Raw genomic sequence first — 57,671 nt, 5'->3', positions numbered from 1 at the left:
ATTCCCGAGACTGCCGACTTCAACCGCGGGACCAACGAAGGTTCCGGATACTTCGACGTCAATCAGCGTTCCGGCATCCGCTGGAACACTGCCAAGGCCTTTCTCCGGCCCGCCGTCAAGCGTGGCAACCTGACCGTCCTCACCAAGGCCCATGTCAAGCGCCTCGTCATCGCCGATGGCGCCGTCACAGGGGTCGAGGTCCATCATGACGGTGTGACGAAGCGCTTTGCAGCACGGCGCGAAACCGTGCTCTGCGCCGGCGCGATCGGTTCGCCCCATATCCTCGAACTCTCCGGCATCGGCCGCGGCGAGGTTCTTCAGAATGCCGGCATCGAGGTGGCCAAGGAAGTCCGCGATGTCGGAGAGAACCTGCAGGACCACCTCCAGCTCCGCCTCGCATTCAAGGTCACCGGCGTGCCGACGCTCAACGAGAAGGCCTCAAGCCTGATCGGCAAGGCCTCGATCGGGCTGGAATATCTGCTGAAGCGTTCCGGTCCCATGGCCATGGCGCCGAGCCAGCTCGGCATCTTCACCCGCTCTGGCCCCGACAAGGAAACACCGGACCTGCAATACCACGTCCAGCCCGTCACGCTCGAAAAGTTCGGCGAGCCGGTCCATCCCTTCCCGGCGATGACGGCAAGCGTCTGCAACCTCAGGCCAGAAAGCCGCGGTTCTGTCCACGCAACTGCCCCGGACTTCGCCGCACAGCCCGTCATCGCGCCCCGTTATCTTTCGGCGCCCGCCGACCGCGATGTCGCGGTCCGGTCGATCCGGCTGACCCGCAAGATCGCCAGCCAGCCTTCGTTCGCGCGTTACCGGCCGGAGGAATTCAAGCCGGGCCCGGCTTACGAGACAGACGAGGACCTGGCGCGTGCCGCCGGCGACATCGGCACGACGATCTTCCACCCTGTCGGCACCTGTCGCATGGGTTCGGACGAGGCAAGTGTTGTGGATCCTCGCCTGAGGCTCCGCGCGCTCAAGGGGCTCCGGATCGCCGATGCCTCGATCATGCCGACGATCACCTCCGGCAACACCAATTCCCCCACGATCATGATCGCCGAAAAGGCGGCGGCCATGATCCTGGCAGACAATCGCTGACGCGAAGGACCAAGGAGACCAAGATGGCCACTATTGCATTCATCGGACTGGGCAACATGGGCGGGCCGATGGCCGCCAACCTCGTAAAGGCCGGCCATTCCGTGAAGGGCTTCGACCTGTCGGCCGAGATCCTGAAGACCGCCGCCGGAAACGGCATCTCTCCCGTGACCTCGCTCGACGATGCCGTCGCCGGCGCGGATGCCGTCGTCACCATGCTTCCCAAGGGCGCGCATGTGCTGTCGGTCTGGGGAGCACTCGTCAAGGCCGCGACTGCCGGAACCCTGCTGATCGACTGCTCCACCATCGACGTCGAAAGTGCCCGCAAGGCCCATGAGCTCGCCGCAGGTGCCGGCTGCCTGTCGCTCGACGCACCGGTTTCCGGCGGGACCGGCGGAGCGTCAGCCGGGACCCTCACGTTCATGGCCGGCGGCAGCGACACGGCCTTCGCCAGCGCCAAACCCTTGCTCGAAGCCATGGGGCGGAAGATCGTCCATTGCGGCGGCGACGGCGCGGGACAGGCGGCGAAGATCTGCAATAACATGATCCTCGGCATTTCGATGATCGGCGTCTGCGAGGCCTTCGCGCTCGGCGAAAAGCTCGGCCTCAGCCACCAGGCGCTGTTCGACGTGGCCTCGACCTCGTCCGGCCAGTGCTGGTCGATCAACACCTACTGCCCGGTGCCCGGCCCGGTGCCGACCTCGCCCGCCAACAATGACTACAAGCCCGGCTTTGCCGCAGCGCTGATGCTGAAGGACCTGAAGCTGGCACAGGAAGCAGCCCTTGCCGCCGGCGCGGCGACCCCGCTCGGCGCTGAAGCAGCCCAGCTCTTCGACCTGTTCGACAAGCAGGGCAATGGCGGGCGCGACTTCTCGGCGATCATCGAAATGCTGCGCGGCTGATGCTCCCCCTCCCCCGCGCTGGCGTTGCGGCCGATGGATTGGGTTCCATCGGCCGCAATGCTTTTAAGAAGTGGGAGGAGCGCGACTCTTGGGGGTGGGGTGTGCCGCACTCCTCCCGCGATACCTGTCGAGATCTTGAACCGTCCGGCATGGGGGGCAGGACGATTCCGACAGGCACCGCAGCGGTCCCATAGGGACCGATCTGGTAAGCTATCGGGATCCCGACGCTATGCGCTCGGTTTCAATCGCTAACGGGCCTGAAGCCCGAAGCGTCGCGGTGGAATATCGTGACTGTAGGGATGCGCTGATGCGGCGCGCCAGAAGCTGCGCCATCCGGTCCCGGACCAAGCCGGGCCGACACGACAAGCGTCTATCCGCCCTGATCGCGGACAATTCAATGCACGTCATGTGCCCATTCCCATCTCTCATTTTCCGCGACGTCATGCGCAGAATTCCTCTTGGAACAGGCAAAGGGTTAGACCCCAGGTGTAAAGAACTGCTTAACGGAAATGGTCGCATTTGCCGCTGTCGCCACGCTCTCCACAGGTGCGCAAACCAACCTGGGGACAAGTCGGATTTTCAAGATTCGTCCGGCATGGGGATGACGATAGCTGAACCGTCCACGCCTTTATCGGTCGTGCTTTCCGGCCGCGCCGTGGCGGCGATCGATCCTGCGACGCTGTTGGTGGGCGCAGGGTCGATCCCGGCGACAGGCGCCGCCGCAATGTCCTGTGCCTGTTCGAGCGCGAGCGGCATGCCGCCGGAGCCCTGGGCGAAGGCCAGTGTCTCGATGGTCCGCCCGTTAACCGGCTTCAACTGCAGACCGGCCATCAGCACGGCGAGACGCTCTGCGCCGAGCTTCGGGTCGCAGAAACGGAGCCTGACGCGCATGCCGTACCCCTTGCCGATCGCCTCCGGTCCGACCTGCTGCCAGGCGAACACGCAGGCCTCGCCCCGGCCGGTCGTGCCAGTGGCGAGACCATGGACGCCATAGCCGTTCTGGTGCGCAACACCGTCGAAGGTCAGTCGGGCGTCCGGCAGGGCCAGCTGCATCTCGCGCTGCAGTTCCGACTGGCTGGGACCACGGCGATAACGCTGCGAGCCCGAAGGCCCGAGCTCGATCGACAGCGTGTTCTCGCCCGCCGCCGTCGAACGGTTCTGGTAAACCACTGTCTGTTCGGCAACCTCGCCGGTCACGCTCTGGCGCACCGAAAGGATCCGGCCGGCGGACGAGGGAAGCCGGCCAAGCGCGAACTGGGAATCGACCTCGGCCTTTGCCGACGCGGTGGCGGCCACCGGCGCCGCCGTGGAAGCGGTCAGCACGGGATCTTCCACCGTGCTGCAGCCGGCGAGCGCAGAGAGGGCGCCCATCACGAGCGCGATCCGGATTGCCAGCATGTCAGCCTCCAAGTCTTTCGCGGATGATCGCAAGCGCACGCCGGTTGGCAGAATCGCTCATCACCATGTCCGCACGTTCGAACAGTTTGCGCGCCTCTGCCAGATGACCAAGGTGATAATGCGACCAGGCCCGCATCTGCGTGATGCCGCCGGTTTCTGGTGCGATCTGGAAACGGGCGTTCAAAGCATCGAGCGTCTGCTGATAGCGGCCGGCATCGAACGAGGCGCGGGCCTGCTGCCAATAGATCTCGGCGCGAAGTTCCTTGTCCCGTTTCGCACTCATCGGATAGGCGCCGACAATCGTGCTGGCCTCACCCGTGAGTCCTGTGCGCAGCAGCGTGAGCGACAGGCCGTAGGCCGCATCTTCGCCCGCCTGGCCCTTGCCGTGCAATGCGACCAGAAAGGCGCCGCGTGCCTCGGTCAGGTGGTTGAGCTCCAGATGGCACCAGCCCTTGACCAGCGAGGCATTGGCATCGAGCGAACCGGCAGCTTCTCTAACCCGAAGCTTGTCGATGCAGTCGCCGAAACGCTTGGCCCTGAAGGCGGCCAGATAGTCGGCCTCGCGCACTGGCACGGCGCTGGCGACATCGCTTCGGCCGCGGCCCGACGGCGCAACCGCGCTCTTCAGTGCCTCGAACACCTGCGGATAGACACTTGCATACTGTTCGCGCAGCGCCTTCACGCCGGCCTTGTCACCGCCCTGCTGGCGGGCAAGCAGCAGCCCCTTCAGGCTGTCCGGTCCCTTTTCCCATTCGAACGACTTTTCGAACCAGGCCTCGGCGGGGGCGAACTGGCGTGAATTGTAGGCATACCAGCCGATCACCTCGGCATGCTTGGCGGCATGGGAAGACTGGATCGCCGTGGCATAGGCCGCAACCACCGCCGCATCAATGTCCCCGAGTTCAGGCTTGCCGAAACGCGGCGAAAGGGCCGCCATGACGAAATCACCATCGGCGGCAATCAGCGCCAGATGGCGAACGGCAAGCGCGTAGGCGGCCTCCGCCTTGTTCTGTGCGGAAAGCGCCGAGTAGAGGCCCTGCACGGTCTCGATGGTCGGTTCGATGTCGACGGCGCGGCCGAACCAGTTCTCGGCCAAGATCGGCTGACCGGTCTTCAGGCGATACCAACCCAGAAGGCCGAAATCTGCCGTAGACTTCGCATCCATCGCGGCCTTTTCGAGCGCGGCCACCTCTCCGTCCGAAACCTTTTCTGTCTCTGTGGACGCATTGGTGTATTCGGCGACTTCGCGCCGCACCAGATCGAGGCGCAGCGGCTCGAGCCGGGCCGCCATGGTGAGAGAACCTGCCGAGAACTGCTCGATCGCGGCCTTCAGGTCGACGACCGGAAAGTCGTTGAGCGCCTTCTGCAGGGTGGTGACGAGGATATCGTCGGAGAGCCGGCGATCGCCTTCCCGCATCAGGATGCCCCGATACACGGTGACCATCGGCGCGCTCATGTTCTTCTCGCGATAGGCGTCGAGAAGGTGCCAGAGCAGGTCGATCTCGGTCTCCGTCGTCGGGTCCAGCGCACCGGCCGCCGCGATGACACCGTCCCAGCTATGGGCAGACGCGGCATCCTCGATCGACTGGCGCAGCTTGCGGCGCTCGAGCTTGACGGTAAAGTCTTCCGAGGGCTGCCAGCCGGCATTGGCCGCGGCAAGCCGGGCAAGCTCGGTTTCGATCCCGGCAAAATCGCCCTTCTCGTACAGAGCCCAGAGCGGGGCCTCGTCCACCTTGGGTCCGGTGTCCTGCGCATAGAGGTCCGAGGGCGGGGCGAAACCCGGATACTTGGCCTGCAGCCGCTGGGTTTCGGCCTCGACGCGGCGCACCTCACCTTCCTTGGCGTAGTAGTAGAGGGCGGCGAGTTCCACGGCATCGGGACCGGCCGGCACTGACGCTGAAGGCGTGGCAGCGGCGACGCTTGCCGGCGCAGGTTCGCCAGCGTCGAAAAGCGACGAGGTCGACCCGGCGATCGCGGGTGCCGCAATCGGCAGGGTCAGAACCGAGGTGAAGAGGGCGATGCAAAGGGTTTGGCGGTGGTTCGTCACAGGTCCGTCCTCACGCCCTTGCGGGGAATGGTCATGCCGAGCCAGAAGCCGAAGCCGCCGAGCAATGCCAGCACCAGGCCCACATAGACCTTGAAATTGTCGGAGAGCCAGGCTGCGGCCAGGCGCCGGAGGTTCGAGAAGCTGGCGTCGGCGATCGGCGCGAAGACATAGGCGTCCGGCATGCGGATGACGAGATCGTCGCCCGAACCGTGCAGCGTGGCGCTGCCGCCGTTGAGCCGCTGCCAGATCGCCGGGTCGGTGAGCTTGCCCACGCCGGTTTCGAGCGCCTCGGGCGTTGCGGCAGAAACGGTCGTCCAGACCCCGTCTCCGAGCGGTGCGGGCTCCTGCGAAACCTCAAGCAAGACGTTCTTTTCGCCGCCGGTGCGCGGCGCCTCGACCGTATCCTGGTATTTCAGCCAGCGCCCGATGACCGTCGATGCCTTCGACAGGAAGACAAGCGTCTTCGTCCGCCAGGATATCTGGTCGTCGTCAAGCGCGGTGCTGGCCTCGAAAGCACTGAGCAGGGCTTCCGACTGGCCGCTCAACTGTCCCTCGTCGCCGGCAGCGGGACGAACGGATGCCGTCTCGATGGGGTCGACGAGGGGACCGTCGCCGGGGGTACCGAGACGCGCCGACTTGTGAGCGGCAACCGAAGCCGTACTGACAATCAGGGCGTTGCGCCCCGATGCCTGCTCCGCCTCACCAACGGCAAGCACGGCCTGAAGCGGCTTGCGCGCAGTCAGCGACAGGCGGCCCACCAGCGTCAGGGCCGAGCCGATGGTGGCTTCGTCGGCGCGATCGACCACCAGGTCGAAGGCCTTGCCGTCGTTGAACGGATAGGCAGTGCCTGCAAGCGCTGCCAGATCCGGGGACTTGCCGATATGGGCAAGCGCCGGAATAGTGAAAGAGGAATCCTCCAGCAGCACGAAGCGCGGCTTGGCCCCGCCGGTCTGGCCGGGTTCGCACGCCGCATCGCCCACAACAGGAAGCTCGGCCAGAACCTCGACCGTATTGAGCCCCGCATGGAAGGCCCTGAGCGGAAGGCGGATGCGGCGGCCGTCGAAACGCTGGCCCTCCTCGCTGTAGAGGATGTGGCTCGTCACCGCGCGATCATTAACCCGGAGGATCAGCTGTGCACCCGGGGCGAGCCCTGGCGCGGTGGCAGCGATCAGATTGAAGTCAACCGTGCCGTAGTCGCCGGGATAGAAGTCGCCCGGCATCTCGATCTCGAAACGGGTACGGAACAGCCGGCCGGAGAAGGATTCCGCACGGTAACCGGTATCACCCAGACTGAAGGTTTCCGTGGTGCTGGCGGAGATCGGCCCCACCGAGCGATCGAGCAAGCCCTGCTGCAGCCCATCGCGCATCGGCCCCTGGGCCGCCTGGGCAAGGGCTGCGGCCACCGCCTGCTCGTCTGCGGCGCGCAGGACAACGGCCGCACGTCCGGATGAAGCACCCTTGCGGACGGAAAGACCGAGCGGCGCCGACGAAAGGATCCCGCGCGCGGCATCCGTCTGCGGCATTCCCTGGACCTCGCCGGCATAGACATCGATCCCCGGCCCCCCGCCCGGCAACTCGCCGACCGATACCCTGACTTCCGCGCGATTGAGGAAGAGGGTCAGGGTTTCGACCAGGGGAAGCGCACGACGCGCGACGGCCTCGGCCTGCCCGGCCGGGGCGACCAGCCGGATCTCCGTCACGCCGTCGGCCTTGCGCCCCACCGAGAGGAGATCGTCGAAGGTCGAGAACGCGATCGGGGCGGCCGAGACGAAACCGCTCTTCTGCGGATCGATCTCGGTCCAGAGCTCGTAGGTCGCAGCCAGCGAGCAGTCGACACGGTGATGCTGGCGGGCACGGAGGCGCAGGTCGTTGCGCCCGACCTTCAGCATGTCGGCCGGAACGACGGTGTCCTCGATGCGGACGCCGTCCGGCGAGCGGATCGCGATCGATCCGGCGGCGTGGCCGTTCACTTCAAGATCGAGCACCGCGTCGTCCGGCAGGATCGATACCGCATTGTTGTAGGCGATCCGGATCTTGCCGCCGGCACGGACCTGATCCGGCGAAAGGAAATAGGACAGCTGACGGCTGTCGTCCTCGCCGGTCAGGCGAAGCTCATGGCGCGTCTGGACGAAGGGGATCACAGCTACACCCGAGGGGGAGGACTGCGTCGCCACTTCGGTCTGAGATGCCGCCGGCAACAGGGAAAGGTTCGCATTCTCGGCGGCGCCGCCTGCCGGAGCGGCCAACATCATAAGAAGCCCGATTGCGGTCATGGTGCGCAGATCAGCCATAGATCATGCCTCCGGCAACAGGTGAGACACCAACGTCGTTGGCGACGAGCGCATCGAGCTGGGCATGGCGCGGGAGGATCTGCAGCGGGGCGTCGCCGAACGACTTTTCGGTCTGCTCCCGCACCAATCCGCCGGCATACTGCAAGGCACGAAGCGTCTCGGTGATCGTCCAGCGGGCGAAACGAAGCGTTCCGACGAACATGCCCTGCCGCTTCTGCCGGTGGGTCAGGCGATCCTGCAGGACCGACTGGTCGGCATACATGATCTCGGCAATCGCCATGAAGGTATCGGCCGTGCGGCGCGCATAGGCGAAACCGTAGAGCGTCTCATCCTGGCGCTTGCTGACGCCGCGGCACACCACGTCGAGCGGCATGACCTGACCGCCACGGCGCAGTTCGATACGCGCCTCGCCGCCGGCGGCAAGAGCGTCCGGCGCGCGGCCGTCGACGAACTGTATCGACATGCCGCCACTCGAAACGTCGCGCACGATGATGTCGTGCAGGCATTCTCCGACGCGCAGCAGTGCGTGGCGCTTGACCTGCAGGCGATGATTGCGGCGACGCTCGCGACGTTCCGAGACCACACCGAGCGCGGCCCCGGCGATACCGAGATTGATGGTGTTCCACCCCGCCACGATCAGGAGCAGCTCGGAGGGCATCGGCTCGGTCATGTAGCGCCAGATCGCATAACAGGTGGCGCCCAGCAGCAGGAAGAAGATCGCGAAATACGGTCGTGCCAGCGGCGATAGCTTGCTCTCCTCCAGCGTTTGCCCCTTCGCGGTGACGTTGAAGGTCGGCTTGCGCGGATTGCGCACGACCGAAACGATCGAGCCGAACAGGAGCACCGACTGGACGTATTCGTAGAGCTCCGAGATCCACGGCCAGCGCACCCGGCCGTAGAGATAGCTCTGCAGCGCGAAGGACGAGACCAGGTAGGTAATGGAATAGAGGCCGAATTCGATGATGTTGGCCTGGAAGATCTCCAGCGAGAAGAAAATGTAGAGAAGCGGCGCGAACATGAAGACGAGCCGCGACAGCGGAAAGAGCCAGAACAGGTTGGTGCCGGCATAGCAGATGCGCTGCGCCATCGTCAGGCCGCGCGCGAGGAACGGGCGGTTGAGGATGAGGACCTGCAGCATGCCCTGGCTCCAGCGGGCGCGTTGGCCGATGAAGGAAACGAAGGTTTCCGGCTGCAGCCCGGCGATCAGCGGCTTGTCGACATAGACGCTGTGCCAGCCGCGGCTGTGCAGCGAAAGCGCGGTCTCGCAGTCCTCGGTGATCGACTGGCCGGAAAAGCCGTCGGTTTCGAGCAGTGCCTTGCGGCTCAGCACGGCGGCGGAACCGCAGAAGAACGAGGCGTCCCACTTGTCGAGGCCGCACTGGACGACCGAATAGAACATCTCGTTCTCGGACGGCATGCGGGCGAAGGTCTCGAGGTTCTTCTCGAGCGGGTCCGGATTGAGGAAGAAGTGCGGGGTCTGGACGAGGAAGAGCTTCTCATTCTCTCGGAAATAGCCGACCGTCTCGTTCAGGAAGTCGCGAACCGGCGCATGGTCGGCGTCGAAAACGACGACCAGCTCTCCGGACGAGATCGAAAGCCCGGCATTGAGGTTGCCGGCCTTGGCGTGGCTGTTTTCCCGGCGGGCGTGGTAGCGCACGTCCATCGCTTCGCAGAGCGCCGAAAGCTGCTCGCGGCGCGAACGGGCGGCAAGCGAGACGCGCGGGTCGCGGTGATTGCACTTGGCGTCGGTGCCGCCGTCGTCAAGCAGATAGACGGTCAGCTTGTCCTTCGGATAGGCCATCGATTTGGCCGCGGCGAGCGTCATCGCCAGCAGTTCCGGGTCCTCGTTGTAGGACGGAATGAACACGTCGACGGTTGGGTACTCGGACGCGGAGAGCCGCGGGGCCGAATTGCGCTTCAGCGGATCGGCCAGCATGAAGAAGCTGACGGCCAGCATCACCAGGCAGTACATTTCGGCACAGTAGAGGATGATGCCGGGAACGAAATTCTGCGGTTCGGAGAAGTTGGGCAGCGTCTCTGTCGTACGCCAGAACGCATAGCGCAGCGCCAGCACGGCGACGAAGACAAAGGTCAGAATCCGGAAGGATTTGATCTCGGGACGGCTCATGAAGAAGAACATGAGGCCGAGAACGGCAACGCTCAAAACGAGCTGTGCCTGAAGGCTCACGGGGAGCCACAACAAAAACAAGCCTAGCACGCCTGCAATGATCGCAGGCCATTTCGCGCACTTCATGTGCCCCATTCCCCATTTTTCATCGCCCGCCACGTCATGTGCGGAGTTCCGACTGGAACAGGGGGAGCGTTAGATCTCAGTCCTCAACGAATTACTAAAATCGGTCGAAGTTGAAAGGTCACCCGTGCCGATGGTTAAATTCGGGTAAATAGCACGCCCGCAGAATTCACATTAACGAAACAGCAATACTTTCAGGCCGCACTCTCGATCAACGTGTTGTTTTCATTACAGCACCACGAAAAGCAAAACCTCCCCGCGTTTCCCCGGGGAGGTCCTGAAGTGTCACGAAACGGGACGACCGGCTCTGTTATCGGTCGTCGGCCGCCATGGCGCCCAAAAGCTTTGGCAGATCGCCAAAACGGGCGACGAGACCGAAGACGATGCCGGCGACGACGACGAACAGGATCGACACCGACGCCATCACCGGCGTGTAGCCGTAGCGCAGCGCGTTGAAGATCTTGATCGGCAGCGTCTCCATGGTGAAGCCGACCGTCATGTAGGCGACGATGTATTCGTTGAGCGACAGCACGAAGGCGAACGCATAACCCGACACCAGATAGGGCCGGATGAGCGGCAGGACGACGGTGCGGAACACGGTCCGATCGTCAGCGCCCATGGTGCAGGCCGCCTCGACCAGCGACCGGTCGATCGCGGAAAAGCCGAGCGACAGGGTGACGAGCGGCAGCGTCACGAAGAAGATCGCGTGGCCGATGACCGCCGTCCAGGGCTGACCGTAGAAGCCGGTCGTCGCCCAGAAGGTCAAAAGACCGAGCGCGGTGATGACCGGCGGAAGGGTGAACGGCGCAATGCCCAGCACCTGGAAGATGTTCGCCCAGGGCGCGAGACGCCGCCACAGGAACCAGGAAAGCGGAAGGGCGATCAGCACAGCAAGGGCAGCCGAGGCCAGCGCCAGCACGACCGAGGCGAACAAGGCGGAACGCCAGCCCGGATCGGTGAAGATCGCGCCATACCACGCCAGTGAAAAGCCCTCCGGTGGGAAGGTCAGGCTCTGCTTCTCGTTGACCGATACGCCGGCAACGACGACGATCGGAGCGGCGAGAAAAATGCCGATCAGGAGGAAGTAGAAACGCGTCAGCAAGGTGTTCATGCCGCTTCTCCCTTCCGGCCGACGAAGAGCGTGAGAGCCACCATGCCGAGCGTGACGAGCACGAGGAACACCGCCATCGCGGCCGCGAACGGCATGTTCGACTGGTAGATTGCCTGGTCGGTGATCAGCACCGACAACGTCCAGTGCTGCGGCCGTCCGAGGATCTGCGGCAAGAGGTAGGAGCCGAGCGCGAAGATGAAGACCATGATCAGCGTCGCGAGGATCGTGTTGCGCAGGGCCGGAGCGACGACAGTGAAGAAGGCGCGCAGCGGCGAGGCGCCGAGCGTGCGGGCCGCCTCCGTCAGCGTCGGGTCGAGGCGGACGAGCGCGGGATAGAGCACCAGCACGGTATAGGGCAGCGCCTGATAGGTCATGCCGGTCAGCACCGCCGCGAAGTTCGGCATCAGCGCCACCGGCTTTTCCATGAGCCCGATCATCACCAGAAGATTGGTAATGCCGGCGGTGCGGGAAAACAGCGTCGACCAGGCGAAGCCGATGATGACTTCCGACAGCGACAGCACCGAGAGCAGCGCCACCAGCCAGACGACCTGGGCTTTTCGCGACATGCGGGTGAGCAGGTAGGTGAACGGCAGGCCGAGCGCCACGCAGACGGCAGCGACCGCGATCGCCAGCATCAGCGAGAAGCCGAGCACGCCGGCGAAGAACATCGACAGGAAGCGGGCATAGTTGTCGAACACGAAGGCCGGCGAGTAGAAGCCGGCGGGATCGCGCTGGAAGAAGCTGACGGCGATCATCGTGCCGAAGGGCACGACGAAGAACAGGATCAGCATGCCCGCCGGAAAGGCGAGCGGCGCATAGTCGAGCGCGGTCTTGGGCGGTTCGCGTCTCATGCGGCGAGCACCACGGCGGTCTGCGGATCGATCACGAGGCCGACCTCCTGGCCAACGCTGACGACCGGACGTTCGCGCGGGGTCGAGACCGCGATCACCTCGGTGCCGCGCACGTCTATGAAGGTCTCGATAGTGCCACCAAGGTCTCGGATGAAGGTGACGCGGCCCGAAAGACGCCCTTCACCAGGCGCCGACAGATGGATGTCTTCCGGCCGGACCGAAAGGCTGCAGGCCGCCTGGTCTGCCGAGATGCCCTCGACCGCCTGGCCGAGAATCAGCGTGCGGCCGCTTTCGACGGTCACCGGCAGGAGATTGGTCGAGCCGATGAAGTCAGCGACGAACCGGTCGGCCGGCTTGCGGTAGATCTCGATCGGGCTCGCGGCCTGGCGGATCTTGCCGCCGTTCATCACGACAACGGTGTCGGCCATGGTCATGGCTTCGCGCTGGTCGTGGGTGACGACGATGGTGGTGATGCCCAGTTGCTGCTGCAGCTTGCGAAGTTCGACCTGCATCGCCTCGCGCAGCTTGGCGTCGAGGGCCGAGAGCGGCTCGTCGAGCAGGAAAAGCTTCGGCGATATGGCCAGCGCACGGGCAATCGCCACGCGCTGGCGCTGGCCGCCCGACAGCTTGGTGACGGGGCGGTCGGCATAACCCGGCAGATGGATCATCGCCAGCAGTTCCTCGACACGCTTGACCTGTGCCTCGCGCCCGATGCCGCGAATGCGCAGCGGATAGGCGATGTTCTCACCGACGGTCAGGTGCGGGAAGAGCGCCAGCGACTGGAAAACCATGCCGAGATTGCGCTTGTGGGTCGGAACCTCGGTGATGTCCGCACCGTCGAGCACGATCGAGCCGCCGGTCGGCTGCTCAAGACCGGCGATCATCCGCAGCAGGGTCGTCTTGCCGCAGCCCGACGGGCCGAGCAGACACACGAAGCGCCCTTCCGGCACCGAGAGCTGCGCCTGATCCACGGCCGTGAAGGGTCCGAATTGCTTGGTGACACCGTTGAGGATGAGTCCGGACATTCTGTCTCCGAAAGAAAAAGGTAATGGGGTCTTCGTCCCTGTCTGCCCCGGCCGCGACATCCCATCAAGGGTTTGATTGTCGCGCACTCTTGCCCGGGGCTCAAGCGGGATCGTTGGTCCGCTATCAAGGCGGGCACACAAGAGAATTGCCCCTGATACGCCCTGCCGGGCACCTTCTCCCCGTTAAAACGGGGAGAAGAAGACTTGCCGCACCGCGTCCGTCCCCTCTCCCGCAAGCGGAGAGAGGGTCAGGGTGAGGGGCTTTCTCCAGTATCAGCCGACGATCAGCTCGGTCCACTTCTGGTTCAACCAGTCCGACTTGGTCTGGTAGAGGTCGTAGCGCGGGGTGATCGGCTCGATGTCGGAGGACACGGCGGCGAATTCCTCGGCCGTCAGGTCGAGCAGTTCGCGCTTGACGGTCGGCGCGGTGCCGACCTTGCGCGACAGCGTCGCCTGGATCGACGGCTGGCACATGTAGTCGATGAAGACATGGGCTTCCTCGACCTTGGTCGAGGCGCGCGACAGGGCCCAGCAGCCGGAATCCTGGATGCCACCTTCCTTCGGGAAGGTCGAGCGGACCGGGTGGCCGTCGGCGGCAGCAAGGCCGGTGACGTCGTGGTAGTACTGGCCCATCGGGATTTCGCCCGACTTCAGCGCCTGCTCGAACTGGGCTTCGTCACGATACCAGAGGCGCACATTCGGCTTCACTTCGGCGAGCTTTTCGAAAACCTTGAGGATGCCCTCTTCGGTGTCGAGGGCATTGGTGCCGCCGAAATGGGTCTTGGCGGTCACTTCCAGCAAGAAGGAGTTGGAAACCAGGGCCAGAAGGCCGAGCTTGTCGGCATTTGCCGGATCCCAGAGCGCTGCCCACGAGGTCGGGGCTTCCTTGTAGACGTCGGTGTTGGTGACGAGCGTGATGTACCAGGCAACGGCGCCGATGCCGGCGATGCGGCCATCCGGATACTTGTTGACGAAACGGTCGATCAGGTTCGAGGCGTTCTTGATCTTGGCGGTGTCGAGCGGTGCCCAGAGTTCGGTCGACTGGCCCTTCAGCATCGAGACCTGGGACATCATCGACAGGTCGGCCGGAGCCTGGCCGGCCTTGGCGGCCTGCTCGAGCTGCACGAGCCAGGCTTCACCGGTCGGCTCCGCGACGGATTCGATGGCGATGCCGGTCGCCTTGGTGAATTCGGGGAAGATGTTCTTGTCGAAGGAATCCTTGAAGTAGCCGCCATAGACGCCGACCTTCAGCGACTTGTCCTGGGCGCGCAGGATCGACGGCATGGCGAGCATGCCGGCACCGGCAAGCGAACCGGCCAGCACGCCGCGGCGGCTGACGGAAGTATTGAGGATTTTTTTCATGGTCCTGTTCCCTTGTCTTCGTTGGTTGTCATGAAGTGCAGTCCGCGAGCGGGATAACCCCGCCGCGGACAAAATGCCAGTCGCTCAGCGGCCCTTGATCGCCGGACTATAGACCATCAGGCTCAGGATTTCGAAGAGAACCTGAGCGCCGGCATGGGCCGTGTTGTTGGTCGCATCATACTGGGGCGCCACCTCGACGACATCGCCGCCGACGAGGTTGATTCCCTTGAGCCCACGGATGAGTTCGAGCACTTCGCGCGACGAGAGGCCGCCGATTTCCGGTGTTCCTGTGCCGGGCGCGATGCTCGGATCGAGGCTGTCGATGTCGAAGGAGAGATAGGTCGGGCCGTCGCCGATCACCTTTTTCGCCTTCTCGATGATCGCCGAAATGCCGAGACCGGTGATCTCTTCGGCATGGATGACCGTCATGCCGGACTCGTAGGAGAATTCCCACAGATATTCGGCCGGGCCGCGAATACCGATCTGGATGGTGCGGGTCGGATCGAGCACGCCGTCAAGCACCGCGTTGCGGAAGGGGCCGCCGTGATGGAACTTGGTCTGGTCGAAGGCACCGCCGGTGTCGCAGTGAGCGTCGATGTGGATCATGCCGACCGGGCCATGCTTCTTGGCCACGGCCTTCATGATCGGGTGGGTGATCGAATGGTCGCCACCGACCGACAGCGGCAGAATGCCGGCCTCGACGATCTTGGTGTGGTGTTTTTCGATGTCCTCGTGGCTGAGTTCGAGGCGATAGCGGCTGGAGAAGGGAACGTCGCCGATGTCGCCGACCTTGAGGTCAAAGATCGGAGCGCAGTCGAGCACATGGTTGTAGGGACCGATGCGGTCGATGGTGCGAAGCGCCCGCGGCCCGAAGCGCGAGCCGGGGCGATTGGAAACGCCGAGGTCCATCGGCACGCCGACGATCGCCACCTGCAGGTCGCCGAAATCCGGAGCCTTCGGATCGATCGGCCGATGCGGCGCCGACAGGAAGGTCGGCACGCCGGCATAGGGAGCGGCACGCGTGCCATTCGAGAAGATCTTCTCGCCCACCTTGGCGAATTTCGGATCGAAGATTTCCCCGGCCTGGTCACCGCCGAACTTGGCGCGCAGTTCCGAGAGCTTCTTTTCGTCGAACGTCATGATCAATCACCCTCTTCGCATCCGCAGGGCGACGCGCACCAGCGGAGACTGTTTAATCGGCAGATCTCTGGTCTGCCTCTAATCTGAGCATTAACTCGCAACCACTATGGAAAATCAATTCACGATGTTATAGCAATCCCTGTGAGAAAAATTCATAGAGTTTTCGACCAATGTCCAGCCGGCTTCCCCCGCTCAATCCGCTGAGGGCCTTCGAGGCCGCGGCGCGGCGCGGCTCGATCTCGGCCGCGGCACGCGAGCTCAACGTCACCCACGGCGCAGTCAGCCACCAGATCAAGACCCTTGAGGAAACGCTGAAGGCGGCGCTCTTCGAACGCGGCGGCAAGCGCCTCAAGCTGACACCGCAGGGCGCCTTGCTGCTGCCGGCGGTTTCCTCGGCCTTTGACGGCATTGCCGCGGCGACCGCCCTGATGAACCGGCCCTCGACGAGCGGCACGCTGCGCGTCGCCTGTGTTCCGGCGCTGCTTTCCCTCTGGCTGATTCCGCGGATGAATGCCTTCTCCGAACAGTATCCGGAAATCAGCCTCAAACTCTCGTCCAGCAACGACAGCAACCTCATCCACTCGCCCGACGTGGATGTCGCCATCCTCTACGGACCGGGCGGCTGGCGCGACTGCTGGACGAGGCTGTGGAGCACGTTCGAGCTTTTCCCGGTCGTGTCCCCCTCGCTGCTCAATTCCCGGCCATTGCGGTCCGTCCGGGACCTGCGCGATCATGTGCTGCTGCATGGCGACGACGGCCGTGAATGGAACACCTGGCTCGCCGCCGCCGACCAGCTCGACGCGCCGCGCGGGCGCCAGCATTTCATGAGCGACGCCCGGCTTTCGACCGAGGCCGCCCGCCACGGCCAGGGCATCGCGCTCGGCGACAGCATTACAGCATCCAGCCTGATCGCCGCCGGCGAACTCATCATTCCCTTCGATCTTTCGGTGCCGGCCTCCGATGCCTTCTATGTCGCGGCCCGCAACGAGATGCGGGCGGCCCCGATCGTCCGCGTCTTCATCGACTGGATGTTCGCCACGCTGGAGAACGAGCGCAGCTCGCAGATCCGTCCGGCGGTGCGCCAGACGACGCGAAGTCGAACACCTCGCGCCGGCAAGACGGCGCCGATACCAGCAGAACCCGCCTCCGATGCTGCCCTTTCGGCCTGATCCAACCCCTTTGAAACCACACAAGTGAACGACATGCCCGCACCCGCATTCAACGCCCTCGTTTCCCGCCTCTCGCCGCCGCCGGTTCCCTCCGTCTTTGCCTGGGCGCGCGCCTATGGTGGCGCCCGTGGCCCGCTGATCGACCTTTCGCAGGCCGTGCCCGGCTATCCGCCGCATCCCGACCTGCTCGCCTGGCTCGGCGAGGCCGCCGCGTCCCGCGCCTATGCGGGCTACGGACCGATCGAAGGCGAGACGGACCTGCGCACGGCCTATGCCGCCGAGGTCGCGGAGCTCTGCGGGGCACCGGTCACGGCGGATAACATCCACATCACCTCGGGCTGCAACCAGGCCTTCATGGCCGCCGCGATGGCAATCGCCGGCCCCGGCGATGCCGTGGCATTGACCGACCCCTTCTATTTCAACCAGGAAACCACCCTGGCGATGATGGGCATTGAGCGCCGCCTTCTGTGGCTCGACCCGGCAGACGGCTTCGTCCCCGGGATCGACGCGGTCCGCGAGATCCTGGCGACCGGCGTCAAGGCGCTGGCCCTCGTATCGCCCAACAATCCGACCGGCGCGATCTATCCGGCAGGCCTGCTGCGCGAGATCTTCGATGCCTGCCGCACGGTCGGCGCCTGGCTGATCCTCGACGAGACCTATCGCGACTTCCTGCCCGAAGGACAAAGGCCCCACGACCTCCTGTCCGTGCCGAGATGGGAAGACAACCTGATCCTGCTCTACTCCTTCTCCAAATCCTTCTGCATTCCGGGCCACCGCCTGGGCGCCGTGACCGCCGGCAGGCAAGCCGTTGCCCAGATCGCCAAGGTCATGGACAACCTGCAGATCTGCGCGCCGCGTGCACCGCAGGCCGCCGTTGCCCGCGCAATCCCGGCACTCAAGGAATGGCGCGACGCCAACCGCGCCGAGATCGTCCGCCGCGCCGATACGCTGAAGGACGTCATGGCCCGGCTTCCGGCCTGGCAGATGGATTCACTCGGCGCCTATTTCGCCTTCATCCGCCACCCCTTCGCCGGAACGCCGTCCGCGGTCGTGGCGGAAAAGTTGGCGAAAGAGGCCGGCGTCGTCTGCATTCCCGGCGCCTATTTCGGCGAGGGCCAGGAAAACTACCTGCGCTTCGCCTTCGCCAATGCCGACAGCACGACCATCGCCTCGCTCGCCGACAGGCTCGCCGGCTTCACCCTCGATTGAGCGCCGGCAGGCGATGAAGGGCAAAATGACGACCAGGCGTATTGCAATCATCGGCGGCGGACCGGCGGGACTGATGGCGGCCGAGGAACTGTCCCGGGCCGATCATGCCGTGACCGTATACGAAGCCATGCCGACGGTTGCCCGCAAGTTCCTGCTCGCCGGAAAGTCGGGCCTGAACATCACCCATTCCGAGCCCTATGAGCGCTTCGTCACCCGCTACGGCGCGGCCGCGCATTGGCTGCGGCCGATGCTCGACGGCTTCACGCCGGATGATGTGCAGGACTGGACGACCGGGCTCGGAACGGAGACCTTCACCGGTTCCTCGGGACGGGTCTTTCCGACCGTCATGAAGGCCTCGCCGCTGCTGCGCGCGTGGCTGAAGAGGCTGGAGGCTCAAGGGGTGATCATCCTCACCCGCCACCGCTGGATCGGCTTCGACGGCAATGCCTGCCGGATAGCCACGCCTGAGGGGGAACAGACCGTCGAGGCCGACGCCGTGCTGTTGGCACTCGGCGGTGCAAGCTGGCCGAAACTCGGCTCCGACGCGGTCTGGGTTCCGTGGCTGCAGGCGCAGGGCGTCGAGGTCGCCGAATTCCGGCCTGCCAATTGCGGCTTCGACTGCCGGTTCTCCGAGGTTTTCGTCGAACGATTCTCCGGCGAACCGGTCAAGTCGGTGACGGCGACCAGCGCAGCCGGCACGACGCAGGGCGAATTCGTCATCAGCCGGAACGGCATCGAGGGCAGCCTCGTCTACGCGCATGCGGGCGCGCTCCGCGATGCGCTCGCCCGGGACGGCCGGGCGAACCTTACCCTCGACCTCTGCCCAGGACGGACACTCGACAAGCTCGCGCGAGATCTTGGCCGCCAGGATGCCAAGGCGAGCTTCTCCAATCGGCTGCGCAAGGCGACCGGTCTCGACGGAGTGAAGGCAGCCCTGCTCCGGGAGCTTATGCCCGATGCCAATCGCCTCGATGCCGGGTCACTCGCGGAGACGATCAAGGCGCTGCCACTGCCGGTCGCCGGCCCCCGGCCGATCGCCGAGGCGATCTCGTCGGCGGGCGGCATCACGTGGGACAGCGTCGACGAAAACCTGATGCTCAAGGCCCTTCCAGGCACCTTCGTCGCCGGGGAGATGCTGGATTGGGAGGCGCCGACCGGAGGCTACCTGCTCACTGCCTGCCTCGCCAGCGGGAGGAGCGTGGCGCGCGGCATGGAAGCCTGGTTGTCAGGCGGGGGCGCGTGACCCCCGGCCGGCGTTGGTGATCCGTCAGTCCGATCCGAGCCGCTTCAGGAAGTCGGCATACTCCTCGGGCGGCATGGCCACCTCGTGACCGATCTCCGGATAGGCGCCGGAACGCACATCCTCGGCATATTCGGAAAAGGCCGCGATCCGCTCGTTCTGCAGCCGATCGAACTCGGCGGAGAAATTGCGATAGACCTTGGCGTGGCGGGGATAGTGCCCCCGATGCGCGCCGAGCACGTCTTCGGCGAAGAGATACTGTGCGTCGCAGCCGGCCCCGGCCCCCATCGACAGCATCAGCAGCGAGGTACGTTTCGAAATCGCGCTCGCGACCTCGCTCGGCACCACCTCGATCTCGACGGCAAACGCCCCGGCTTCCTCATAGGCCTTGACCTGGCGCCACACCTCCCAGGCGCTGGCCGATGTCTTGCCGACCGCCCGGAAGCCGCCGGTCCAGGTCGCCTTGGAAGGGATCAGCCCGACATGACCGCAGACCGGAATGCCTTCGTCGCGCATGCGCCGCACGGTGGAAAGGCTCGCGGCCGAATAGACCGCATCGCCCCCCGCTTTCAGGGCGGCAAAAGCAGCGCGGATGTACTCCTCGGCCGTGACATAATCACCGTATTCGAGGCCGGGAGAGGTGAAGCAGGTCGGCGCAGCCTCGCGGAAAGCCGGCCCGAGAAGCGAAGGCGGCACGGACAGGAGGTCGATCCCCGCCTTCTCGGCGGCTTCTGCCTCCTCCAGCGTCACCACGCGAAGCATGGTGAGCTGCCGCTTGCCCTTCAGGGACAGGAGGTCGTGAACGGTCGGGCGGCGATTGCGCATGGTCTCTCCGGCGGTCGATGAGATATTGGCCTTCACGCTGCCCGCCTCAGGCGGCGAGCAGCTTCTTGAGCTTGGAGTCCGCAGAGGCAAGCGATGCCGGATCCGGACACGCCCGCACGGCGATCAGCATTTCCGCAAGCCGTATGTCCCGGGCGACCGCATTGCCACGGCCGATGCCGCTTGCGGCGAGCAACCGTCCCTCGGGATCGAGGTGAAAGAGGATGAACGCCTCCTCGCCGAGATCCCGCCGGACCGTGGTCGACGCGCCCTCCGCAAGGCCGGCGATCTGCAAAGTGAGATCGTACTGATCCGACCAGAACCACGGCACGCCAGGTTTTTCGACGCTGTCGCCCAGCATGCTCGCGGCAGCGAGGTGCCCCTGGTCCTGCGCATTGCGCCAGGATTCGAGCCGAACCCGTCTGTCGCCATAGAGTGCCTGCGGAAAGGAACAGCAATCGCCGGCCGCGAAGATCTTCGGATCGGACGTCGCCAGACGCGCGTCGACGGAGATGCCGTTTTCGATTGCAAGCCCGGCCTGTTCGGCAAGGGCAGTATTGGGAATGGCCCCGATGCCGACCACCGCCAGATCGGCCCGGACGATGCTGCCGTCGGCAAGCTGCACCGACACCTCGTCCGGTTCTTCCGCCAGGCTCGCGATCGCCGTGCCGCACAGCACCTTGACGCCCTCCGCCTTGTGCCTCGCCTCGACAACCTCAGCGACCTCGGCCGGAACGCCGCGCGAAAGCAGCCGGGGCTGTCCCTCGATCACCGTCACCTCGGCGCCGAGGCGCCGCGCAGTCGCGGCAAGCTCGAGACCGATAAAGCCGCCACCGATGACGGCGAGCCGCACGCCCGGCACGAGCCGGCTGCGGATGGTCGCCGCATCCTCGTGACTGCGGAGTGTCAGGATACGTTCGCTCCCCTCGGCGACACCCGGCCACGGGCGGGGCCGTGCGCCGGTCGCGAGAAGAAGCCGGTCATAGGCGAGCTCTTCTCCCCCGGAAAGCAGCAAGCGAGATCCCGCACGGTCGATTTTCTCGACCCGCTCGCCGATTATGAGCCGGATGCCGGCGCTGCGGTAATCGTCCCCGGCCGCGATTACCCGGGGCTCCGGCTCGTCGATCAGGGTCTGTTTCGAAAGCGGCGGCCGTTCGTAGGGCGGCAGCAGCTCTTCGCCGACCAGCGTGACGCTACCGGCAAACCCGAGTCCGCGGAGAGCGAAGGCTGCCCTTGCCCCGCAGAGACCGGCACCGACAATGACGATGTGTTCGGTCATGGTCGTCACTCCAGCCCGATAAAGACGTCGCCGGCCTCGACCTTGACCGGATAGGTCTTGAGGTTGACGCAGACCGGGGCGCCCTTGGCCTGACCCGTCTTGTAGCTGAAGCGGCCGTTGTGTTTCGGACACTCGATGATGTCGTCCATCACCAGGCCGTCGGCGAGATGGATCTTCTCGTGGGTGCACAGTCCGTCGGTCGCGAAGAACTCGTCGTCGGGGCTGCGATAGATCGCAAACGTCTGGCCGTTGTGGTCGAAGCGGATGACGTCTTCCTCGTCGACTTCATCGATCGCGCAGGCCCTTACCCAATTGTCGCTCATGGTCTTTTCCTCCCGGGCAATCGATTATTCGGCAGCCGCCGCCACAGGCGTGGCATGGAATTCCTCGCGATACGGCCGCGCCGTCGGCGGCAGCACACGCTTGAGGAAGTAGTCCTCGTTGCAAAGCTGGCGCAGGAAGGTCGGGATCATTTCGCGATAGCCATCGAGCATCGACGGGTTGGCGGCCGGCAGGTCGTGCCTGATCAGCGCGTGCAACTGCGGCAGTGCGTGATACGGCACCATCGGGAACATGTGGTGCTCGACGTGATAGTTCATGTTCCAGTAGATGAACCGGCTGATCGGGTTCATGTAGACGGTCCGGCTGTTCAGCCGGTGGTCGACGACGTTGTCGGCAAGTCCGCCATGCTGCAAGAGGCCGGTCATGACATGATGCCAGGCACCGTAAAGCCGCGGCAGGCCGATCAGCATCAGCGGCAGGATCGAGCCCATGGCGAAGGCGGCGAAAAGCGTGACGGCATAGATCGCCAGCCAGATGCGCGCGGCCGTGACGACCTTGCCCTGCTCCATCTCCGGAATGAACGATTTTTCGGCGGCACTGAGATGGCCGAAGGCGTTGCGGACCATGTCGGTCATCGCATGCCAGGCATCGAGCAGACCGAAGAAGTTGAGGATCAGGCGTGCCAGATCCGGCGGCCGCATGACGGCGATTTCGGGATCGCGACCGACGATCACGGTGTCCGTGTGGTGGCGGGCATGGCTCCAGCGCCAGGTGACCGGATTGCGCATGATCATGAAGCAGGCGATCTGGTAGACGACCTTGTTCATCCACGGGGTCTTGAAAGCCGTACCGTGGCTGCATTCATGCCACCGGCTGTCCGAGGCCGAACCGTAGAGCACGCCATAGGCGAGGAAGAACGGGACGGCGATCCACGAACCCCAGAAATAGATGCCGAGGCCGGCAAACAGCGCCATCGAGCCGAGCCAGATCGCCGTATCGCGAATGGCAGGCCCGTCCGAGCGCTGCATCAGCTCCTTCATCTGCTTGCGCGGAACGTCGGTATGGTACCACTCGGCCGAGGCAAGCCCGATCTCCACGGCCCGCTGCGCATGGCGCCCCGTCAGGCTGTAGTCTCGCTTCGATCCGATTGCCGCTGTCGCTGTCGTCATCGTCATCCTCCTCCAGGCTGGCGCTTTTCAGCTCATCTCACTGCCTCGAAGATAAAAGCACTTTCCTCCTGCAACAATCGGGCTATGATAGTTTCTATCTTTTAGCATCATTTGATGAGTGAAGATCATGATGGATTCAATCAAGAAGTCCCAACGCCGTCGTCCGACGATCAAGGATCTGGCGGAACGGTCCGGTGTCAGCGTGGCGACCATCGACCGGGTATTGAACGGCAGGCTGCCGGTCAGGGAGGAAACGGCACGAAGGGTTTACGAGGCGGCCCGCGAGATCGGCTATCATGCCGCAAGCCTGATCCGGCAGCGCGCCTTTGAGGACCTTCCCCACTACAGGCTGGGTTTCCTGCTGCAGAAGCCGGCCCAGGCCTTCTATCAGAACGTCGAGGCAGGCTTTGCCGAGGCATGCGAGCAGGCGACCACCGCCCGCATCACCAGTCAGATCGAATACACGACAGCCTCGACGCCCGCGGCGATCGGTGAAAAGCTCCGCGCGATGGCGAACCGCTGTCAGGCGATCGCGCTCGTCGCCCCCGACTATCCCGGCATCACGGCCGCGATCGACGAACTCAAGGGCCGCGGCATTCCGGTCTTTTCGCTGCTCTCCGACTTTGCCGCCGGCGTCCGCGAAGGTTATGTCGGACTGAACAACCGCAAAGTCGGGCGCACCGCCGCATGGATGATCGCCAAGGCAGCCACGAAGCCCGGCAAGGTGGCCTGCTTCGTCGGGAGCCACCGCTTCCTGGGCCACGAGATGCGCGAAATCGGCTTCCGCTCCTATTTCCGCGAAAACGCCCCCGGTTTCGAGGTGCTCGAAACGCAGATCAATCTCGACACGCCGGAAATCACCCACGAGGCGGTGCTGAACCTCCTGCAGCAACATCCGGACCTCGTCGGCCTCTACCCTTGCGGCGGCGGCATGGAAGGCGCGATTGCCGCACTGCGCGAGGAAAACTGCGCCGGGCGTGTGGCAGCCGTCGTCAACGAACTGACGCCCGAAAGCCGCGAGGCACTCGCCGACGACATCGTCACGGCCGTCATCGCCACCCCGGTCGCGGCACTCACCGCCGAGACAGTGCGACTGATGATCGGCGCGATCGAACGGGGCGAGGCGAGCATTCCCGGCCAGACCTTCCTGCCCTTCGACCTGCTCATCTCCGAGAACATATGATGATGGATTGCCATCATGCCGGTCCGACTATCTTGCAGGGATGATGGACCCTGCTCTCGAGCGGCCTTTGACTGACGTCAAGAGATTTGCTCAATTCCCGCCTCGGCACCGGCCCGTCTCCCCATGCGGAGACCGTCGCCCGTCTGGGAGGAACAAGGAAACCCATGTCTCTGCAATTCGCACTCAACCACATGACCACGCCGTCACTGAAGATCGCAGACTTCCTCGATCTCGCACTTTCGCTCGGCATCCGCGCCGTCGAGATCCGCAACGATCTTGCCGGCAACGCCATCCTCGACGGCACCGCGCCCGAAGAGATCCGCAAGCTGGCAAAGGACCGCGGCATCGAGATCATCTCGATCAACGCCCTTCAGCGCTTCAACGAATGGAACGAAACGCGCGCCCGTGAGGCAGACGAACTGATCGCCTATGCACATGCCTGCGGCGCCCGGGCGCTGGTTCTGGTTCCGAAGAACGACGGCACCGGCCAGGAGGACGGCCAGCGCCAGCAGAACCTGCGCGAAGCGCTTACCGCATTGAAGCCGCGCTTGGAAGCGACTGGCATCATCGGTCTGGTCGAGCCCCTCGGCTTCGAGATCTGCTCGCTGCGTTCCAAGCAGGAGGCGGCGGACGCCATCCGGGCCGTCGGCGGCAGCGAGGTCTTCAGGCTCGTGCACGACACCTTCCATCACCATCTTGCAGGCGAACCGGCGCTCTTCCCTGAACTCACTGGCCTCGTCCACATCTCCGGCGTCACCGCCCCGGACGTCGCCGTCTCCGACATGCGCGACAGCCACCGCGTGCTGGTCGACGGCAACGACCGGCTCGACAATGCCGGGCAGATCCGCGCCCTCGACGCGGCCGGCTACCGCGGCCCCCTTTCCTTCGAACCCTTCGCCGAAACCGTGCATGCGCTGACCGACCCGGCCGCAGCGGTGAAGGCCAGCATGACCTATATCGGCGCGACGATCTGAGCATAGCATCGACGCGGGCGGGCACCGTTCGGTCCGCCCGCCCGCGTCGATCCAGCCCTGCCGTTCCGGCAACCGAGGCGCGCTGCGCAGACTTTTCTTCCCCAAGACCTGCTTCAACAGTCCTTCACGCCCATAAATGGAACGGAAATTCCATTTATGAACAGGCGCAAAATTGCGTTTTTCTCCACATTTCCCGGCAGGTAGCGGAAATCTGCCTGTCCGATGCATCTGCGCCGTTGACGGGCGAAACAAAAAATGGAATAAATTATCTGCATTTCCGGACTGGCGGTCTTTTCATTCCGTTTTCCGGCGCGTCGGGAGCGCGGGACAAGTGCATGGCCGGACGAAATCCGGTCTCCGGCAGGAGAAGGTGACGCCGGACACCGTTTGAGGAGGAAATATCATGAAAAAGCTTATTCTGGGCGCCGCCATGTCTGTTCTTTTGAGCACGGCCGCCCATGCCGAAACCATCGGCGTATCCATGGCCCTGTTCGACGACAACTTCCTGACCGTCCTGCGCAACGGGATGCAGGACTACGCCAAGACGCTCGACGGCGTGACGCTGCAGGTTGAAGACGCACAGAACGACGTCGCCAAGCAGCAGAGCCAGATCCAGAACTTCATCGCAGCCGGCGTAAACGCCATCATCGTCAACCCGGTCGACACCGATGCGACCGCCGCCATGTCGAAGATCGCCGCCGACGCCGGCATTCCGCTGGTCTACGTCAACCGCGAGCCGGTCAACGTCAACGAACTGCCGGAAAAGCAGGCGTTCGTCGCCTCGAACGAAGAAGAGTCCGGCACGCTCGAAACCCAGGAAGTCTGCAAGCTGCTCGGCGGCAAGGGCAAGGCCGTCGTCATGATGGGCGAGCTTTCCAACCAGGCCGCCCGCATGCGTACCCAGGACGTTCATAACGTACTGGCGACCGACGAGTGCAAGGGCATCGAGATCGTCGAAGAGCAGACCGCCAACTGGTCGCGCACCCAGGGCGCAGACCTCGTGACCAACTGGCTCTCCGCCGGTCTCGAGTTCAACGCCGTCATCGCCAACAACGACGAAATGGCGATTGGCGCCATCCAGGCGCTGAAGGCAGCCGGCAAGGACATGAAGGACTATGTCGTCGCCGGTGTCGACGCAACCCAGGACGCCCTTGCGGCCATGGAAGCCGGCGACCTCGACGTCACCGTGTTCCAGAACGCGGCCGGCCAGGGCAAGGGCTCGGTCGACGCGGCGCTCAAGCTCGCCAAGGGCGAAGCCGTCGACAAGAAGGTCTACATTCCCTTCGAACTGGTCACCCCGGCCAACCTCAAGGACTACCAGAGCAAGAACTGATCCCTTCCGGGATCAAGCGGATGCGGGCTCAGGCCCGCATCCCACCGCATGAAGCGCGAGGAGATTTGCCATGGTCAGTCCGACAACGATGGCCGCTGTCCGCAAGAGCGGCGCCGTACCCACCGCCGAGTATCTTCTGGTCGCCGAGGGCGTCCGCAAGGAGTTTCCCGGTGTCGTTGCCCTCGATGACGTGACCTTCCGCCTCAAGCGCGGCAGCGTGCATGCGCTGATGGGCGAGAACGGCGCCGGCAAGTCGACGCTGATGAAGATCCTCGCCGGTATCTATCATCCCGACAAGGGCACCGTTCAGCTGAAGGGCGTAGACATCCGCCTGGAATCACCGCTCGACGCGCTGGAGAACGGCATCGCCATGATCCATCAGGAACTGAACCTGATGTCGCCGATGACGGTTGCCGAGAACATCTGGATCCGCCGCGAACCACTGAACCGGTTCGGGTTCGTCGATCACCGCGAGATGAACCGCAAGACGGCCGAACTCTTCAACCGGCTGAACATCACCATTCACCCCGAGACCCGCGTCGGCGAACTCTCGGTCGCCAATCGGCAGATGGTAGAGATCGCCAAGGCGGTCTCCTATGAATCCGATGTGCTGATCATGGACGAACCGACCTCGGCGCTGACGGAGCGCGAGGTGGAGCATCTGTTCCAGATCATCCGCAGCCTGCGCGACCAGGGCATCGGCATCGTCTACATCACCCACAAAATGAGCGAACTGTTCGAGATCGCCGACGAGTTCTCGGTCTTCCGCGACGGCAAGTATATCGGCACCCACGCATCGACCGACGTGACACGCGACGACATCATCCGCATGATGGTCGGCCGAGAGATCACCCAGATGTTCCCCAAGGAGGACGTGCCGCTGGGTGACGTCGTGTTGTCGGTCAAGAACCTGACGCTCGACGGCGTGTTCCGCGACGTATCCTTCGACGTGCGGGCTGGCGAGATCCTTGGCGTCGCAGGTCTCGTCGGCTCCGGCCGCTCCAACGTCGCCGAGACCATTTTCGGCGTGACGCCTGCCTCGTCCGGTACCATCGAGATCGACGGAAAGCCCGTCTCCATCACCAGCCCGACGGAAGCGATCCGCAATCGCATGGCCTTCCTCACGGAGGACCGCAAGGACACCGGCTGCCTGCTGATCCTGAGCGTTCTGGAAAACATGCAGCTCGCCGTCCTGCAGGACAGGTTTGTCAGCAAGGGCTTCGTCACACAGACGGATCTGACCGCCGAATGCGAGGAGATGTGCCGCAAGCTGAGGGTCAAGACCCCGAACCTGGCAGAGCGCATCGAAAACCTTTCGGGCGGCAACCAGCAGAAGGTGCTGATCGGTCGCTGGATGCTCACCAATCCGCGCATTCTGATCCTTGACGAGCCGACGCGCGGCATCGACGTCGGCGCCAAGGCGGAAATCCACCGCCTCGTCACCGAGATGACCAGGAACGGCGTCGCCGTGGTCATGATCTCGTCGGAAATGCCGGAAGTGCTCGGCATGAGCGATCGCGTCATGGTCATGCATGAAGGCCGCGTCACCGGCTTCCTCGACCGAGCGGAAGCCACACAGATCAAGGTCATGGACCTGGCGGCCCGTTGAGCCGGCCTTCGGTCGTGAACCTTTGAGGGAGGAAACAATGAACAGCAAAACCGTGGCCAAGGGCGAGGTCGACCTGAAGACCGGCAAGCCCCAACATCGCCGCATCCCGCCGGAAGCGAACATCTTCCTCGTGCTGATCGGCATCGCGCTGGTCTTCGAGGTCCTCGGCTGGGTTTTCGTCGGCCAGAGCTTCCTGGCGAACCCGCAGCGCCTGACCATCATGATCCTGCAGGTCTCGGTCATCGGCATCATCTCGGTCGGCGTGACGCAGGTCATCATCACCGGCGGCATCGACCTGTCGTCTGGCTCCGTCGTCGGCATGACCGCGATGTTCACCGCGAGCCTTGCCCAGTCGTCGACCTGGTCCCGCGCGCTCTATCCGAGCCTGACCGACCTGCCCTTCTTCATTCCGATCGGGCTCGGCATCGCCGTCGGCCTGCTCGCCGGCTTCATCAACGGCCAGCTGATCGCCAGGACCAAGATCCCGCCCTTCATCGCCACGCTGGGCATGATGGTGACTGCACGCGGCATCTCGAAGTGGTACACCAAGGGCCAGCCGGTCTCCGGCCTGACCGACCAGTTCAACTTCATCGGCACGGGCATCTGGCCGGTGGTGGTCTTCCTCGTCGTCGCGGTGATCTTCCACATTGCCCTGCGCTACACCCGCTACGGCAAGTTCACCTATGCCATCGGCGCCAACGTCCAGGCGGCCCGCGTGTCCGGTATCAATGTCGAGGCACACCTGATCAAGGTCTATGCGATCGCCGGCATGCTGGCAGGTCTCGCCGGTGTCGTGACCGCCGCCCGCGCCCAGACTGCCCAGGCCGGCATGGGCGTCATGTACGAACTCGACGCGATTGCGGCAGCCGTCATCGGCGGCACTTCGCTCTCGGGCGGCGCCGGCCGCATCACCGGCACCGTGATCGGCACCATCATCCTCGGTGTTATGACCTCCGGCTTCACCTTCCTCCGGGTCGACGCCTACTACCAGGAAATCATCAAGGGCATGATCATCGTGACAGCCGTCGTTGCCGACGTCTATCGACAGAAGAAACGCAAGGTCTGACGATAACTCCCACCGCGAAAGCCACCTGGCGGCGCCTCGGCGCCGCCTTTTCTTTACGAACGTGCCTAGCGCTCTGAAGCACTCCGCGCCGGGCGACCCGGCCTTTCGAACTCGACCACGGTCTTGGCGACCGGCAAGCCGAACTTCGTCACCAGCGCCGTGTTGAGAACGGTGCCATCGGCGCGCAGCACCATCTTGTCGTAGAAGCGGACCTTGTTCGCCTGCTTGGCGGAATCGAGATAGACCAGATAGTTGAACCGCGCGACATTGCCCTGGATGGTCACCCGCGTCTCGCCGATCACGTCCTCACGCGTACCGGAATAGCTTAACGGCCCGGTCTTCACGAAGCGCCAGGTCTTCCGGTCACGCGTGCCGTCACTGAATACGAAGTCCTCTCGCAGCGTCAGCGTCCGACCGTCCCACTTGCCGGTCAGATCGACGGTGAACTGGCGTTTCACCCCGTTGATGGCGCTGAACGAACCTGTCGCCTTGCTCTTTCCGGCAAAGAAGCCTTCGAGCGTAAACGCCTCGGCCGCGGAGACGGCAGAAGCGGACATGAAAACGGGGAGAAGAAGCGCGAGGAACATGGACCTGGTGTTTGACATCGGAAGGGCTCCTGTATGGGGTTCTCGCCCTTTTACGGTCGGTGACGGCAAATGGATCTGCCGCCCGGCTTCACCACGGGATCGACTGCCCGTCATAAGCGTGGAATGAACCGCTTGCCGCCGGATCGAGCCCGTCGAGCACGACCAGCATGCGGCTGACGCTGTCGCCGGGACTGAACCTCTCATGGCCGGCGGAGAAGCGGTCGGAAAGCGAGGTCGCGACTGTCCCGGGGTGAAGGGCTGCAACGACAGTGAGGGGCCGCGTCCGGGCGATCTCGATCGCGGCTGTGCGCACGACCTGGTTCAATGCCGCCTTGGAGGCACGATAGGAGATCCAGCCGCCAAGCCGGTTGTCGCCGATCGAGCCGACCCGCGCCGAGAGGAAAGCCATCAGGCTGCGCCGGTCTCGGGAAAGCAGAGCTGAGAAGTGTTTGAGAACCAGCGCCGGGCCGATTGCATTGAGGGCAAACTGCGCCGCCATGGCATCCGGCGCGATGGCACGGATCGTCTTCTCAGGGCCGACGCCGTCGATCGTCAAGGCCCCGGTCGCGCAGATGATAACGTCGAATGCGGCGCCCTCCTCCCAAAACCGCTCTGCCGCAGCCGAGACGGAAGCCTCATCGGTCACATCGAAGCCGTCGTCGCGGCGCGACAGGCCGAGGGCTACAGTGCAGGCAGGATCCTTGCGGAAAGCTGACAGATACGCTGACCCGATCCCACCCGACGCACCCAGCACCAATGCGCGATAGTCGCCCCCGAGCGACGGCAACACCCTGTTTTCCATGACCGCCCCTCTCACCCTCGACAAAGGGCCCCGCACAGGTTTGGCGGGCGCTTCTTCAATCCTCTACGGGCGTGGATCGGCAGCGGATCAACAGGACCACCGGACGACTCGATCAGTCCTCGATGGTCACCCAGCGCTTCTCGGCAAAGGACTGCGCCATGGCATGAACGCTGCGCTCGATGCGCAGGCCGTCTTCGAAGCCAATGAGATGCGCCTTCTGGCCGGCGATGGCGGCAACCAGTTCGCGGCATTCGATGACCTTGAGGTCGTTGAAGCCGAGACCATGGCCCGGCGCGGGGATGAAGCGATCGTAGGGCTTGTGGTGGGGTGCGGCGAGGATCGTGCGGAACCCCTGCTCTTCCGGACGACCCGAGGCCTGGTAGAGCTGGAACTCGTTCATCCGCTCCTGGTCAAAGAGGATCGAACCGGCCGATCCGAAGATCTGCACGGCGATGCGCCCCTTGCGCCCCCAGGCCGAACGGTCCGCCATCAGGGCTGCCGAGACGCCACCCTCGAGCCGCAGCAGCACGCTGGCAATGTCGTGGTTCTCGACGGCCCGGCTTCCGCCGGCGGCAAGCGGCCGGGTCTCGTACGGCTTGACCATGTCGGTCACGACGGCATCGACGTGGCCGAACAGGGCGAAGAGCAGCGACAGCGGATGGACCGCGAAATCGTCGAGCGCGCCATAGCCGGAGGATGCCTCGCTCTTCCAGTAGAAGGGCTGGCTCGGATCGGCCATGAAGTCCTCGTCCATCTCGACACGGACGTGATTGACCGAACCAATCGCGCCTTCGTCAATCAGGCGGCGCATGTGGCGGATCATCGGATTCTGGATGTAGTTGTAGCCCATGGCCGCGACCTTGCCCGAGCGGGCGGCCGCCTCGCGCATGCGGATCGCATCGGCGAGCGCCGGCGCCATCGGCTTTTCGCACCAGACATGCTTGCCGGCCTCGAGTGCTTCGATCGCCATCTCGGCGTGGAAGGCGTTCGGCGTGGTGACCGAGATCACGTCGATGGACGGATCGGACAGCAGGTCCCGCCAGTTGCCGGTCGACTTGGCGAAGCCGAGCTCGCCCGCCTTCTTCGCCGCCAGGTCGGCATTGACCTCGGCGAGTGTGACAAGGCGCGGCCGCTCGACGTCGCCGAAGATGCTCGCCACGTTGTTCCACGCCAGTGCGTGGCATTTGCCCATGTAGCCGGTACCGATGAGCCCGATGCCGAGACCCGCCATTGTCTTCCTCCCAGGAGTCGAAAATTGAATTGCCGTGCGACGGCTTACGGATTGTCGCGCCGGAAGATCCAGTCGTGGTCGGGATGGTTCTGGAACCGCCACTTGCGCAATGGACCGGCCATCACGTTGAGGTAATACATCTCGTAGCCGTAGGGCGAACCGCAGGGATGATGCCCCTTGGGCACGAGGACGACGTCGCCGTCGCTCACCGCCATCGTCTCGTCCAGCGAGCCGTCCTCGGTGAACACACGCTGAAAGCCGAACCCCTGCGCCGGATTGAGGCGGTGGTAGTAGGTTTCCTCGAGATAGGTCATCTCCGGGAAATTGTCCTCGTCATGCCGGTGCGGCGGATAGGACGACCAGTTGCCCGACGGCGTGAAGACCTCCGTCACCAGGAGCGCGTCGGCAACGTCGCGATCTTCCATGGCGATCGGATAGATGTAGCGGGTATTGGCGCCCTTGCCGCGCTCGACCAGTGAAATCCCGGCGGGGCCGATTACTTGGGCCTCGCGCCCCGGCTCGGCGGGTGCCGTGCAAAGGGCAAGCGTGCAGTCGGTCGTCGCGCTGGCCGACCAGTCGGAGTCGGCCGGCACGTAGACGCAATGGGGGGCCTTGCGCTCGAAAACGTTCATCCGGTCGCCGAGCTCGCCGAAATCCTTGCCCCCGCCGGAAACCATCGCCTTGCCCTCGACGAGCACCAGGATGACCTCGGTATCGCCGGTCGGTTCCGCCACGCTCTCGCCGGCCTTGAGCCGGTAAAGGCCGAAGCCGACATAGCCCCAACCGGCAACCGCCGGCGTGATGTCGTGCACCTTGCCGGAGGTGCCCTTCGGCTTGCGCAGCAGATCGCTCATCCCTCGTCTCCCTTGTCGTCTCTTGCGGCCTCGTCTGTCGCCGGCCTGGCATCCGCCGCCGGCTTCGGCGCCAGAAATAGCTCGTATCCCGCATAGGCCGCCGCTCCGAAGAAGACGATGGCCCAGCCCCCTTCGCCGTTCGAAAGCTCGACGAGAGCCCAGGCCGCCGGTGCGACGACGGTCAGGATGCGGCGCCAGAGCGGCTTGAAGAACGGGTGCTGCGGATCGAGAAATTTCACGCTGTCTCCTTGTCCAGCCCGGCCTCCCTGGCCATGGCCTTCAGCGATTTCAAACCAAGGCTCTGGTACTCGAAGGGATTGCGGACATCCGGGTCCTGCTCCGCCTCGATGACCAGCCAACCCTGGTAACCATGCTCTGCCGCGATCCGCAAGACCGGCGGGAAGTCGACGCCGCCCTCGGCGTCGCCCGGCACGGTGAAGACACCGCGGCGCACGCCTTCGAGGAAAGACAGGTTCTCGTCGCGGACCTGCCGGGCAATAACGGGCCGGACATTCTTCGCATGGATATGGCCGACCCGGTGCATGTAGTTCTTCGCTACGCGCTCCGGATTGCCACCGCCGAACAGGCAATGGCCGGTGTCGAGCAGCAGCTTGGCATGGGGTCCCGTGTTGGCCATCAGCCTGTCGATCTCGTCTTCGCTCTCGACGATCGTGCCCATGTGATGGTGATAGACGAGCGCAATGCCCTGGGCAGCCGCATATTCGGCAAGCGCTTCGACGCCAGCGCCGAACTTAGCCCAGTCGCCCTCGGAGAGCTTCGGACGGGCATTGACTGCAACCGCGTCATTGCCATGGATGGCATTCGACGTCTCGCAGACGATGATGACCTTCGATCCCATGGCCTTCAGCAAATCGAGCGCCGGCTGCATCGCTTGCTTCTCGTCCTCGATCGACTGCGTGAGCAGGTTCAGCGAATGCCAGCCGGAAACGTAGCGCAGGCCACGGGGTTCGAGGACGGCCTTCAGGCCCGCGGGATCCTCCGGGAACTTGTGTCCCTTCTCGATGCCGTCGAAACCGATCTTGGCCGTCTCGTCGAGGCACTGATCAAGGCTGATATGCGCGCCCAGCGAGCGATCGTCGTCGTTCGACCAGGCAATCGGATTGGTACCGTAGGAGATCATGCTTAGCGTCTTTCCTTGAGGGCCGCCTCGTAGCGGACACGGGCTTCATTGACTTCCGCACGGGGCGAGACTTCCGGAACGGCAACGTCCCAGAAATATCCGCCGGCATCCGGCGTCGGATAGGGATCGGTATCGATGACGATAACCGTGGTGACGGTCGCCTCGCGTGCTGCCGCGAGCGCTTCTTCCAGCTCCGCGATCGACGCGACCTTGCGGGCGCTCGCTCCCATGGAGGCGGCATGAGCCGCAAAGTCGATGGCAATCGGGTTGACGTTGGTGTGGGAGTAGAGGTTGTTGAACTCGGCCCCGCCGGTGCCCATCTGCAACCGGTTGATGCACCCGTAGCCACGGTTGTCGGTGATGACGAGCGTGATCTTGACGCCCATGGCGACGGAGGTCGCAAGCTCCGAGTTCATCATCATGTAGGAACCGTCGCCGACCATCACGATGACGTCGCGATCGGGTTCCGCAAGCTTGATCCCGAGCCCACCGGCAACCTCGTAGCCCATGCAGGAGAAGCCGTATTCCATGTGATAGGAGAGTGGCAGCTTGGCCTTCCACAGCTGGTGCAGCTCGCCCGGCATCGTTCCGGCGGCGCACATGACGACGGTGTTGTCGCGCGACTGGCGTTGCACGGCGCCGATCACCTGCATGTCAGTCGGCAGCGCGTTGCCGTCTTTCGGCGGCGCGGTCACGGCATCCGCCTTGACGAACCAAGCATCCTTGAGACCGGCATCCGGGGCGGAGAACACATGATCACCGAGCGCGGCCGACAACCGTTCGAGGCCGATCTTCGCATCCGAGGTCAACGGGATGGCATCATGCTTGGCGCTGTCATAGGCCTGCACGTTGAGCGCCAGGATACGGCGGTTCGGGTTCTTGAACAGCGCCCACGAGCCGGTGGTAAAATCTTGGAAGCGGGTGCCGACGCCGAAGACGAGGTCGGCCTTTTCGGAGACGATGTTGGCGCATTCCGTGCCGGTTACCCCGACCGCCCCGAAATTCAGCGGATGATCCCAGGCGAGCACCGACTTGCCGGCCTGCGTCTCGACGACCGGAATGCGGTGCTTTTCGACGAAGGCCTTCAGCGTCTCGGTCGCACCGGCGAAGTGGATGCCGCCACCGGCCACGATCACCGGGTTCTTCGCCAACTTGAGCGCTTCGACGGCGGCAGCAAACTCATGAACGTCCGGCTCGGGGCGGCGGTGGCGCCAGACCTTCGGCTGGAAGAAGCTTTCCGGATAGTCGTAGGCCTCGGCCTGGGTATCCTGGCAGAAAGCGAGTGTGACCGGACCGCAATCGGCAGGATCGGTCATGACGCGCATCGCCCGCGGCAGTGCCGTCAGCAGATGTTCCGGCCGCATGATGCGATCGAAGTAGCGGCTGACCGGCTTGAAGCAGTCATTGACCGTCATCGTACCGTCGCCGAAGTCCTCGAGCTGCTGCAGAACGGGATCGGGCCCGCGATTGGCGAAGACGTCGCCCGGAATGAAGAGCACCGGCAGCCGGTTGACATGGGCGAGCGCCGCCGCCGTCACCATGTTGGCCGCACCCGGTCCGATCGACGACGTCACCGCCATCGCACGCCGGCGGCGCAACTGCTTCGTATAGGAGATCGCCGCATGGGCCATGGACTGTTCGTTCTGACCACGCAGTGTCGGCAGCCGGTCGCGGATGCCGTGCAGTGCCTCGCCGATACCGGCCACGTTGCCGTGGCCGAAGATCGCCCAGACGCCGGCGATATAGGGTTCGCCATGCTCGTTGAGCTGGTTGGCGAGGTAGCGCACCATCGCCTGTGCGGCGGTCAGTCTCACCGTCTTCATGCCTTCTCTCCCTTGGCAGCACGAGCGTCTTCGCGGGCCTTGTCCCAGACATCGCAGAGGCTGCGATAGCGCTGCGCCATTTCCTTCACGGCGTCTTCGTCGGTGATCGCACCGGACAGCCACTTGCGCGCCGCCTCGCCGAAGATCGTCCGGCCGACGGCGAAACCCTTGACCAGATCGAAACGGGCGGCAAGCGCGAAGCTTTCCTCCAACTCCGCCTGCGGTGCATCGAGCCCGAGGACCACGATGCCGCGCGTATATCGATCATGCCGCTCGACGGCGGCGCAGGCATTGGCCCACGACGCCTCGGTCCGCATCGGCTCGAGCTTCCACCAGTCCGGATAGACGCCGATCTCGTAGAAGCGGTCGATGATCCGCGCGACCGTGTCGTCATCCGTCGCGGCGACCTTGGACGGGATCACTTCGAGCAGCATTTCCAGACGGTTGCGGCGGGCGGCATGGAACAGGCGGACCACGGTCGCCTCTTGCTCGGCACGCATCTCCGCCGTGTCGTCGGGATGATAGAAACAGAGAACCTTGACCACGTCTTCGAGCGGCCATTCGACGAGACCGCCGAAATCAGGACCGATCTCCGGCTCCAGGGTCAGCGGACGCGAGCCCGGCCATTCGACCGGCCGGCCGATCCAAAGGCCGGAGCCGCTCGCGGCATACAGCGCATCGCGGCCGATCCGGTTGTCACAGAGAATGCCGTAACCCGCAGTGCCCCCAGAGACCTCCAGCGCCGCATTGAGGCACAGCTTCTTGAACTTGCCGATCCGGCCTGCCTCGACGCCCGCCTCGCTGGCCATGGCCTCAAGCTGCATGCGGTGATCGAAGGCAAAGACCCGCATCGTCGACCAGTCGCCCTTGCGGTTGGTCGACCAGTGCACCTGTTCCAGCGCCTCGTCCTTGCGGAGCGCCTTGTTGCGGATGCCGGCCTTGAAGAAATACTGCAGTTCCTCCCAGCTCGGATAGGCCGGCGTGCAGCCGTGGCGCGAGACGGCAAAGGCGCCGCAGGCATTGGCAAACTTGAGGCTGGTCGGCCAGTCCTCTCCGGTCAGCCAGCCCTTGAGCAGGCCGGACATGAAGCCGTCGCCGGCGCCGAGCACGTTGAACACCTCGATCGGGAAGCCCTCACCCGTCTGGCCCGCATCCAGACTGCCGGGGATCGCACCTTCGAACACCACGGCACCCATCGCGCCACGCTTGCACACGAGCGCCGCATCGGAAACGCGCCGCACCGCCTTGAGCGCCTCGACCGTATCGGTCGTGCCACCGGCGATATGGAATTCCTCTTCCGTTCCGACAATCAGGTCGAACAGATGAAGCGTCGCTTGCAGCTTTGCGGTGACCGCCCGAGATTCGATGTAACGGCTCTCACCCGCGCCATGGCCCGCAAGCCCCCAGAGATTGGGACGGTAGTCGATGTCGAGCGCGGTCCTCGCGCCGTTTTCACGGGCGATCTTCAGCGCCTTCAAGACGGCGGCCTCGGTGCGCGGATGCGAAAGATGCGTCCCCGTCGCCAGCACGCAGCGCGCCTCGCCGACGAAGGCCGGATCGATGTCGTCTTCGCAAAGCGCCATGTCGGCGCAGTTCTCGCGGTAGAAGATCAACGGAAACTGGTGTTCGTCGCGGATGCCGAGCAATACGAGCGCGGTCAGGCGCTCCGGGTCGGTCGCGACGCCGCGCACATCGACGCCTTCCTTGACCAACTGCTCGCGGATGAAGCGGCCCATATGCTCGTCGCCGACCCGGGTGATGAGCGCAGACTTCAGGCCTAGCCGCGCCGTGCCGGCAGCGATGTTGGTCGGCGAGCCGCCGATATACTTGTTGAAGGAGGCCATATCCTCGAGCCGGCCACCCACCTGCGCACCATAAAGGTCAACCGACGAACGGCCGATCGTGATCAGATCGAGTACTGCCAAGCAAACCTCCCTGCGGCGGCAGGTGTATCCCCGCCTTCCGTGATCTCGGGCGACCGCACCACTGCGGCCTACCTTCTCCTCTAAGAATGAACTTTAAATTCTATTTTTGGAATTTTCAACACAAATATTCAGTTATCCTGTCGCGCCGTACCGACCGCGACGGAAAGCGTGATCGCCAGACAGAGCGTCGCCGACAACGATCGGAACGCACCGAAATCGACTTCAGACACCGAGAGCGTGAGCGCATTGAATTTCCGCAAAGGGCTGACGATCGTGTCGGTCACGGCGACCACCGGGATCCCCCGGCCGGAAACCTGCTCGACGAGATCGATGGTCTCGGCGGAATAGGGCGAAAAGGTAATGGCAAGCAGCACGTCGCCCGGCCGGATCGCATGATGGTTTTCCAGCTTGCCGACAGCGCTATGCAGCATGGCCGGAACGTTCATCTTCTCCAGCGCATAGGCCATGTAGCTTGCGACCGGGAAGGATCGCCGCATCCCGATGATGTGGATCATCTGTGCCTTGGCCAGCGTTTCCACGGCCATTTCAAGCATTTGCGGGTCGATCGTCTTCAGCAGACCTTCAAGGGAAGTACGCCCGGCCTCGACGAATTCGGCAAGCAGCGCGGTCGGGCTGCCCTCGGCCTTTTCCCTCAAGTGATGGAGACGGGTGGAATAGTCCGGCCATCCCCCGACGAAGGAATCACGAAACAGCTTCTGCATCTCGGAGAAACCGGAAAACCCGAGAATCTGGCAGAAACGCATGAAGGCCGACGGCTGGACACCCGCCCCTTCCGCCATTTCCGCGACGGTCGAAACCGCGATCCGATCCTTGTTCGCCGCGACATAATCGGCGCATTGGCGCAGTCGCTTGGGGAGATTTTCCGAGACCTCCAGCAGTCGCTCCTCGAATGCCTTGATGCTGGTCGGCCCGCCGGTTTCCGTCATGACTGTCCTTTCCGCAATGGCGCTTGACACAAACGATATCGCAATCTAGCAAAATAGAATGTATATTCCAAATGGAGTTTTGGAACATCCATCGGAGGCGGCGGCCCGAAGCGGCCTTGTCTCGTCCTTTCGCTTGCCGTGAAAAGGACGGACCCCGCACGCGACGCCACAACACGTGTCTAGGGCGCTTGAGGCCGGTTCGGCAAGGCGACCAAGGGAGGAGAAGATCATGGTAACGAAACTGGCCCTTCTGGGCGCAGGCCGTATCGGCAAGGTGCATGCCCGTGCGATCGCCGAAGACAAGCGGGCGAAACTCGTCGCGGTCGCCGACGCCTTTCCCGAGGCGGCAAACGCGATCGCCGCGGCCTCCGGCGCCGCCGTCAGGACGATCGACGAGATCGAGGCCGACAAGGATATCGATGCGGTCATCATCTGCACGCCGACCAACACCCATGCCGACCTGATCGAGCGCTTCGCCAAGGCGGGCAAGGCCATCTTCTGCGAGAAGCCGATCGATCTCGACGTCGCACGTGCCCGCGCTTGCCTTGAAACGGTGCGCAAGGTCGGCGGCAAGGTCATGCTGGGCTTCAACCGTCGTTTCGACCCGCATTTCCGCGCCGTGCGCCAGGCGATCGACGATGGCCAGATCGGCAAGGTCGAGATGGTGACGATCACCAGCCGCGACCCCGGCCCGCCGCCGGCGGAATACATCAAGGTTTCGGGCGGCATCTTCCGCGACATGACGATTCACGACTTCGACATGGCACGCTTCCTTTTGGGCGAGGAAATAGACAGCGTGATGGCATCCGCCGCCGTTCTGGTCGATCCGAAGATCGGCGAACTGGGTGACTATGACAGCGCCAGCCTGGTGCTGACCACCAAGAGCGGCCGCCAGGCGATGATCTCGAACTCCCGCCGCGCCTCCTACGGCTACGACCAGCGCATCGAGGTGCACGGTTCGCTCGGTTCGGTCTCGGCGGAAAACCAGCGGCCGGTGTCGATCGAGATCGCCACCAAGGACGGCTACACCCGCCCGCCGCTGCACGACTTCTTCATGACCCGCTACACCGCGGCTTACGCCGCGGAGATTTCGGCCTTCATCGACGGCCTGGAAAACGGCACTCCGCTGTCGCCTTCCGCCGAAGACGGCCTGATCGCGCTGGCGCTCGCCGACGCGGCGGTTCGCGCCGCCGAAGAGAAGACCGCGGTCAAGGTCACCTACTGATACAGCGCCCAGACCGAACAAGAAGCCGCCCGATGCGATCGGGCGGCTTTCTGTTTTCCACGACCACGCGGCTAGACCGAAAGCTCGCGGCGTTCGGCTTCGGTGCGCAGCGCAAGATCGAGAACCCTCTGCAGGTTGGCTGCGTGGCGGAAGTCCGGTTGTTGCCCGCGCCCATCGCGGATTGCCGCGACGAACTTCTGATAGTTGGTCTCGACCGGCTCGACCGGTATCTCTTGCCAGATTGCTTTCTCCACGTCCTCTCTCAGGCAAGCCCTAAGAATGGACCCGTCGGGCCGGTGAATGACCTCGAGCGCGCCCTTGTCGCCGTGAACCCTCAGCCTGAGCTCGTTCAGATGCCCGGTCGCCCAGCGGCTTGCATGGATCACACCGATAGCGCCGTTGGTGAACTCCGCCGTCATGATGAAGCTGTCATTGGCGTCGAGATCATATTCCCCGATCCGCTTGCCGGCGGCCTTGTCGAAGGTCTTCAACCGGGCAAAGACGTGATCGATCTCGGTCGCGGCCCCAAATCCCGCAAAGTCGAGGATATGGATGCCCACGTCGCCGAGCACGCCGTTCGACCCGTGCCGGGTGGACAGCCGCCAGAGCCACTGGCTCTCGGTCGTCCAGTCGCCCCATGCCTTTGAAACCAGCCAGCTTTGCAGATAGGACGCCTCGACATGGCGCACGCGGCCGATCTCGCCGTCGACGACCATCTGGCGCGCCTTCTGCACCTGCGCCACGTTGCGATAGGTGAGATTGACCATATTGACGAGGCCGGACGTCTCGGCCGCCGCAGCCATCTCCGCGGCCTTTGAATAGGTTTCGGCAAGCGGCTTCTCGCACATCACATGCTTGCCGGCGGCCAGCAGCGCGAGCGTGGTCGGATGATGGATGCGGTCCGGCGTCACGTTGGTCGCGGCGTCGAATTCGCCCCAGGCAATCGCCTCCTCGAGCGAGGTGAAGGTGTTCGGAATATCGTGCCGGGCGGCAAAGGCACGAACCTTGGCAAGGTCGACATCGACGGCCCCGACCAGGGTCACGTCGGGAATGGTGGAAAAATTGAGGGCATGCGTATTCGCCATGCCCCCGGTGCCCAGGACGAGAAGACGGATCGGTGCCATCACTTGTACCCTTCCTCGCCGGACTGGTGCAGCTTCGGACCGCGCTCCGTGATCGACTCCAGGGCCCGCTCGACGGGCACGTTCGGCGCATCGTGAACACCGATATGGGCTGACATCGGATTATAGGCCCATTTGACCGCACTACGGATGACCGTCTGGACATTCGCGTCGTGATAGGTCGGATAGGTTTCGTGGCCGGGACGGAAATAGAAGATGTTTCCGGCACCCCTGCGCCAGGTGAGCCCGGAGCGAAAAACCTCGCCGCCGGCGAACCAGGAGATGAAGACGGTTTCCAACGGCTCGGGAACGGAGAAGAATTCGCCATACATTTCCTCATTCTCGAGGACGAAGCTCTCGGGCAGCCCCGCGGCGATCGGATGACCCGGATTGACCGTCCAGATCCGTTCCCGCTCGCCCGCCTCACGCCACTTGAGCGCGCAGGGCGTGCCCATCAGCCGCTTGAACGGCTTGGAGAAGTGGCCGGAGTGAAGGACGATCAGCCCCATGCCTTCGAAGACCCGGCGCGCCACCCGCTCGACCACCTCGTCCGCGACGGCCCCGTGGTCCTTGTGCCCCCACCATACCAGCACATCCGTGCCGGCGAGGCGCTCGACGCTGAGACCATGTTCAGGCTCCTGCAGTGTCGCGGTCGTCGCCTCGATGCCATCGCCGGCATTGAGCGCCGCGGCGATCGTCGCATGCATTCCGTCGGGATAGATCCCGCGAACCACGGCATTGGTCTGCTCGTGGATGTTCTCTCCCCACACCACGGTTCTGATCGTCATACTCCGCCTCCTTGCTTGCCAGCGACCTCGTGCCCTAGTGTCTGGCATGAAATCCGAGGCGCCCCGGTTCCGCAAGCCCCGCGGTTCCGGCGACCTCGCTCGCGGCAATCGCGGAAAAAAGGGACGAACGCTTCATGCCAGCCTCCGTCGTTGTCGTCGGCCACATCAATCACGATCGCGTCTGGCGGCTTCAGGAGCCGCTCCGGTCCGGTGCCCGCATTGTCTGGACAGGCCGGACCGTTCGCCTCGGCGGTGGGGGCTACTATACCGGCCGCATGCTGCTCGGCCTCGGCCATCCCGTGCAGATCGTCTCGACCCTGGCGACCGACGCCCATGGCCTTGCCGCGTTGGAACGGCTGAAAGAAATGGGGTTCGGAACGGAGCATGTCCGGCTCTCCGAGGGCCAGACGGAGTTCGCGGAGATCTTTCTCGATCCGGCCGGGGAGCGCACCATCCTCGGCAGCACGCGGCGCATCGCCCGCGACTTCTCGCTCGCGGAGCCGATCACGGCCGACGCCTTCTATGTCAACGGCGCCCGGCTGTCCAACACGCTCCTGCGCTCGCTGGAGGCAGCCCCGCTGGTCGTCAGCCAGTTTCCGCTGCGAGACCCGACCCCGCGGCCGGCCGACGTCGTCGTTGCCTCGCGCGCAGATTTTCCCGGCCGCACCCTTCCCGACATCTGGTCGGCAGCCGTCAGCGTCGCCGGTGCCCGACTGAAGGACCTGATGCTCACCGACGGGCCGAACGCGATGACGCTCTTCGACGGCCGGATCGAGACCCGCATCAGCCTGAAGGAACTGGTCGTCACCGCCGATACGATCGGCGCCGGCGACAGCTTCAGCGGCGCCGTCCTGCACAAACTTCTCGCTGGGGTTTCGATGGAGGACGCCGCTGCAGCCGCCGGCGAATACACCGCAGACTGGCTTCGTCGCCGTGACGCGGGCGAGTTCGATGCGCTGGAAGGATCACCCGACGCACCGGCCTGAGGCTAGGAAGTCCGGTCTAGGCAAGCCACGAATTTTAACAAAATCGTCATGGAACTTCGGCGCCGCTCGCGTGTTCGTGCAGTCGCAATGGAGAATGTCATGACCGTTACACCCCTTGAGATACAGCCCACCTGGGCCGATCCCGTCGAACTGAAACTGCAATGCGGCCTCGCCCGGACCTTCCGCGAGCCGGTCGATGCACTCTACTTTCTCGAAGAAGAATGGCCGACGCGGCACGGCGCAGCTTACCTGCGTGCCAGCCGTTGGTGCCGGCTGGCGATTGAGTCGAAGGATGCCGCACCCATTGCCCGCGCAGCCTTCATCGACGCCGCCCGCCAGGCGGGACTGCTGCTTCCACAAGTTTCCGCAAAGGACGCGGACGGCATGCGAGACGGCCGTTCGGGGCCGCAGGGCGAAGTCGCCTGACGCAAAGCAGGCCCCATCTCTTCCAATGCCCTTCGCGGCGGTCGCAAAATCCGGATTGTGCGGCCGCGCGCGAGATGCAAGTATTTTCCGCACTGCAAACCGCCGAGCTCCGGAAGACGGCGGACGGGAAGAGGAACAGGGGAAATCCATGAAATCAGTATCGTCGGCTGGCAGCCCATCGCTCTTGCGGGGGCTCGCGCTGGCTCTCGCCGCGACCGTTTCGTCAACTCTCGCGGGCGCCTTCCCGGCACTGGCCGCCGACAGAGAACTGACGCTCGGCATGACGATCGAGCCGACCGGCCTCGACCCGACGATCGCCGCCCCGGTCGCGATCGGCCAGGTGACCTGGCAGAACATCTTCGAAGGTCTCGTTACCATCGACCGGAACGGCAAGGTCCAGCCGCAGCTTGCCCGCAGTTGGGAGATTTCCCCGGACGGCCTCACCTATACGTTCAAACTCGAAGACGGCGTGAAGTTCCATGACGGCGAAGCCTTCGACAGCACCGTGGCAAAGGCCTCGCTCGAACGCGCCCGCGGCGCGGACAGCGTCAATCCGCAGAAGCGCTACTTTGCATCGATCGACACCATCGAGACTCCCGATCCGCTGACCCTGATCCTGAAGCTGAAGGCCCCGGCCGGAAGCCTGCTCTACTGGCTCGGCTGGCCCTCCTCGTCGATCGTCGGAACGAAGAGCGCCGCAAACGACAAGACGACGCCGGTCGGCACCGGCCCGTTCCGGTTCGTCAGCTGGGCCAAGGGCGACAAGGTGGAACTCGCCGCCAATGCGGACTACTGGAACGAGGCGGCCAAGGTGAAGCTCGACAAGGTCACCTTCCGCTTCATCGCCGACCCGCAGGCGCAGGCCGCCGCGCTGAAGTCCGGCGATGTCGATGCCTTCCCGGAGTTCGGCGCGCCGGAATTGGTGGAAAGCTTCAAGGGCGACGAAAAGCTGGCGACCGTCATCGGCAACACCGAGCTGAAAGTGGTCGCCGGCATGAACAACGCGCGAAAGCCCTTCGACGACAAGCGCGTTCGCCAGGCCTTGATGATGGCGATCGACCGTTCCGTCATAGTCGACGGCGCCTGGTCGGGCTTTGGCACGCCGATCGGCAGCCACTACACCCCAAATGACCGAGGTTATGTCGATCTCACCGGCACCCATGCCTACGATCCGGAAAAGGCAAAGGCCCTGCTTGCCGAGGCCGGCTATCCCGACGGTTTCACCTTCACCATCAAGACCCCGCAGATGGCCTATGCCCCGCGTTCGGCCCAGGTGATGCAGGCGATGTTCGCGGAAATCGGCGTGACCATGAACATCGAGCCGACCGAGTTCCCGGCCAAATGGGTCCAGGACGTCTTCAAGGGCACCGACTACGACATGACCATCGTCGCCCATGCCGAGCCGATGGACATCGACATCTATGCCCGTGATCCCTACTACTTCAACTACAAGAACCCGGCCTTCAACGACGTGCTCGCCAAGATCGAGGCGACCGCCGATACCGCCGAGCAGGACAGGCTCTACGGCGAGGCGCAGAAGATCCTCGCCGCGGACGTTCCGGCACTCTATCTCTTCGTCATGCCGAAGCTCGGCATCTGGAACAAGAAGCTGAAGGGACTGTGGGAAAACGAACCGATCCCCTCCAACGTGTTGACCGAGGTCTATTGGGAGGAGTGAGCGACAGGGTAAGCACCGCGCTGGTTCCCAGCCCCCTGCGAGATGAGCCATGAGCATCATACCCCCCTCTGCCCTGCCGGGCATCTCCCCCTCAAGGGGGGAGATTGGTAGGGGCTGCCCTATGCACATTGCGGTCCGCGTCGAGAATTGGTTTTCCCTTCTCGTCAGTCGGGAGTTTATCCTCCTTGCCCAACCCGACGCCAATCGGCATGGCGGTAGCGATCCACGCGCGATCTCCCCCCTTGAGGGGGGTGAGAAGCGGTATGCGCAGCGGGGCAATCGATTCAATGAATCGATTGCAGCGACGAACGCTGGCAGGGCAGAGGGGGATGGTTTGACAAGGCGAAAGAAGCGAGCCGACAAAATTGAGAGATCACATGACGGGAGTATGCCCCCATGCTGACACTTCTCGCCCGGCGCATTGGCAGTCTGATCGTGACCCTTGCGGCCGTCTCCGCGCTCATCTTCTTCGTCATGGACGTACTGCCGGGAGACCCGGCATCGATCATGCTCGGCACTTCGGCGAGCCCTGACACCCTGGCTGCACTACGCCTTGAACTCGGCCTAGACCAGCCGCTTCCCGTCCGCTACCTGCAATGGCTCTCCGCCGCGCTGACGGGCGATCTCGGCCGGTCCTACACCTATGGCGTCCCGGTCGCAGGCCTCATCGCCGAACGGCTGGCGGTTACGCTGCCGCTCGCCTTCACTGCAATCGTCCTCTCGGTCCTGATCGCCATCCCACTCGGCGTCGCTTCCGCCGCCATGCGCAATTCGGCACTGGATTATGTGGGCGGGGTTCTGTCGCAGGCCTTCATCGCGGTTCCGGGTTTCTGGGTTGCGCTGTTGCTGATCCTTGCATTTTCCGTCTCTCTCGGCTGGATGCCGGCCGGTGGTTTTCCGGGTTGGGACGCGGGGCTTGTGGCCGGAATGAAGGCCCTGACGCTTCCCGCGATCGCCCTTGCCCTGCCGCAGGCGGGCGTGCTGACCCGCGTGACCCGCGCCTCGGTGCTCGAGGTGCTGCACGAAGACTTCGTCCGCACCGCCCGTGCCAAGGGCCTGCCACGCCGGGTGGCGCTCTGGCGTCATGCGGTGCCGAATGCCCTCGTGCCCGTGGTCACTATTCTCGGCCTGCAATTCACCTTCCTGATCGCCGGTGCGATCCTGATCGAGAACGTCTTCAACCTGCCGGGTCTCGGGCGCCTCGCCTATCAGGCGCTCGCCCAGCGCGACGTGATTGTCATGCAGGACGTGGTGCTGTTCTTCGCCGGGCTCGTCATCGTGATGAACTTCCTGGTCGATCTTTCCTATCTGGTCCTCGATCCGCGCCTGAGGAGCCGCACGCGATGACCGCACGCTCCGGAACGAGTGGTCTCTCCAGATATCTGCGGCGCCCCAATCTGGCGATCGGCGGCAGCATCATCCTTATCCTGCTCGCGCTGGCGCTCCTCTCGCTCGTCTGGACGCCCTTGCCCCCGGCGAAGATGCAGATCATCCACAAGCTGAAGGCGCCGCTCGCCCATGGCCTCCTGGGCACCGACCAGTTCGGCCGCGACATCGCCTCGATGCTGATGGCCGGAGCCTGGAATTCCCTGTCGACGGCCGCTGCCGCAGTCGCGATCGGCGCATCGGTCGGCACGGTGCTGGGCGTGATCGCCGCCGCACGGCGCGGCGTGATCGAAGCCCTCGTCATGCGCGCCAATGACGTGCTCTTCGCCGTTCCGCCGATCCTCTCCGCCATGATGCTCGGTGCACTGATGGGAACCGGCCGCTTCACCGCGATCATCGCCATCGCCACCTTCATGGTCCCGGTCTTCGCCCGCGTCACCGCAGGTGCTGCCCAACAGATCTGGTCGCGCGACTACGTCCTGGCCGCACGCGGCGCCGGGAAGGGCCAGCTCCTCATCACCGTCGAACATGTCCTGCCCAATATCGCGAACCAGATCATCGTCCAGGCGACGATCCAGCTCGGCCTTGCGATCCTGACCGAAGCGGGGCTCTCCTTTCTCGGCCTCGGCATGCCGCCGCCTGCACCGACCTGGGGCCGGATGCTGGCGGACGCCCAGACCTATCTTGGTGCCGCACCCTGGCTCGCCATCCTGCCCGGCCTCGCCATCGCCTGCACCGTTCTCGGTTTCAACATGCTCGGCGACGGTCTGCGCGACCTGCTCGATCCTCGCGACGGGGGCGCCGCATGACCCAGCCGCCTGCCGAGCATCCCGATCGCCCCCTCCTCTCGGTGCGCGACCTGTCGATCTCCATCGACCGCACCGGCCGCAGCGCACGGGTGCTGTCTGACATGTCCTTCGACCTCCCGGCCGGCGAAACGCTCGGCGTCGTCGGCGAGAGCGGGTCCGGAAAGACCCTCCTGGCGCTTTCCATCATGGGCCTCCTGCCATCGGTCGCGAAGGCGACCGGCACGATCAGCTTCGCCGGAGAGAACCTTCTGTCATCGACGGAGGAACGGCTCTGCGAGATCCGCGGCAATCAGATCGGCATGATCTTCCAGGAACCCATGACGGCGCTTAACCCGGCCATGACCATCGGCGACCAGATCGCCGAAGGTCTGGTCTGGCATCGCGGTCTGTCCTGGCGCGACGCGCGGGCGCAGGCGATCGAGCTGATGGACCAGGTGCGCATTCCCGATGCCCGGCGCAGGGCGAAGAGCTATCCGCATGAACTCTCCGGCGGCCAGCGCCAGCGGGTCGGCATTGCCATTGCGCTCGCGCCGAAGCCGGCCCTGATGATCGCCGACGAGCCGACCACCGCGCTCGACGTCACGGTGCAGGCGGAAGTGCTCGACATCCTCGACGATCTCACCAGCGAATACCGCATGGCGCTGATGCTGGTGAGCCACGATCTCGGCGTGATCGCCCGCATGTGCGATCGGACCCTCGTGCTCTATTCCGGGCGGCGGATGGAGGAAGGCGGAACGCGGGCGGTCCTGACCGATCCGCTCAATCCCTACACCCGCGGCCTCATCGGCGCAGTGCCCCGCCGCGTCGGCGACGGCGGCCGCCTTCCGACCATTCGCGGCACGGTTCCCCCCTTCGACCGCCTGCCTCCGGGCTGCGTCTTCTCCGACCGCTGTCCCGACCGCATCGACGCCTGCAGTGCCGCCGAACCCGACTGGCAGGAATTTGGCGACAGCCGCGGCGTGCGCTGCATCCGGGCCATGGAGGGTCGTGATCGATGAGACGTCGAATGTCCGCCAATGCAATTGCGTGTTGGAAGCGGGGTGGGCGCAACATGTCGATCGCTCCCCTTGAGGGGGAGATGCCCGGCAGGGCAGAGGGGGGTAGCCACACCCGACAAACCAATCTTCGTGCGGCGCGTGGAGACTTCCGATGAGCGAGTCTCCCCTCCTTGATATTCGTAACCTCTCTCGCGACTATGTCAGCCGCACACTGTTCGGACCTGCCCATGTGACCCGCGCGCTCGATAAGGCGTCGCTGACGGTCGAGGCCGGCGAGATCTTCGGCATCGTCGGCGAAAGTGGTTGCGGAAAGTCCACGCTGGCGCGGCTGGTGATGGCGCTCGACCGGCCGACCGCCGGTCAGGTTTTCTTCGCGGGCGAGGACCTGTTCGCCCTGCCGTCGAAAGAGCTGATGCGACGGCGCGAGAACTTCCAGATGGTGTTTCAGGATCCGTTCGCCTCGCTCGATCCGCGCCAAAGGGTGGGCCGCATCGTCGCCGAGCCGCTGCATGTTCTCGCCCGCAAGCCGTCTCGCGCGGAAATCCGCGACCGCGTCGTCGACATGCTTGAAAGCGTGGGGCTGAAAGCCGAGCATGCGGAACGGCATCCACACGAATTCTCCGGCGGCCAGCGGCAGCGCATTGCGATTGCCCGCGCCCTCGTCACCGAGCCTAGGCTGGTGATCGCCGACGAACCGGTCTCGGCCCTCGACCTGTCGGTCCAGGCGCAGGTGCTGAACCTTCTGATGGATCTGAGAAAGCGGCGTGGCGTCACCTTCCTGTTCATCACCCACAATCTCGCCGTCGTCGACTGTATCGCCGACCGTGTCGCGGTGATGTATCGGGGGCGTGTCGTTGAGACCGGCCCCGCCCATCAGGTCTTCGACCGGCCGCTTCATCCGTATACGCAAGTACTCGCCGATGCCGAGCCCGCCATCGACCGGTTCGGCCGTCCAGCCAGAGAGATACAGCCGGTAAAGCCGCAAACAGATGATACGACAACAGGCTGCGCCTTCCGCAATCGATGCCCGCTGGCGATCGAACGCTGCGCCCGGGAGACGCCAGAATTGCGCGCCATCCTGCCGGTGCGCTATGCCGCCTGTCATCGAGCAGAAGACGAGATCACGCAGACGTCCCCGATAACATCCTAAGGAAGACATCCCGGATCGATTTCTTGAAGGAAGCGGATAGAGACATGAGCGATGTGCTGAACCTGACGACCAGGGATGTTCTTGCCAACTTCAGGGCCAAGACGCTCACCCCCTACGAGTATTGGCTCGCGGTCGAGGCCCGCATCGAGGCCTTCGAGCCCCATGTCTGCGCCCTCTACTCCTACGATCCCGAGATTGCCCGCGCGCAGGCCAGGGCTTCCACCGAACGTTGGCTGAGAGATGCGCCGCAGGGCGTGCTCGACGGCATACCGGTCTCGCTCAAGGAACTGATCGCCACCAGGGGCCATCCCATACCACTCGGAACCGCAGCGGTCGATCTCGTGCCGGCCGAGGCCGACGCTCCGGTTGCGGCCCGCCTGCGCGAGGATGGAGCCGTGATCTTCGCCAAGACGACTTGCCCCGACTACGGCATGTTGTCGTCCGGCCTGTCCAGCTTCCACCCCTTGAGCCGCAATCCCTGGGACCTGACGAAGAACCCCGGCGGATCGAGCGCCGGGGCGGCGGCAGCTGCCGCTGCCGGCTACGGGCCCTTGCATATCGGCACCGACATCGGCGGCTCGGTGCGCCTGCCCGCCGGCTGGACTGGCCTGTTCGGCTTGAAGCCGAGCAACGGCCGCATCCCGGTCGACCCCTTCTATGTCGGACGTTGCGCAGGGCCGATGACCCGCCGCGTCGATGACGCGGCCATCGCCATGGCAACACTGTCGCGGCCCGACTGGCGCGATGGGACCAGCCTGCCGCCCAATGACTTCGACTGGCTGGACCGCGAAATCGACCTGCGCGACATGAAGATCGGGGTCATGCTCGATGCCGGTTGCGGCCTGCCGGTCGAAGACGAAATCCGTGATGCGGTGCTGAAGGCGGCCCGGATGTTCGAGGAGGCCGGCGCCACGGTCTTCGAAGTCGGGCCGGTGCTGACGCGGGCGATGCTCGACGGTCTCGACAGCTTCTGGCGAGCCAAGTTCTGGGGCGATATCCGCAACCTCCCCGAAGAGCGCCGCGCGCTGATCCTGCCTTACATCTACCATTGGGCGGAGAAAGGCGCCGACGTGAGCGGCGTCGAGGCCGTCCAGGGTTTCGGCCAGACGATCGAAATGCGAAGAGCCTGCGGGCGGCTGTTTTCCGCCGTCGATGCAGTGCTCTCCCCGACCAACCCCATCGTGTCCTATCCGGCGGAGTGGGCCTCGCCGACCAACGACCCCGAACGTCCTTTCGAACATATCGCCTTCACCGTACCGTGGAACATGTCCGAGCAGCCGGCGGCGTCGATCAACTGCGGTTTCTCGAAAGACGGAATGCCGATCGGCCTGCAGATCGTCGGCCCCCGCTTCGACGATCTGCGCGTGCTGAAGCTCAGCCGGCTGTTTGAGACCTGGACCGGCGGCGTACGCGCCTGGCCGAAGCCGCCGTACACCTCGCCGGTCACTTGACCTATGTCATTTTCAACCGCTTGAATTTCGCAGAACTGTAACGGGCCGACTATTGCACATGCGAAAAGCATGTTGTTTTAATCAATCGATTAGAAATGATGCGGACCTCTCCGGCACACCCGGTTGCCGTCCCGATGACAGGAGTATCAGGCTGTGGCTTCAGCACGTCGAAACGGGATCCTGATCGCGCTCGCCTTGGCGCTCGCGGCGGGCGGCGGTTATTATGTCTGGCAGTCGCTCAAGGCATCCGAACTCGCTGACGGGATCGCCAGCGGCAACGGCCGCATCGAGGCTGTAGAGGTCGATGTCGCGACCAAGCTGGCCGGCCGGGTCAGCGAGATCTTCGTCGACGAAGGCGATTTCGTGAAGCGCGGCGACAAGATCGCCCAGATGGATGTGCGCCAGTTGGAAACCCAGCTCAGGCAGGCCCAGGCCGAAGCCCGGCGCGCCGACATCGGCATGGAGACCGCGAAGGCACTGGTCGCGCAGCGCAATGCGGAAAAGCGAGCCGCCGAAGCGGCCCTCGCCCAGCGCAAGATCCAGGCCGACAGCGCGGAACGCCAACGCGTCCGCGCCGAGCAGCTGGCCGGCAGCAGCACCATATCGCAGCAACAGCTCGAAGACGCCCGGTCGGCGGCCGAAGGTGCGCGCGCCGCCGTTGCAGCGGCCGAAGCCCAGTCGGCGTCCGCTGATGCTGGCATCAGCGCCGCCAATGCGCAGGTCATCGACGCAGAAGCCGCCGGCGACGTGGCCAAGGCCGCGATCGAAAGCATCCAGACCCAGCTCGACGACAGCACGCTGACTGCCCCGCGCGACGGCAGGGTCCAGTTCCGTGTGGCACAGCCCGGCGAAGTGCTTGCCGGCGGAGGCAAGGTGGTCAACCTGGTCGATCTCGGCGACGTCTACATGAACTTTTTCTTGCCGACCGACGAGGCCGGCCGGCTTGCCATCGGCGCCGAGGTGCGCCTGAAACTCGACGCCCTGCCGACGCGCCTGATCCCGGCGACCGTCTCCTATGTCGCCAATGTCGCCCAGTTCACGCCGAAATCGGTCGAGACCGCCATCGAGCGCGAAAAGCTGATGTTCCGCGTAAAGGCGAAGATCAGCCCCGAGCTTCTGCAGAAATACATCCAGCTCGTGAAGACCGGGCTTCCGGGCGTCGCCTATGTCCGCATCGATCCCAAGGCGGAGTGGCCGGCGGCTCTCACCGGTACGCTCGTCGAATGACGACCGCCACGCAATCGTCGACCCAGCCGGCCTCTCCAGCGGACGAGTCGGTGGTGGCGCTCGACGGAGTCTCGCTGTCCTACGGCGGCACGCGCGCCCTGAGCGACATCACGCTGGACCTGCCGGGCGGGCGCCTGATCGGCCTGATGGGGCCGGACGGCGTGGGCAAATCGAGCCTGCTGTCGCTAGTCGCGGGTGCCCGTGCCGTCCAGAAGGGCACGGTCCGTGTGCTCGGCGGCGACATGTCCGACAGCGGACACCGTGCGCGCACCTGCCCGCGCATCGCCTACATGCCCCAGGGCCTCGGCAAGAACCTCTATCCGACGCTCTCGGTGTTCGAGAATGTCGACTTCTTCGGCCGGCTGTTCGGGCACAACGCCCGTGAACGCAAGCGCCGCATCACAGTCCTGCTCGACAGCACCGGCCTTGCGCCCTTCGCCGACCGGCCGGCAGGAAAGCTCTCCGGCGGCATGAAACAGAAGCTCGGCCTCTGCTGCGCCCTGATCCACGATCCCGACCTGCTCATCCTCGACGAGCCGACGACCGGTGTCGATCCGCTGTCGCGCCGTCAGTTCTGGGAGTTGATCGACCGCATCCGCAAGGGGCGTCCCGGCATGACCGTGGTGGTGGCGACCGCCTACATGGAAGAGGCCGCCCGTTTCGACTGGCTGGTCGCGATGGACGATGGCAGGGTACTGGCCACAGGAACACCTCAGGACCTTCTGGATCGCACAGGCGCGCCGAACCTCGACAAGGCCTTCATTGCGCTCCTGCCGGAAGAAAAGCGCAGCGGCCATGGCGAGCTTTCCATTCCCCCGCGCGATCCGGCGCTCGACGGCGAGATTGCCATCGAGGCCGATCACCTGTCGATGCGCTTCGGCGACTTCACCGCCGTCAATGACGTGAGCTTCCGCATCGAGCGCGGCGAGATCTTCGGATTTCTCGGTTCGAACGGCTGCGGCAAGACCACGACGATGAAGATGCTGACCGGCCTGCTGACGGCAAGCGAAGGCACGGCCAAGCTGTTCGGGCGCGAGGTCGACGGTTCCGACCTCGCCGTGCGGCGGCGCATCGGCTACATGAGCCAGGCCTTCTCGCTTTACGGCGAACTCACCGTCCGCCAGAACCTCGACCTCCACGCCAGGCTCTTTGACCTGCCCGGCGACAGGATCGAGGCCCGCATCCGGGAAATGGCCGAACGCTTCGACCTCCTGGACGTGATGGACGCCCTGCCCGAGGCTCTTCCGCTCGGCATCCGCCAGCGCCTTTCGCTCGCCGTCGCCATGGTCCACGCGCCGGAGATCCTGATCCTCGACGAACCGACCTCCGGCGTCGACCCGATCGCTCGCGACGACTTCTGGCAGACCCTCGGCGAACTCTCCCGCAAGGACGGCGTGACGATCTTCGTCTCGACCCACTTCATGAACGAGGCCGAGCGTTGTGATCGCATCTCGCTGATGCATGCCGGCACCGTTCTGGTCAGCGACACGCCCGCCAACATCGTCGGAAAGCGTGATGCGAAGTCGCTCGAAGAGGCCTTCATCGCCTATCTCCAGGACGCGATCGACGACAAGTCCGCCGGTGAAAGTGTCACCGCGTCCGCGGAGAATCCGGTGGCGGCGCCGGCGGAGCTCGTGCATGCCCCTGCCCCCGGCCCCCGCCGCTCGTTCTTCGGCCGGTTCTTCGACCTCCGGCGGATGCTGAGTTACTCCCGCCGCGAAGCGCTCGAACTGCAGCGCGACCCGATCCGCGGGACGCTCGCTACTCTCGGCAGTGTCATCCTGATGTTCGTGATCGGCTATGGCATCAACCTCGACGTCGAGAAACTGACCTTCGCCGTCCTCGATTATGACCAGACGACGATCAGTGACGACTATGTCGCGCAGCTCGCCGGATCCCGCTATTTCACCGAAAGGCCCCCGATCAAGGACTATGCCGATCTCGACCGCCGCATGCGCAGCGGCGAACTGAGCCTGGCGATCGAGATCCCGCCGAACTTCGGCCGAGACGCGCTGCGTGGCGATACGGTCGCGGTCGGCGCGTGGATCGACGGTGCCATGCCGACGCGAGCCGAGACGGTGAGCGGTTACGTCCAGGGCATGCATGCCCATTGGATCACCGAGAAGATCCGCGAGGCCTATGGCGAACAGGCGACCAAGGGCAATTTCACCTTGGAGACGCGCTATCGCTACAATCCGGACGTCAAGAGCCTGGTTGCCATGGTGCCGGCGGTCATTCCCCTTCTGCTGCTGCTCATCCCCGCCATTCTCGGTGCGCTGAGCGTCGTGCGCGAAAAGGAACTCGGCTCGATCATCAACTTCTACGTGACCCCGACCACCCGCCTCGAATTCATCATCGGCAAGCAACTGCCTTATGTCCTTCTCGCGATGATGAACTTCCTGCTACTGACGGCTTTCGCGATCGTCGTCTTCAGGGTGCCCTTCACCGGCAGCTTCCCGGCCTTCGCACTGGCCGCTCTGCTCTACGTGATTTCCACCACGGCGCTTGGCATGCTGGTCTCGACCTTCGTGTCGAGCCAGATCGCGGCACTCTTCGGCACCGCGCTGCTGACTCTCATCCCGGCCGTCCAGTATGCCGGCATCATCGACCCGGTCTCGTCATTGAAGGGCGCCGGCGCCATCATCGGCCAGTACTACCCGACCAGCCACTTCGTGACGGTCGCCCGCGGCACCTTCTCGAAGGCGCTCGGCTTCGCGGATCTCCGCCAGCAGTTCATCAATCTGCTGGTCGCCATTCCGATCCTGGTCGGGTTGACTGCCGTTCTCCTGAAGAAGCAGGCGAGGTAGGATCATGCACTTTCGCCACATCGGTCATCTCATCGTGAAGGAACTGCGCGGCCTGCTGCAGGACCGCATGCTGTTCGTCTTCATCCTCTACTCCTTCTCGCTGTCGATCTACACCGAGGCCCGGGCCCTGCCCGAGACACTCAACATGGCGGCGATCGCGATCGTCGACGAGGACCGCTCGCAGCTGTCGATGCGCATCGAGGATGCGTTCTATCCGCCCTATTTCACCAAGCCGGAGATCATCACGCCGGGCGAGATGGACAAGCGCATGGACGCCGGCCTCTCCACCTTCGCGATCGACATTCCCGCCAGTTTCCAACAGGACGTTCTCGCCGGGCGCGTGCCGACCGTGCAGCTCAATGTCGACGCGACCCGCATGACCCAGGCCTTCAGCGGCGCAGGCTACATCCAGAGCATCCTCACCAGCGAGGTGAACGAGTTCGTCAATCGCTATCGCAGCACGACGAGCCTGCCGGTCGACCTGACGATGCGGGCCCGCTTCAACCCGCAGCTCGACAACACCTGGTTCGGGGCGATCAACAACATCATCATGAACATCACGATGCTGTCGATCATCCTGACCGGCGCCGCACTCATCCGCGAGCGCGAGCACGGCACGATCGAGCACCTGCTGGTGATGCCGGTGACCGCCTTCGAGATCATGGTCAGCAAGGTGCTTGCCATGAGCCTGGTGGTGCTGATCGCCTCGGGCTTTTCGCTTTTGGTGGTCGCCCACTGGATCCTCGAGGTGCCGCTGCAGGGTTCTGTGCCGCTCTTCATCGCCGGCACCGCGCTTCAGCTCTTCGCCACGACCTCGCTCGGCATCTTCCTGGCGACGATTGCCGGTTCGATGCCGCAGTTCGGCCTGTTGCTGATGCTGATCCTCCTGCCGCTCCAGGTCCTGTCGGGTGGGCTCACCCCGCGCGAAAGCATGCCGGAGATCATTCAGCTGATCATGAACTTCGCGCCGAACACGCATTTCATCGCAATGGCGCAGGCAATCCTCTTCCGCGGCGCTGGGATGGATGTCGTCTGGCCGGATTTCCTGTGGCTCGCGGCCATCGGCACGGCGCTCTTCCTCTTCTCTCTCGGACGCTTCCGCGCCTTTCTCAGATAGGCGCGGACAAGGATCAGCCGACGACCCCGGCGGGCGGGAAGGTCACCATCGCCTTGAGACCTCTTCCGGCGGCGCCTGCCGCAAGGTCGAGCCTGCCGCCGAACAGATGGGCGATCTCCTCGACGATCGGCAGACCGAGACCCGCACCCTCGCCGGTGTCGCCGCGTGAAAAGCGTTGGCGGACCGCGGCCATCTTCTCCGGCGCGATACCCGGCCCGTCGTCCTCGACCTCGAGCCGTACACTGCCATCCGCATCGAGCACCCTGACGGTCACCTCCGCGCCCGGGCCGGCATAGGCGACAGCGTTGGAGATCAGGTTGCCGAGCAACTCGCCCATCAGCAGCGGCTCGGCCAGAATGGCTGCGGTTCCCGTTCCCTCAAAGCCGAGGTCGATGCCGGCCTGCGTCGCCTTCGGCACATTGTCCGCCGTGATGTCCTGCGCGAGCTGCACGAGGTCGATCTCGCCCGGCGGTCCGCGGCGGTCGGATCCCGCCGCCTCGATCTTCGCCATCAGCAGCAGCTGCCCTAGCACATGCTCGGCATGGGCGACCGCGCGGTCGCCTTTCTGGGCGGCCTCCCTGGCCTCCTCCAGCGTCGTCGCGCGTGAAGACAGCGCCAGCTGCGTACGGATGATGGCGAGCGGCGTTCTCAGTTGATGGCTCGCATTGCCGGTGAAGTTCCTCAGCGCATCGAGCGCCGAACCGAGACGGCTCATGAACGAGTTCACCGTATCCACCAGTCCCTGGACCTCGGTCGGCACCGATTGCTCGATCGGATGCAGGTCGTCGGGATTGCGCTCGGCGATCGCCTCGCCAAGCCGGTAGAGCGGGCGCAGCGAATAGGTGACGGCGACCCAGACGATCGCCCCGGCGCCACCGATCATCAGGGCCAGGCGCGCCGCCGAACGCAGGAGGATCGCACGCGCCAGCTGGCGCCGGGCGATCGTGGTTTCGGCAACCGTCACCGAGAACGGAACGGAATCGATCCCGGTCGAGGCGGAGCGCTGCAGCACGGCCACGCGAATCGGCTCGCCGCGGAAGATCGCGTCGGTGTAGAAGGACGACTGACCGCCGAGATCGGCGAAGGTCGGCAGGTTCTGATAACCGGTGATGAACTGCCCCGGCGGGCCGTCGACGCGATAGAAGACCCGGTCCTGGGCCGCCGATGTCAGCATTTCGAGCGCCACATACGGAATGTCGACTTCGAGCGTCCCGTCCTCCGAGACGATCACCCGCTCCGCGATGGCCATGGCCGAGCCCGCGAGCACACGGTCGGAGACGGCATCAGAGGTGCGAACCGCCTCGCGATAGGTGTCGATCAGCGCGACGATGCCCAGCACGGCGGTGGCCAGCAACAGCCAACCCAGAAGGCGCCGCCGCAGCGAATAGACGGCCGCCGTCATGCCGGCTCCGCCGCCTTGTCGAGATAGTAGCCGATGCCTCGGGCGGTCCGAACGGTTAGGCCGTAAGGCCCGAGGCGCTTGCGCAGCCGGCTGACATACTGCTCGATGGCATTGGCGCTGAGATCGTCGTCGAAGCCGGCGAGCGACTGAATGATGGCCTCCTTCGGCACCACCTTGCCCGCCCGCATGAAGAGAACCTCGAGGATCCCGAGTTCGCGGGCCGGCAGGTCGATCAGCACGCCCTCCGACGAGAAGCTGCGCGAATTGAGGTCGAGCGACACGTTGCCGTATTGCACCGAGGAGGACCTGAGCCCGGCATGGCGTCTGAGAAGGACGCGCACGCGCGCCTCGAGCTCGCTGACGTCGAAAGGCTTGGTCAGGTAGTCGTCGGCCCCGAGGTCGAGCCCCTTGACGCGCTCCTCCGTCGTGCCGCGCGCGGTGAGGATCAGCACGGCCGCCTTGTTCTGGCGCGCGCGCATGGATCTGAGCACATCGAGCCCGCCCATTTCCGGCAGGTTGAGATCGAGGATGACGAGATCGAAGCTCTCGGTCTTGGTGACGGCATCCGCCGAAGCGCCGTCGCCGACGACGTCGACGGCATAGCCGCTGCCGCGCAGGATGGAGGCCAGTCCGTCCGCCAGCGTCTCGTTGTCCTCGACCAGAAGTATCCGCAAGTCTCTCCCCTTTGCACGCCACTCTAGCGAGCACGCCGCAGCTTGTGAACGCTTGCCGCCCACGGCATTATGTTTTTATGCGGAAACTTCTCCCCTTGCTTATCGCTCTCTGTCACCCGCTGCCAGCGCTGGCCGGTGCGACCACTTTTCCCGCACTTTCGGGAAGCGCCGATGCGCGCACGCTGGTGGTCTATTCCTCGCTCGACGAACCGGTCGCCGAGCCGATGATCGCCGCCTTCCAGACGGCACACCCGGATATCGCGGTGCGCTACGAGGACATGCTGACCGGCGAGATCTACGACCGCATC

The 57,671-nt window shown here is 64.5% G+C and carries 49 protein-coding genes (2 of these 49 cut by a window edge); 23 read left to right on the top strand and 26 right to left on the bottom strand.

Features of this window, described 5'->3' with window-relative positions; all coding sequences use genetic code 11:
* Both ACX93L_RS00450 and mmsB read left to right on the top strand, forming a co-directional pair.
* Window positions 1-1,098, top strand: the 3' portion of a protein-coding gene (locus tag ACX93L_RS00450; RefSeq protein ID WP_459403025.1) for a GMC family oxidoreductase. The gene continues 498 nt to the left of window position 1, outside the view; 1,098 of the gene's 1,596 nt are visible here — the last part of the coding sequence; its start codon lies off the left edge, out of view; it ends in the stop codon at window positions 1,096-1,098.
* Window positions 1,099-1,121: 23 nt separating this feature from the next.
* The gene (mmsB, locus tag ACX93L_RS00445) at window positions 1,122-1,997 is read left to right on the top strand and encodes a 3-hydroxyisobutyrate dehydrogenase (RefSeq protein ID WP_459403024.1); all 876 of its coding nucleotides are present in this window, start codon (window positions 1,122-1,124) and stop codon (window positions 1,995-1,997) included.
* A 579-nt stretch (window positions 1,998-2,576) separates the two neighbouring features.
* Here the strand turns inward: mmsB and bcsN are convergent.
* The 9 genes from bcsN to speB all read right to left on the bottom strand — a co-directional run bounded on the left by bcsN (window position 2,577) and on the right by speB (window position 15,473).
* Window positions 2,577-3,395 carry a cellulose biosynthesis protein BcsN gene (gene bcsN, locus ACX93L_RS00440; RefSeq protein WP_459403023.1) on the bottom strand — a complete coding sequence of 273 codons (819 nt, stop codon included), beginning with the start codon at window positions 3,393-3,395 and terminating at the stop codon, window positions 2,577-2,579.
* A 1-nt stretch (window position 3,396) separates the two neighbouring features.
* On the bottom strand, window positions 3,397-5,442 hold the full coding sequence (locus tag ACX93L_RS00435) for a hypothetical protein (protein WP_459403022.1): 2,046 nt from the start codon (window positions 5,440-5,442) through the stop codon (window positions 3,397-3,399).
* A complete protein-coding gene (locus ACX93L_RS00430; RefSeq protein WP_459403021.1) occupies window positions 5,439-7,733 on the bottom strand; it encodes a cellulose biosynthesis cyclic di-GMP-binding regulatory protein BcsB in 2,295 nt (764 codons plus the stop codon). Before ACX93L_RS00430 ends, ACX93L_RS00435 begins: the two co-directional genes overlap by 4 nt.
* The gene (bcsA, locus tag ACX93L_RS00425; RefSeq protein ID WP_459403020.1) at window positions 7,726-9,987 is read right to left on the bottom strand and encodes a UDP-forming cellulose synthase catalytic subunit; all 2,262 of its coding nucleotides are present in this window, start codon (window positions 9,985-9,987) and stop codon (window positions 7,726-7,728) included. The genes ACX93L_RS00430 and bcsA overlap by 8 nt, the downstream gene beginning before the upstream one ends.
* 307 nt (window positions 9,988-10,294) lie before the next feature.
* The gene (locus tag ACX93L_RS00420; protein WP_459403019.1) at window positions 10,295-11,095 is read right to left on the bottom strand and encodes an ABC transporter permease; all 801 of its coding nucleotides are present in this window, start codon (window positions 11,093-11,095) and stop codon (window positions 10,295-10,297) included.
* The gene (locus ACX93L_RS00415; protein WP_459403018.1) at window positions 11,092-11,946 is read right to left on the bottom strand and encodes an ABC transporter permease; all 855 of its coding nucleotides are present in this window, start codon (window positions 11,944-11,946) and stop codon (window positions 11,092-11,094) included. Before ACX93L_RS00415 ends, ACX93L_RS00420 begins: the two co-directional genes overlap by 4 nt.
* A complete protein-coding gene (locus ACX93L_RS00410) occupies window positions 11,943-12,971 on the bottom strand; it encodes an ABC transporter ATP-binding protein (protein WP_459403017.1) in 1,029 nt (342 codons plus the stop codon). Before ACX93L_RS00410 ends, ACX93L_RS00415 begins: the two co-directional genes overlap by 4 nt.
* 273 nt (window positions 12,972-13,244) lie before the next feature.
* Window positions 13,245-14,333 (bottom strand): ABC transporter substrate-binding protein, encoded by a 1,089-nt coding sequence (locus tag ACX93L_RS00405; RefSeq protein ID WP_169595041.1) that lies wholly within the window; start codon window positions 14,331-14,333, stop codon window positions 13,245-13,247.
* 84 nt (window positions 14,334-14,417) lie between these two features.
* Window positions 14,418-15,473, bottom strand: coding sequence for an agmatinase (gene speB, locus ACX93L_RS00400; RefSeq protein ID WP_459403016.1), 1,056 nt, complete (start codon window positions 15,471-15,473; stop codon window positions 14,418-14,420).
* A 170-nt stretch (window positions 15,474-15,643) separates the two neighbouring features.
* Between speB and gcvA the strand changes: the two genes are divergently transcribed.
* Genes gcvA through ACX93L_RS00385 form a run of 3 tightly spaced genes read left to right on the top strand, consistent with a single transcriptional unit; the run spans window position 15,644 to window position 19,094 of the window.
* Window positions 15,644-16,642, top strand: coding sequence for a transcriptional regulator GcvA (gene gcvA / locus ACX93L_RS00395; RefSeq protein WP_459403015.1), 999 nt, complete (start codon window positions 15,644-15,646; stop codon window positions 16,640-16,642).
* A 33-nt stretch (window positions 16,643-16,675) separates the two neighbouring features.
* Window positions 16,676-17,851, top strand: a complete 1,176-nt coding sequence (locus tag ACX93L_RS00390) for an aminotransferase (RefSeq protein WP_459403014.1) — start codon at window positions 16,676-16,678, stop codon at window positions 17,849-17,851.
* A gap of 25 nt (window positions 17,852-17,876) precedes the next feature.
* A complete protein-coding gene (locus ACX93L_RS00385; RefSeq protein WP_459403013.1) occupies window positions 17,877-19,094 on the top strand; it encodes a TIGR03862 family flavoprotein in 1,218 nt (405 codons plus the stop codon).
* A gap of 24 nt (window positions 19,095-19,118) precedes the next feature.
* Here ACX93L_RS00385 and ACX93L_RS00380 read toward each other — a convergent pair whose 3' ends face one another.
* From ACX93L_RS00380 to ACX93L_RS00365, 4 genes are read right to left on the bottom strand one after another with little or no spacing between them, the layout of a single operon-like run.
* Complete coding sequence (locus ACX93L_RS00380) at window positions 19,119-19,916, bottom strand: 3-methyl-2-oxobutanoate hydroxymethyltransferase (protein ID WP_459403012.1); 798 nt, start codon at window positions 19,914-19,916, stop codon at window positions 19,119-19,121.
* A gap of 46 nt (window positions 19,917-19,962) precedes the next feature.
* Complete coding sequence (locus ACX93L_RS00375; RefSeq protein WP_459403011.1) at window positions 19,963-21,192, bottom strand: NAD(P)/FAD-dependent oxidoreductase; 1,230 nt, start codon at window positions 21,190-21,192, stop codon at window positions 19,963-19,965.
* A 5-nt stretch (window positions 21,193-21,197) separates the two neighbouring features.
* Window positions 21,198-21,515, bottom strand: a complete 318-nt coding sequence (locus ACX93L_RS00370; protein ID WP_459403010.1) for a MocE family 2Fe-2S type ferredoxin — start codon at window positions 21,513-21,515, stop codon at window positions 21,198-21,200.
* Window positions 21,516-21,539: 24 nt separating this feature from the next.
* The gene (locus tag ACX93L_RS00365; protein WP_459403009.1) at window positions 21,540-22,643 is read right to left on the bottom strand and encodes a fatty acid desaturase family protein; all 1,104 of its coding nucleotides are present in this window, start codon (window positions 22,641-22,643) and stop codon (window positions 21,540-21,542) included.
* Window positions 22,644-22,773: 130 nt separating this feature from the next.
* Between ACX93L_RS00365 and ACX93L_RS00360 the strand changes: the two genes are divergently transcribed.
* From ACX93L_RS00360 to ACX93L_RS00340, 5 genes are all read left to right on the top strand, one after another.
* On the top strand, window positions 22,774-23,826 hold the full coding sequence (locus ACX93L_RS00360) for a LacI family DNA-binding transcriptional regulator (protein WP_459404112.1): 1,053 nt from the start codon (window positions 22,774-22,776) through the stop codon (window positions 23,824-23,826).
* A 164-nt stretch (window positions 23,827-23,990) separates the two neighbouring features.
* Entirely contained in the window at window positions 23,991-24,800 is an 810-nt protein-coding gene (locus ACX93L_RS00355; RefSeq protein ID WP_459403008.1) for a TIM barrel protein, read from the top strand.
* A 403-nt stretch (window positions 24,801-25,203) separates the two neighbouring features.
* Window positions 25,204-26,133 carry a sugar ABC transporter substrate-binding protein gene (locus ACX93L_RS00350; protein ID WP_459403007.1) on the top strand — a complete coding sequence of 310 codons (930 nt, stop codon included), beginning with the start codon at window positions 25,204-25,206 and terminating at the stop codon, window positions 26,131-26,133.
* 70 nt (window positions 26,134-26,203) lie between these two features.
* Entirely contained in the window at window positions 26,204-27,742 is a 1,539-nt protein-coding gene (locus ACX93L_RS00345) for a sugar ABC transporter ATP-binding protein (protein WP_459403006.1), read from the top strand.
* Window positions 27,743-27,779: 37 nt separating this feature from the next.
* Window positions 27,780-28,808: an ABC transporter permease gene (locus tag ACX93L_RS00340; RefSeq protein ID WP_459403005.1), complete on the top strand. Its 1,029-nt coding sequence runs from the start codon at window positions 27,780-27,782 to the stop codon at window positions 28,806-28,808.
* 65 nt (window positions 28,809-28,873) lie between these two features.
* Here the strand turns inward: ACX93L_RS00340 and ACX93L_RS00335 are convergent, their stop codons facing one another.
* From ACX93L_RS00335 to ACX93L_RS00295, 9 genes are all read right to left on the bottom strand, one after another.
* Window positions 28,874-29,413: a DUF3833 family protein gene (locus tag ACX93L_RS00335; RefSeq protein WP_459403004.1), complete on the bottom strand. Its 540-nt coding sequence runs from the start codon at window positions 29,411-29,413 to the stop codon at window positions 28,874-28,876.
* Between the two features lie 70 nt (window positions 29,414-29,483).
* Window positions 29,484-30,197, bottom strand: a complete 714-nt coding sequence (locus tag ACX93L_RS00330; protein ID WP_459403003.1) for an SDR family NAD(P)-dependent oxidoreductase — start codon at window positions 30,195-30,197, stop codon at window positions 29,484-29,486.
* Between the two features lie 112 nt (window positions 30,198-30,309).
* Window positions 30,310-31,428 carry a Gfo/Idh/MocA family protein gene (locus tag ACX93L_RS00325; RefSeq protein ID WP_459403002.1) on the bottom strand — a complete coding sequence of 373 codons (1,119 nt, stop codon included), beginning with the start codon at window positions 31,426-31,428 and terminating at the stop codon, window positions 30,310-30,312.
* Window positions 31,429-31,472: 44 nt separating this feature from the next.
* Window positions 31,473-32,282 carry a 5-deoxy-glucuronate isomerase gene (gene iolB / locus ACX93L_RS00320; protein WP_459403001.1) on the bottom strand — a complete coding sequence of 270 codons (810 nt, stop codon included), beginning with the start codon at window positions 32,280-32,282 and terminating at the stop codon, window positions 31,473-31,475.
* Window positions 32,279-32,521, bottom strand: a complete 243-nt coding sequence (locus ACX93L_RS00315) for a hypothetical protein (protein WP_459403000.1) — start codon at window positions 32,519-32,521, stop codon at window positions 32,279-32,281. Before ACX93L_RS00315 ends, iolB begins: the two co-directional genes overlap by 4 nt.
* Window positions 32,518-33,423: a myo-inosose-2 dehydratase gene (gene iolE / locus ACX93L_RS00310; RefSeq protein ID WP_459402999.1), complete on the bottom strand. Its 906-nt coding sequence runs from the start codon at window positions 33,421-33,423 to the stop codon at window positions 32,518-32,520. The genes ACX93L_RS00315 and iolE overlap by 4 nt, the downstream gene beginning before the upstream one ends.
* A gap of 2 nt (window positions 33,424-33,425) precedes the next feature.
* Window positions 33,426-35,246: a 3D-(3,5/4)-trihydroxycyclohexane-1,2-dione acylhydrolase (decyclizing) gene (iolD, locus tag ACX93L_RS00305; RefSeq protein WP_459402998.1), complete on the bottom strand. Its 1,821-nt coding sequence runs from the start codon at window positions 35,244-35,246 to the stop codon at window positions 33,426-33,428.
* The gene (locus tag ACX93L_RS00300; protein WP_459402997.1) at window positions 35,243-37,171 is read right to left on the bottom strand and encodes a bifunctional 5-dehydro-2-deoxygluconokinase/5-dehydro-2-deoxyphosphogluconate aldolase; all 1,929 of its coding nucleotides are present in this window, start codon (window positions 37,169-37,171) and stop codon (window positions 35,243-35,245) included. The genes iolD and ACX93L_RS00300 overlap by 4 nt, the downstream gene beginning before the upstream one ends.
* A gap of 128 nt (window positions 37,172-37,299) precedes the next feature.
* On the bottom strand, window positions 37,300-38,118 hold the full coding sequence (locus ACX93L_RS00295; protein ID WP_459402996.1) for a MurR/RpiR family transcriptional regulator: 819 nt from the start codon (window positions 38,116-38,118) through the stop codon (window positions 37,300-37,302).
* A gap of 229 nt (window positions 38,119-38,347) precedes the next feature.
* On the opposite strand from ACX93L_RS00295, the gene iolG reads away from it, so the two are divergent.
* Entirely contained in the window at window positions 38,348-39,343 is a 996-nt protein-coding gene (iolG, locus tag ACX93L_RS00290; protein WP_459402995.1) for an inositol 2-dehydrogenase, read from the top strand.
* Between the two features lie 71 nt (window positions 39,344-39,414).
* Here the strand turns inward: iolG and ACX93L_RS00285 are convergent, their stop codons facing one another.
* Window positions 39,415-40,467 carry a Gfo/Idh/MocA family protein gene (locus ACX93L_RS00285; protein WP_459402994.1) on the bottom strand — a complete coding sequence of 351 codons (1,053 nt, stop codon included), beginning with the start codon at window positions 40,465-40,467 and terminating at the stop codon, window positions 39,415-39,417.
* Window positions 40,467-41,252, bottom strand: a complete 786-nt coding sequence (locus tag ACX93L_RS00280) for a ThuA domain-containing protein (RefSeq protein ID WP_459402993.1) — start codon at window positions 41,250-41,252, stop codon at window positions 40,467-40,469. The genes ACX93L_RS00285 and ACX93L_RS00280 overlap by 1 nt, the downstream gene beginning before the upstream one ends.
* 134 nt (window positions 41,253-41,386) lie before the next feature.
* Here ACX93L_RS00280 and ACX93L_RS00275 point away from each other — a divergent pair, with 134 nt between their 5' ends.
* From ACX93L_RS00275 to ACX93L_RS00225, 11 genes are all read left to right on the top strand, one after another.
* Entirely contained in the window at window positions 41,387-42,238 is an 852-nt protein-coding gene (locus ACX93L_RS00275; RefSeq protein WP_459402992.1) for a PfkB family carbohydrate kinase, read from the top strand.
* A gap of 99 nt (window positions 42,239-42,337) precedes the next feature.
* Window positions 42,338-42,664, top strand: a complete 327-nt coding sequence (locus tag ACX93L_RS00270) for a DUF982 domain-containing protein (RefSeq protein WP_459402991.1) — start codon at window positions 42,338-42,340, stop codon at window positions 42,662-42,664.
* A gap of 148 nt (window positions 42,665-42,812) precedes the next feature.
* Window positions 42,813-44,342, top strand: a complete 1,530-nt coding sequence (locus ACX93L_RS00265; RefSeq protein ID WP_459402990.1) for an ABC transporter substrate-binding protein — start codon at window positions 42,813-42,815, stop codon at window positions 44,340-44,342.
* A 396-nt stretch (window positions 44,343-44,738) separates the two neighbouring features.
* Complete coding sequence (locus ACX93L_RS00260) at window positions 44,739-45,689, top strand: ABC transporter permease (RefSeq protein WP_459402989.1); 951 nt, start codon at window positions 44,739-44,741, stop codon at window positions 45,687-45,689.
* Window positions 45,686-46,537 carry an ABC transporter permease gene (locus ACX93L_RS00255; RefSeq protein WP_459402988.1) on the top strand — a complete coding sequence of 284 codons (852 nt, stop codon included), beginning with the start codon at window positions 45,686-45,688 and terminating at the stop codon, window positions 46,535-46,537. The genes ACX93L_RS00260 and ACX93L_RS00255 overlap by 4 nt, the downstream gene beginning before the upstream one ends.
* Window positions 46,534-47,535 carry an ABC transporter ATP-binding protein gene (locus ACX93L_RS00250; RefSeq protein WP_459402987.1) on the top strand — a complete coding sequence of 334 codons (1,002 nt, stop codon included), beginning with the start codon at window positions 46,534-46,536 and terminating at the stop codon, window positions 47,533-47,535. The genes ACX93L_RS00255 and ACX93L_RS00250 overlap by 4 nt, the downstream gene beginning before the upstream one ends.
* Window positions 47,536-47,686: 151 nt before the next feature.
* A complete protein-coding gene (locus ACX93L_RS00245; RefSeq protein WP_459402986.1) occupies window positions 47,687-48,685 on the top strand; it encodes an ABC transporter ATP-binding protein in 999 nt (332 codons plus the stop codon).
* Window positions 48,686-48,729: 44 nt separating this feature from the next.
* A complete protein-coding gene (locus ACX93L_RS00240) occupies window positions 48,730-50,136 on the top strand; it encodes an amidase (protein WP_459402985.1) in 1,407 nt (468 codons plus the stop codon).
* Window positions 50,137-50,289: 153 nt separating this feature from the next.
* A complete protein-coding gene (locus tag ACX93L_RS00235; RefSeq protein ID WP_459402984.1) occupies window positions 50,290-51,363 on the top strand; it encodes an HlyD family secretion protein in 1,074 nt (357 codons plus the stop codon).
* Window positions 51,360-54,170: a ribosome-associated ATPase/putative transporter RbbA gene (gene rbbA / locus ACX93L_RS00230; protein WP_459402983.1), complete on the top strand. Its 2,811-nt coding sequence runs from the start codon at window positions 51,360-51,362 to the stop codon at window positions 54,168-54,170. Before ACX93L_RS00235 ends, rbbA begins: the two co-directional genes overlap by 4 nt.
* A 4-nt stretch (window positions 54,171-54,174) precedes the next feature.
* Complete coding sequence (locus ACX93L_RS00225) at window positions 54,175-55,287, top strand: ABC transporter permease (protein WP_459402982.1); 1,113 nt, start codon at window positions 54,175-54,177, stop codon at window positions 55,285-55,287.
* Between the two features lie 13 nt (window positions 55,288-55,300).
* Here the strand turns inward: ACX93L_RS00225 and ACX93L_RS00220 are convergent, their stop codons facing one another.
* Window positions 55,301-56,689: a sensor histidine kinase gene (locus ACX93L_RS00220; protein ID WP_459402981.1), complete on the bottom strand. Its 1,389-nt coding sequence runs from the start codon at window positions 56,687-56,689 to the stop codon at window positions 55,301-55,303.
* Complete coding sequence (locus ACX93L_RS00215; protein ID WP_169594984.1) at window positions 56,686-57,363, bottom strand: response regulator; 678 nt, start codon at window positions 57,361-57,363, stop codon at window positions 56,686-56,688. Before ACX93L_RS00215 ends, ACX93L_RS00220 begins: the two co-directional genes overlap by 4 nt.
* Window positions 57,364-57,440: 77 nt before the next feature.
* Here ACX93L_RS00215 and ACX93L_RS00210 point away from each other — a divergent pair, with 77 nt between their 5' ends.
* Window positions 57,441-57,671: the start of an ABC transporter substrate-binding protein gene (locus ACX93L_RS00210; protein ID WP_459402980.1), read on the top strand. 837 nt of this gene lie beyond the right edge of the window; the window shows 231 of its 1,068 coding nt (coding positions 1-231); it begins with the start codon at window positions 57,441-57,443; the stop codon falls past the right edge of the window.

This window comes from Rhizobium sp. CAU 1783 (assembly GCF_054551725.1).
Note: the sequence above shows the minus strand (reverse complement) of the source record. Positions and strands in the feature narration are given on the sequence as shown.

Coding starts and splice junctions, on each gene's coding strand:
- mmsB (WP_459403024.1), top strand. CDS start 1,122: ATGGCCACTATTGCATTCATCGGACTGGGCAACATGGGCGGGCCGATG.
- bcsN (WP_459403023.1), bottom strand. CDS start 3,395: ATGCTGGCAATCCGGATCGCGCTCGTGATGGGCGCCCTCTCTGCGCTC.
- ACX93L_RS00430 (WP_459403021.1), bottom strand. CDS start 7,733: ATGGCTGATCTGCGCACCATGACCGCAATCGGGCTTCTTATGATGTTG.
- bcsA (WP_459403020.1), bottom strand. CDS start 9,987: ATGAAGTGCGCGAAATGGCCTGCGATCATTGCAGGCGTGCTAGGCTTG.
- ACX93L_RS00420 (WP_459403019.1), bottom strand. CDS start 11,095: ATGAACACCTTGCTGACGCGTTTCTACTTCCTCCTGATCGGCATTTTT.
- ACX93L_RS00415 (WP_459403018.1), bottom strand. CDS start 11,946: ATGAGACGCGAACCGCCCAAGACCGCGCTCGACTATGCGCCGCTCGCC.
- ACX93L_RS00410 (WP_459403017.1), bottom strand. CDS start 12,971: ATGTCCGGACTCATCCTCAACGGTGTCACCAAGCAATTCGGACCCTTC.
- ACX93L_RS00405 (WP_169595041.1), bottom strand. CDS start 14,333: ATGAAAAAAATCCTCAATACTTCCGTCAGCCGCCGCGGCGTGCTGGCC.
- speB (WP_459403016.1), bottom strand. CDS start 15,473: ATGACGTTCGACGAAAAGAAGCTCTCGGAACTGCGCGCCAAGTTCGGC.
- gcvA (WP_459403015.1), top strand. CDS start 15,644: ATGTCCAGCCGGCTTCCCCCGCTCAATCCGCTGAGGGCCTTCGAGGCC.
- ACX93L_RS00390 (WP_459403014.1), top strand. CDS start 16,676: ATGCCCGCACCCGCATTCAACGCCCTCGTTTCCCGCCTCTCGCCGCCG.
- ACX93L_RS00385 (WP_459403013.1), top strand. CDS start 17,877: ATGACGACCAGGCGTATTGCAATCATCGGCGGCGGACCGGCGGGACTG.
- ACX93L_RS00380 (WP_459403012.1), bottom strand. CDS start 19,916: ATGCGCAATCGCCGCCCGACCGTTCACGACCTCCTGTCCCTGAAGGGC.
- ACX93L_RS00375 (WP_459403011.1), bottom strand. CDS start 21,192: ATGACCGAACACATCGTCATTGTCGGTGCCGGTCTCTGCGGGGCAAGG.
- ACX93L_RS00370 (WP_459403010.1), bottom strand. CDS start 21,515: ATGAGCGACAATTGGGTAAGGGCCTGCGCGATCGATGAAGTCGACGAG.
- ACX93L_RS00365 (WP_459403009.1), bottom strand. CDS start 22,643: ATGACGACAGCGACAGCGGCAATCGGATCGAAGCGAGACTACAGCCTG.
- ACX93L_RS00360 (WP_459404112.1), top strand. CDS start 22,774: ATGGATTCAATCAAGAAGTCCCAACGCCGTCGTCCGACGATCAAGGAT.
- ACX93L_RS00355 (WP_459403008.1), top strand. CDS start 23,991: ATGTCTCTGCAATTCGCACTCAACCACATGACCACGCCGTCACTGAAG.
- ACX93L_RS00350 (WP_459403007.1), top strand. CDS start 25,204: ATGAAAAAGCTTATTCTGGGCGCCGCCATGTCTGTTCTTTTGAGCACG.
- ACX93L_RS00345 (WP_459403006.1), top strand. CDS start 26,204: ATGGTCAGTCCGACAACGATGGCCGCTGTCCGCAAGAGCGGCGCCGTA.
- ACX93L_RS00340 (WP_459403005.1), top strand. CDS start 27,780: ATGAACAGCAAAACCGTGGCCAAGGGCGAGGTCGACCTGAAGACCGGC.
- ACX93L_RS00335 (WP_459403004.1), bottom strand. CDS start 29,413: ATGTCAAACACCAGGTCCATGTTCCTCGCGCTTCTTCTCCCCGTTTTC.
- ACX93L_RS00330 (WP_459403003.1), bottom strand. CDS start 30,197: ATGGAAAACAGGGTGTTGCCGTCGCTCGGGGGCGACTATCGCGCATTG.
- ACX93L_RS00325 (WP_459403002.1), bottom strand. CDS start 31,428: ATGGCGGGTCTCGGCATCGGGCTCATCGGTACCGGCTACATGGGCAAA.
- iolB (WP_459403001.1), bottom strand. CDS start 32,282: ATGAGCGATCTGCTGCGCAAGCCGAAGGGCACCTCCGGCAAGGTGCAC.
- iolE (WP_459402999.1), bottom strand. CDS start 33,423: ATGATCTCCTACGGTACCAATCCGATTGCCTGGTCGAACGACGACGAT.
- iolD (WP_459402998.1), bottom strand. CDS start 35,246: ATGAAGACGGTGAGACTGACCGCCGCACAGGCGATGGTGCGCTACCTC.
- ACX93L_RS00295 (WP_459402996.1), bottom strand. CDS start 38,118: ATGACGGAAACCGGCGGGCCGACCAGCATCAAGGCATTCGAGGAGCGA.
- iolG (WP_459402995.1), top strand. CDS start 38,348: ATGGTAACGAAACTGGCCCTTCTGGGCGCAGGCCGTATCGGCAAGGTG.
- ACX93L_RS00285 (WP_459402994.1), bottom strand. CDS start 40,467: ATGGCACCGATCCGTCTTCTCGTCCTGGGCACCGGGGGCATGGCGAAT.
- ACX93L_RS00280 (WP_459402993.1), bottom strand. CDS start 41,252: ATGACGATCAGAACCGTGGTGTGGGGAGAGAACATCCACGAGCAGACC.
- ACX93L_RS00275 (WP_459402992.1), top strand. CDS start 41,387: ATGCCAGCCTCCGTCGTTGTCGTCGGCCACATCAATCACGATCGCGTC.
- ACX93L_RS00270 (WP_459402991.1), top strand. CDS start 42,338: ATGACCGTTACACCCCTTGAGATACAGCCCACCTGGGCCGATCCCGTC.
- ACX93L_RS00265 (WP_459402990.1), top strand. CDS start 42,813: ATGAAATCAGTATCGTCGGCTGGCAGCCCATCGCTCTTGCGGGGGCTC.
- ACX93L_RS00260 (WP_459402989.1), top strand. CDS start 44,739: ATGCTGACACTTCTCGCCCGGCGCATTGGCAGTCTGATCGTGACCCTT.
- ACX93L_RS00255 (WP_459402988.1), top strand. CDS start 45,686: ATGACCGCACGCTCCGGAACGAGTGGTCTCTCCAGATATCTGCGGCGC.
- ACX93L_RS00250 (WP_459402987.1), top strand. CDS start 46,534: ATGACCCAGCCGCCTGCCGAGCATCCCGATCGCCCCCTCCTCTCGGTG.
- ACX93L_RS00245 (WP_459402986.1), top strand. CDS start 47,687: ATGAGCGAGTCTCCCCTCCTTGATATTCGTAACCTCTCTCGCGACTAT.
- ACX93L_RS00240 (WP_459402985.1), top strand. CDS start 48,730: ATGAGCGATGTGCTGAACCTGACGACCAGGGATGTTCTTGCCAACTTC.
- rbbA (WP_459402983.1), top strand. CDS start 51,360: ATGACGACCGCCACGCAATCGTCGACCCAGCCGGCCTCTCCAGCGGAC.
- ACX93L_RS00225 (WP_459402982.1), top strand. CDS start 54,175: ATGCACTTTCGCCACATCGGTCATCTCATCGTGAAGGAACTGCGCGGC.
- ACX93L_RS00220 (WP_459402981.1), bottom strand. CDS start 56,689: ATGACGGCGGCCGTCTATTCGCTGCGGCGGCGCCTTCTGGGTTGGCTG.